The organism is Devosia geojensis, assembly GCF_000969415.1.
GTDB lineage: Bacteria > Pseudomonadota > Alphaproteobacteria > Rhizobiales > Devosiaceae > Devosia > Devosia geojensis.
In genome coordinates, this window is the sequence record NZ_JZEX01000087.1 from 1 (window position 1) to 57,465 (window position 57,465).

50 protein-coding genes and 1 pseudogene (1 of these 51 only partly in view) are annotated in these 57,465 nt (G+C 64.7%); 28 read left to right on the top strand and 23 right to left on the bottom strand.

Going from position 1 to position 57,465, the window contains the following annotated elements; translation table 11 throughout:
- Positions 1-233: 233 nt before the first annotated feature.
- Positions 234-467: a hypothetical protein gene (locus VE25_RS08070; protein WP_046108101.1), complete on the bottom strand. Its 234-nt coding sequence runs from the start codon at positions 465-467 to the stop codon at positions 234-236.
- Positions 468-598: 131 nt separating this feature from the next.
- On the opposite strand from VE25_RS08070, the gene VE25_RS23300 reads away from it, so the two are divergent.
- From VE25_RS23300 to VE25_RS08085, 3 genes are all read left to right on the top strand, one after another.
- Positions 599-1,186, top strand: a complete 588-nt coding sequence (locus VE25_RS23300; RefSeq protein WP_052731812.1) for a CGNR zinc finger domain-containing protein — start codon at positions 599-601, stop codon at positions 1,184-1,186.
- 120 nt (positions 1,187-1,306) lie between these two features.
- Positions 1,307-2,809, top strand: coding sequence for an IMP dehydrogenase (gene guaB, locus VE25_RS08080; RefSeq protein ID WP_046108103.1), 1,503 nt, complete (start codon positions 1,307-1,309; stop codon positions 2,807-2,809).
- Positions 2,810-3,099: 290 nt separating this feature from the next.
- Positions 3,100-4,395: an RsmB/NOP family class I SAM-dependent RNA methyltransferase gene (locus VE25_RS08085; protein ID WP_046108104.1), complete on the top strand. Its 1,296-nt coding sequence runs from the start codon at positions 3,100-3,102 to the stop codon at positions 4,393-4,395.
- A 359-nt stretch (positions 4,396-4,754) separates the two neighbouring features.
- On the opposite strand, the gene VE25_RS08090 is transcribed toward VE25_RS08085, so the two are convergent.
- On the bottom strand, positions 4,755-5,975 hold the full coding sequence (locus VE25_RS08090; protein ID WP_046108105.1) for an acyltransferase family protein: 1,221 nt from the start codon (positions 5,973-5,975) through the stop codon (positions 4,755-4,757).
- Between the two features lie 84 nt (positions 5,976-6,059).
- Positions 6,060-6,356, bottom strand: a complete 297-nt coding sequence (locus VE25_RS08095) for a DUF1349 domain-containing protein (protein WP_046108106.1) — start codon at positions 6,354-6,356, stop codon at positions 6,060-6,062.
- Between the two features lie 109 nt (positions 6,357-6,465).
- Between VE25_RS08095 and guaA the strand changes: the two genes are divergently transcribed.
- Positions 6,466-8,022 carry a glutamine-hydrolyzing GMP synthase gene (gene guaA, locus VE25_RS08100; protein ID WP_046108107.1) on the top strand — a complete coding sequence of 519 codons (1,557 nt, stop codon included), beginning with the start codon at positions 6,466-6,468 and terminating at the stop codon, positions 8,020-8,022.
- Positions 8,019-8,479 (top strand): annotated as a pseudogene (locus tag VE25_RS08105) (Arm DNA-binding domain-containing protein); the annotation flags it as partial. The gene guaA and the pseudogene VE25_RS08105, both read left to right, overlap by 4 nt.
- A 154-nt stretch (positions 8,480-8,633) precedes the next feature.
- On the opposite strand, the gene VE25_RS08110 reads toward VE25_RS08105, so the two are convergent.
- The 3 genes from VE25_RS08110 to VE25_RS08120 all read right to left on the bottom strand — a co-directional run bounded on the left by VE25_RS08110 (position 8,634) and on the right by VE25_RS08120 (position 11,484).
- On the bottom strand, positions 8,634-9,278 hold the full coding sequence (locus VE25_RS08110) for a DUF899 family protein (RefSeq protein ID WP_083988797.1): 645 nt from the start codon (positions 9,276-9,278) through the stop codon (positions 8,634-8,636).
- Positions 9,279-9,340: 62 nt separating this feature from the next.
- Complete coding sequence (locus VE25_RS08115) at positions 9,341-10,558, bottom strand: MFS transporter (RefSeq protein WP_046108108.1); 1,218 nt, start codon at positions 10,556-10,558, stop codon at positions 9,341-9,343.
- A 323-nt stretch (positions 10,559-10,881) separates the two neighbouring features.
- Positions 10,882-11,484 carry a hypothetical protein gene (locus tag VE25_RS08120; RefSeq protein ID WP_046108109.1) on the bottom strand — a complete coding sequence of 201 codons (603 nt, stop codon included), beginning with the start codon at positions 11,482-11,484 and terminating at the stop codon, positions 10,882-10,884.
- A gap of 105 nt (positions 11,485-11,589) precedes the next feature.
- Here VE25_RS08120 and VE25_RS08125 point away from each other — a divergent pair, with 105 nt between their 5' ends.
- The 7 genes from VE25_RS08125 to VE25_RS08155 all read left to right on the top strand — a co-directional run bounded on the left by VE25_RS08125 (position 11,590) and on the right by VE25_RS08155 (position 20,146).
- A complete protein-coding gene (locus tag VE25_RS08125) occupies positions 11,590-12,561 on the top strand; it encodes a GlxA family transcriptional regulator (protein WP_046108110.1) in 972 nt (323 codons plus the stop codon).
- 286 nt (positions 12,562-12,847) lie between these two features.
- Positions 12,848-13,852 (top strand): LacI family DNA-binding transcriptional regulator, encoded by a 1,005-nt coding sequence (locus VE25_RS08130; protein WP_046108111.1) that lies wholly within the window; start codon positions 12,848-12,850, stop codon positions 13,850-13,852.
- Positions 13,853-13,876: 24 nt separating this feature from the next.
- Positions 13,877-15,193, top strand: a complete 1,317-nt coding sequence (locus VE25_RS08135; protein ID WP_046108112.1) for an ABC transporter substrate-binding protein — start codon at positions 13,877-13,879, stop codon at positions 15,191-15,193.
- Positions 15,194-15,250: 57 nt separating this feature from the next.
- The gene (locus VE25_RS08140; RefSeq protein WP_083988799.1) at positions 15,251-16,096 is read left to right on the top strand and encodes a carbohydrate ABC transporter permease; all 846 of its coding nucleotides are present in this window, start codon (positions 15,251-15,253) and stop codon (positions 16,094-16,096) included.
- Positions 16,093-16,926, top strand: a complete 834-nt coding sequence (locus tag VE25_RS08145; RefSeq protein ID WP_046108114.1) for a carbohydrate ABC transporter permease — start codon at positions 16,093-16,095, stop codon at positions 16,924-16,926. The genes VE25_RS08140 and VE25_RS08145 overlap by 4 nt, the downstream gene beginning before the upstream one ends.
- 28 nt (positions 16,927-16,954) lie before the next feature.
- On the top strand, positions 16,955-19,066 hold the full coding sequence (locus VE25_RS08150) for an ADP-ribosylglycohydrolase family protein (RefSeq protein ID WP_046108115.1): 2,112 nt from the start codon (positions 16,955-16,957) through the stop codon (positions 19,064-19,066).
- Between the two features lie 21 nt (positions 19,067-19,087).
- Positions 19,088-20,146, top strand: coding sequence for an ABC transporter ATP-binding protein (locus VE25_RS08155; RefSeq protein WP_046108116.1), 1,059 nt, complete (start codon positions 19,088-19,090; stop codon positions 20,144-20,146).
- Between the two features lie 141 nt (positions 20,147-20,287).
- Here the strand turns inward: VE25_RS08155 and VE25_RS08160 are convergent, their stop codons facing one another.
- The 6 genes from VE25_RS08160 to VE25_RS08185 all read right to left on the bottom strand — a co-directional run bounded on the left by VE25_RS08160 (position 20,288) and on the right by VE25_RS08185 (position 25,972).
- Positions 20,288-20,959, bottom strand: coding sequence for an aspartate/glutamate racemase family protein (locus VE25_RS08160; RefSeq protein WP_046108117.1), 672 nt, complete (start codon positions 20,957-20,959; stop codon positions 20,288-20,290).
- Entirely contained in the window at positions 20,959-22,260 is a 1,302-nt protein-coding gene (locus VE25_RS08165) for a TRAP transporter large permease (RefSeq protein WP_046108118.1), read from the bottom strand. Before VE25_RS08165 ends, VE25_RS08160 begins: the two co-directional genes overlap by 1 nt.
- On the bottom strand, positions 22,257-22,826 hold the full coding sequence (locus VE25_RS08170) for a TRAP transporter small permease subunit (RefSeq protein WP_046108119.1): 570 nt from the start codon (positions 22,824-22,826) through the stop codon (positions 22,257-22,259). The genes VE25_RS08165 and VE25_RS08170 overlap by 4 nt, the downstream gene beginning before the upstream one ends.
- 24 nt (positions 22,827-22,850) lie before the next feature.
- Positions 22,851-23,888: a TRAP transporter substrate-binding protein gene (locus VE25_RS08175; RefSeq protein ID WP_046108120.1), complete on the bottom strand. Its 1,038-nt coding sequence runs from the start codon at positions 23,886-23,888 to the stop codon at positions 22,851-22,853.
- 260 nt (positions 23,889-24,148) lie between these two features.
- The gene (locus tag VE25_RS08180; RefSeq protein WP_046108121.1) at positions 24,149-24,994 is read right to left on the bottom strand and encodes a MurR/RpiR family transcriptional regulator; all 846 of its coding nucleotides are present in this window, start codon (positions 24,992-24,994) and stop codon (positions 24,149-24,151) included.
- A 285-nt stretch (positions 24,995-25,279) separates the two neighbouring features.
- Positions 25,280-25,972 (bottom strand): GntR family transcriptional regulator, encoded by a 693-nt coding sequence (locus VE25_RS08185; RefSeq protein WP_160299964.1) that lies wholly within the window; start codon positions 25,970-25,972, stop codon positions 25,280-25,282.
- A gap of 70 nt (positions 25,973-26,042) precedes the next feature.
- Between VE25_RS08185 and VE25_RS08190 the strand changes: the two genes are divergently transcribed.
- The 7 genes from VE25_RS08190 to VE25_RS08220 all read left to right on the top strand — a co-directional run bounded on the left by VE25_RS08190 (position 26,043) and on the right by VE25_RS08220 (position 32,805).
- On the top strand, positions 26,043-27,617 hold the full coding sequence (locus tag VE25_RS08190) for an amidohydrolase family protein (protein ID WP_046108123.1): 1,575 nt from the start codon (positions 26,043-26,045) through the stop codon (positions 27,615-27,617).
- 176 nt (positions 27,618-27,793) lie between these two features.
- Positions 27,794-28,792, top strand: coding sequence for an ABC transporter substrate-binding protein (locus VE25_RS08195; RefSeq protein ID WP_160299965.1), 999 nt, complete (start codon positions 27,794-27,796; stop codon positions 28,790-28,792).
- Between the two features lie 64 nt (positions 28,793-28,856).
- Positions 28,857-29,645, top strand: a complete 789-nt coding sequence (locus VE25_RS08200; protein WP_046108125.1) for an SDR family oxidoreductase — start codon at positions 28,857-28,859, stop codon at positions 29,643-29,645.
- Positions 29,646-29,695: 50 nt separating this feature from the next.
- Positions 29,696-30,505 carry an ABC transporter ATP-binding protein gene (locus VE25_RS08205; protein WP_152664554.1) on the top strand — a complete coding sequence of 270 codons (810 nt, stop codon included), beginning with the start codon at positions 29,696-29,698 and terminating at the stop codon, positions 30,503-30,505.
- 2 nt (positions 30,506-30,507) lie between these two features.
- Positions 30,508-31,326, top strand: coding sequence for an ABC transporter permease (locus VE25_RS08210; protein ID WP_046108126.1), 819 nt, complete (start codon positions 30,508-30,510; stop codon positions 31,324-31,326).
- 51 nt (positions 31,327-31,377) lie between these two features.
- Positions 31,378-32,310, top strand: coding sequence for a dihydrodipicolinate synthase family protein (locus tag VE25_RS08215; RefSeq protein WP_046108127.1), 933 nt, complete (start codon positions 31,378-31,380; stop codon positions 32,308-32,310).
- 9 nt (positions 32,311-32,319) lie between these two features.
- A complete protein-coding gene (locus VE25_RS08220; protein WP_046108128.1) occupies positions 32,320-32,805 on the top strand; it encodes a RidA family protein in 486 nt (161 codons plus the stop codon).
- Here VE25_RS08220 and VE25_RS08225 read toward each other — a convergent pair.
- From VE25_RS08225 to VE25_RS08235, 3 genes are read right to left on the bottom strand one after another with little or no spacing between them, the layout of a single operon-like run.
- Complete coding sequence (locus VE25_RS08225; protein WP_083988802.1) at positions 32,753-33,814, bottom strand: PDR/VanB family oxidoreductase; 1,062 nt, start codon at positions 33,812-33,814, stop codon at positions 32,753-32,755. The genes VE25_RS08220 and VE25_RS08225 overlap by 53 nt on opposite strands.
- Positions 33,811-35,142, bottom strand: coding sequence for a Rieske 2Fe-2S domain-containing protein (locus tag VE25_RS08230; protein ID WP_046108129.1), 1,332 nt, complete (start codon positions 35,140-35,142; stop codon positions 33,811-33,813). The genes VE25_RS08225 and VE25_RS08230 overlap by 4 nt, the downstream gene beginning before the upstream one ends.
- A gap of 9 nt (positions 35,143-35,151) precedes the next feature.
- Positions 35,152-36,225, bottom strand: coding sequence for a nitrilase-related carbon-nitrogen hydrolase (locus tag VE25_RS08235; protein WP_083988803.1), 1,074 nt, complete (start codon positions 36,223-36,225; stop codon positions 35,152-35,154).
- 251 nt (positions 36,226-36,476) lie between these two features.
- On the opposite strand from VE25_RS08235, the gene VE25_RS08240 reads away from it, so the two are divergent.
- Positions 36,477-37,181 carry a GntR family transcriptional regulator gene (locus VE25_RS08240; protein ID WP_083988804.1) on the top strand — a complete coding sequence of 235 codons (705 nt, stop codon included), beginning with the start codon at positions 36,477-36,479 and terminating at the stop codon, positions 37,179-37,181.
- Positions 37,182-37,186: 5 nt separating this feature from the next.
- On the opposite strand, the gene VE25_RS08245 is transcribed toward VE25_RS08240, so the two are convergent.
- Complete coding sequence (locus VE25_RS08245; protein WP_046108130.1) at positions 37,187-38,527, bottom strand: dihydroorotase; 1,341 nt, start codon at positions 38,525-38,527, stop codon at positions 37,187-37,189.
- 111 nt (positions 38,528-38,638) lie between these two features.
- Here VE25_RS08245 and VE25_RS08250 point away from each other — a divergent pair, with 111 nt between their 5' ends.
- The gene (locus VE25_RS08250) at positions 38,639-39,253 is read left to right on the top strand and encodes an NIPSNAP family protein (RefSeq protein ID WP_046108131.1); all 615 of its coding nucleotides are present in this window, start codon (positions 38,639-38,641) and stop codon (positions 39,251-39,253) included.
- An 18-nt stretch (positions 39,254-39,271) separates the two neighbouring features.
- Here the strand turns inward: VE25_RS08250 and xdhB are convergent, their stop codons facing one another.
- Together xdhB and xdhA are read right to left on the bottom strand one after the other, a co-directional pair.
- Positions 39,272-41,617, bottom strand: coding sequence for a xanthine dehydrogenase molybdopterin binding subunit (xdhB, locus tag VE25_RS08255; RefSeq protein WP_046108132.1), 2,346 nt, complete (start codon positions 41,615-41,617; stop codon positions 39,272-39,274).
- The gene (gene xdhA, locus VE25_RS08260) at positions 41,610-43,073 is read right to left on the bottom strand and encodes a xanthine dehydrogenase small subunit (RefSeq protein WP_046108133.1); all 1,464 of its coding nucleotides are present in this window, start codon (positions 43,071-43,073) and stop codon (positions 41,610-41,612) included. Before xdhA ends, xdhB begins: the two co-directional genes overlap by 8 nt.
- Before the next feature lie 392 nt (positions 43,074-43,465).
- Here xdhA and VE25_RS08265 point away from each other — a divergent pair, with 392 nt between their 5' ends.
- Positions 43,466-43,915: a substrate-binding domain-containing protein gene (locus VE25_RS08265; protein WP_244466888.1), complete on the top strand. Its 450-nt coding sequence runs from the start codon at positions 43,466-43,468 to the stop codon at positions 43,913-43,915.
- A 7-nt stretch (positions 43,916-43,922) separates the two neighbouring features.
- On the opposite strand, the gene VE25_RS08270 is transcribed toward VE25_RS08265, so the two are convergent.
- The gene (locus tag VE25_RS08270; RefSeq protein ID WP_046108135.1) at positions 43,923-45,077 is read right to left on the bottom strand and encodes an ROK family transcriptional regulator; all 1,155 of its coding nucleotides are present in this window, start codon (positions 45,075-45,077) and stop codon (positions 43,923-43,925) included.
- Between the two features lie 209 nt (positions 45,078-45,286).
- On the opposite strand from VE25_RS08270, the gene VE25_RS08275 reads away from it, so the two are divergent.
- The 6 genes from VE25_RS08275 to VE25_RS08300 all read left to right on the top strand — a co-directional run bounded on the left by VE25_RS08275 (position 45,287) and on the right by VE25_RS08300 (position 51,233).
- On the top strand, positions 45,287-46,594 hold the full coding sequence (locus VE25_RS08275) for an extracellular solute-binding protein (protein ID WP_046108136.1): 1,308 nt from the start codon (positions 45,287-45,289) through the stop codon (positions 46,592-46,594).
- A 62-nt stretch (positions 46,595-46,656) separates the two neighbouring features.
- The gene (locus VE25_RS08280; protein ID WP_046108137.1) at positions 46,657-47,550 is read left to right on the top strand and encodes a carbohydrate ABC transporter permease; all 894 of its coding nucleotides are present in this window, start codon (positions 46,657-46,659) and stop codon (positions 47,548-47,550) included.
- A 2-nt stretch (positions 47,551-47,552) separates the two neighbouring features.
- Positions 47,553-48,470, top strand: coding sequence for an ABC transporter permease subunit (locus VE25_RS08285; RefSeq protein WP_046108138.1), 918 nt, complete (start codon positions 47,553-47,555; stop codon positions 48,468-48,470).
- 2 nt (positions 48,471-48,472) lie between these two features.
- A complete protein-coding gene (locus VE25_RS08290) occupies positions 48,473-49,570 on the top strand; it encodes an ABC transporter ATP-binding protein (protein WP_046108139.1) in 1,098 nt (365 codons plus the stop codon).
- Between the two features lie 11 nt (positions 49,571-49,581).
- Positions 49,582-50,409, top strand: coding sequence for a glycerophosphodiester phosphodiesterase family protein (locus VE25_RS08295; RefSeq protein WP_046108140.1), 828 nt, complete (start codon positions 49,582-49,584; stop codon positions 50,407-50,409).
- Positions 50,406-51,233, top strand: a complete 828-nt coding sequence (locus VE25_RS08300; protein ID WP_046108141.1) for an inositol monophosphatase family protein — start codon at positions 50,406-50,408, stop codon at positions 51,231-51,233. Before VE25_RS08295 ends, VE25_RS08300 begins: the two co-directional genes overlap by 4 nt.
- On the opposite strand, the gene VE25_RS08305 is transcribed toward VE25_RS08300, so the two are convergent.
- The 4 genes from VE25_RS08305 to VE25_RS08320 all read right to left on the bottom strand — a co-directional run.
- Positions 51,223-53,310 carry an ABC transporter ATP-binding protein gene (locus VE25_RS08305; RefSeq protein ID WP_046108142.1) on the bottom strand — a complete coding sequence of 696 codons (2,088 nt, stop codon included), beginning with the start codon at positions 53,308-53,310 and terminating at the stop codon, positions 51,223-51,225. The genes VE25_RS08300 and VE25_RS08305 overlap by 11 nt on opposite strands.
- A gap of 4 nt (positions 53,311-53,314) precedes the next feature.
- Positions 53,315-54,451: an ABC transporter permease gene (locus VE25_RS08310; RefSeq protein ID WP_046108143.1), complete on the bottom strand. Its 1,137-nt coding sequence runs from the start codon at positions 54,449-54,451 to the stop codon at positions 53,315-53,317.
- 3 nt (positions 54,452-54,454) lie between these two features.
- Positions 54,455-55,447, bottom strand: coding sequence for an ABC transporter permease (locus tag VE25_RS08315; RefSeq protein ID WP_046108144.1), 993 nt, complete (start codon positions 55,445-55,447; stop codon positions 54,455-54,457).
- Positions 55,448-55,547: 100 nt separating this feature from the next.
- Positions 55,548-57,465, bottom strand: partial view of an ABC transporter substrate-binding protein gene (locus VE25_RS08320; RefSeq protein WP_046108145.1) — the 3' portion only. 59 nt of this gene lie beyond the right edge of the window; 1,918 of the gene's 1,977 nt are visible here — the last part of the coding sequence; its start codon lies off the right edge, out of view; the stop codon is at positions 55,548-55,550.

The window sequence follows — 57,465 nt, forward strand, 5'->3', positions numbered from 1 at the left end:
CCCCTATCCCCTCCCCTCAAGGGGGAGGGGGACGCATTGTGCCTGGGGCAGCATCTTGCCGGTCATCATTGCCCGGCGTGTCCGGGCAATCCAGCCGCGCCAGGTCGGCGCGAGAAGAGTCTTGTCCGGCGGACGCCAGTCGCCCGCATAAAGCGGGCGATGACGACCGGGAGGGAGTGGCAGGCCTGTGGTGATGGCCGGAAGAGTGGTGGAGAGTTGCCGCCGAAAGGGTTCTACGACACCAGGGTCGTTGCTTCGCGAAGGCCCATATCGGCACCTGCAACCACTGCAAGTCCCAGGTACGACAGCGAAATGAGCGCGACGGCTATGACGGCGCGCCGCAACGGGTAGCGGGCTTGGGTATCAGCATTGTCGAGGAAATACTGCTCCTCGTCACGGATGCGGTCGCGGCGAGGGCGATCGGCAAGCGTTGCGACATAGCTGGCCAGAAACAGGGTGTAGTCCATTTCATCCTCCTATGAGCACGAGCGACCTCTGCGACGCGGCGGCACTTCTCACCGTCTTGCCCGTATGACGAAAACCACTATAATGCGTTTAGCTGGTTTTGTAAACCATCAAAATGCACTTTGGAGGTTACGTGGTCGCGGCAAAGGACATCGATCTCGTAGGAGGGGCTCTGGCCCTCGATTTCGTCAATACGGCCGCCGGGCGCGGCACGCCCGGTTTCTTCGACCACCTGAAGGCCGGCGACGACCTTGCCGACTGGCTGGGGCACGCAGGTGTGCTCGAGGTCGAAGCGGCCGGCGACCTGCGCGGGAAGCTCGGGAGTCGAGGCGAGGGCGGGCTGCTGCAGCAGGCCCTGGAACTGCGCGAGGCGATCTACCGCGTCGGCGCGCAACTCGCCCACGGAAAAGCGGCGGACGAGGCCGACCTCGAAACGATCCGCGACAGCGCCCGCGAGGCGATGGCCTCCGCTCCGCTCGCCTGGAACGGCAAGGAATACCGCTTCGACTTTGCCGCGGGCCTGCCGGAAGCGGCGGTGCTGGGACCGATCGCCTGGTCGGCGCTCGAGGTTCTCTCCGCCGGCGGCTTCGAGCGCCTCAAGCAGTGTCCGAATTGCGGCTGGCTCTTCATTGACCGCAGCAAAAACAACTCGCGCCTCTGGTGCGACATGAGGACCTGCGGCAACCAGAACAAGGGCCGGCGGTTCCGCGCACGTCACTGACGCTATGCAAACCGTCATCGCGGTGCTATTGACCCTCGCCAACCTGAACGCGGGTGAGTCTCACCCGCCGCTTCGATTCCAACATTTCTGAACTGATCAGAAGGCAGGAAGGGTCTGGCCTTGGCGAAAATCATTACCACCATCACCGGCGATGCGGCGTTGACCTTCGACGACGTGCTGCTGCAGCCGGCGCGCTCGGATATCCTGCCGACGCAGACCGACATCTCGACATATGTGACGCGCGATATCGCGCTCAACCTGCCGATCCTCTCGTCCGCCATGGACACGGTGACGGAGTCGGCCATGGCGATCGCCATGGCGCAGGCCGGCGGCATGGGGGTGATCCACAAGAACCTCACCGCCGAGCAGCAGGCCGAGCAGGTGCGTCAGGTCAAGCACTTCGAGAGCGGGATGGTGGTCAATCCCATCACCATCGGGCCGGACGCAACGCTGGCCGATGCGCTGGCGCTGATGCAGGCGAACCGCATCTCGGGCATTCCGGTGGTCGAGAACGGCGGCAAGGGCGGGCGCACGACGGGCCGGCTCGTCGGCATCCTCACCAACCGCGACGTGCGCTTCGCCGACAACCCGCGCCAGCCCGTGCGCGAGCTGATGACCTACGAGAACCTCATCACCGTGCGGGACGGCGTCTCCAAGGACGACGCCAAGCGGCTGCTCCACGCCAACCGCATCGAGAAGCTCCTGGTCGTCGACAATGACGGCAACTGCGTCGGGCTCATCACCGTCAAGGACATCGAGAAGGCCCAGCTCAATCCCAACGCCGTCAAGGACGCGCAGGGACGGCTGCGCGTAGCGGCGGCCTCGACCGTGGGCGATGCCGGCTTCGAGCGCTCGCTGCAGCTCATCGACGCGGGGGTCGACCTGCTGGTGATCGACACGGCGCACGGGCACTCGATGGGCGTGCTGCAGGCGGTCGAGCGGGTCAAGCGCGAAAGCAATTCCACCCGGATCGTCGCCGGTAACGTCGCGACGGCCGAGGCGACGCGGGCGCTGATCGAGGCGGGCGCGGACTCGGTCAAGATCGGCATCGGGCCGGGCTCGATCTGCACCACGCGCGTCGTCGCCGGCGTCGGCGTGCCGCAGCTCGCGGCGGTCATGGCCTGCGCCGAGGAAGGCGCCAGGCACGGCGTTCCGGTCATCGCCGACGGCGGAATCAAATTCTCAGGAGATATGGCCAAGGCCTTGGCGGGCGGCGCTTCCTGCGTGATGGTCGGCTCGCTGCTCGCCGGCACCGACGAGGCGCCGGGCGAGGTCTACCTCTACCAGGGCCGCAGCTACAAATCCTATCGCGGCATGGGATCGGTCGGCGCCATGGGCGCGGGCTCGGCCGACCGCTACTTCCAGCAGGACGTGCGCGACACGATGAAGCTCGTGCCCGAGGGCATCGAGGGGCAGGTGCCGTACAAAGGGCCGGTCAGCGCCGTGCTGCACCAGCTCGCCGGGGGCCTGCGCGCCTCCATGGGTTACACCGGCGCCCATAACCTCAAGGACTTCCGCGAGAACGCGACGTTCGTCAAAATCTCGGGCGCGGCACTCAGCGAAAGCCACGTGCACGACGTGTCGATCACCCGCGAAGCGCCGAACTATCGCGGCGGGCGCTAGGAAGGAAGATTCAGGTTTGGCGCCGAGGTTACTCCAACCCCGATGTCATCCCGGCGAAGGCGGGACCCAGCCCTGAACGCTTCAGCATGCCCTGCGGGCTCGTCGGGCGATATTTGTTGCGTCATTCGTAGACCTCGCGGCTGTCAAGATATCACAGGATGGATCCCGGGCTTCGCCGGGATGACATCGCGTGTGGGGCGGCTTGACTGCCAAGCCCGAAACCTCATCCTGGGCTACTCGCTACTCGCTACTCGCTACTCGCTACTCGCTACTCGCTCAAAGGGTATTCCATGCGCCTTCCCGGCCGCCTTTCCGCCGCCATCGAGGTTCTCGCCGATATCGAAGCGCGCAGGCGCCCGGTTTCCGAAGCGCTTAAAGGCTGGGGGATCAACAACCGCTTCGCGGGAGCGGGTGATCGGGCGGCGATCGGCAACCTCGTCTACGATGCGCTGCGTAAACGCGCTTCGCATGCCCATGTCATGGGCAGCGACGATCCGCGCGCGCTGGTGCTGGCTGTGGCAGTGCGCGACTGGGGCGAGGACCCGCAGGCGCTGAACGCCGGCTTCGAGGGCGATACGCACGCGCCGGCGCCGCTGACGGACGAGGAGATCGCGCGGTTCGGACGCGGTGATGACACGCTGGCCGCAACCGGTAATGCAACGCGAGCGGATGTGCCGGAATGGCTGGAAGCCTCGCTCGAACGCGGCATCGGTAGCGACTGGGTTACGCAATTGCGTGCGATGACCGGCCGTCCGCCGCTGGACCTGCGGGTCAATCTGCTGAAATCCGGGCGTGAGCGTGTGGCAAAATCTCTGAAGCGCTTCGAGCCCTTGGAAACGGCGATCGCACCCAACGGGCTGCGCATGCCGGCGGGCGGACGCGATGCGCGTACGCCCAACGTCACGACGGACGAAGCCTATCTCAAGGGCTGGTTCGAGGTGCAGGACGAGGGCAGCCAGATCGTCTCGGCACTGGCGGGTGCCGCGCCGGGCGAGCAGGTGCTGGACCTCTGCGCCGGGGCCGGCGGCAAGACGCTCGCCACGGCTGCGGCCATGGGCAATACCGGGCAGATCTTCGCCTATGACAGCGACCGGGCGCGGCTGGCCCCGATCTATGAGCGTTTGAAGCGCAACGGCGTGCGCAACGCGCAGGTGCGGGCGCCGGAGGAGGGCGCGCTCGACGACCTCGCCGGCCGCATGGACCGGGTGCTGATCGACGCGCCGTGCACGGGCACCGGAACCTGGCGGCGCCGGCCGGACACGAAATGGAAGCTGACGCCGGACCTGCTGGCGCAGCGTACCGGTGAACAGGCGGCGCTGCTCGATGAGGCGGTGCGGTTCGTCAAGCTCGGCGGCACGCTGGTCTACGTTACCTGCTCGATCCTGCCGGAGGAGAACGTCGACCAGATCGCCGCCTTCCGGCCACGGCATCCGGAGTTTTCGGTTATCGACGCGGCTGGGCTTTGGGCGACGCAGCTCGAAGGGCCGGTCGCGGCGCTGAGCGATGCGCAGGGTGGACTGCTGCTGACGCCGCTGAGCACTGGCACGGACGGATTCTATTTCTGCGCTTTGCGACGTAACGCCTAGGAAGCGCTGGTTTTTGCGGCGGCATCGGCTCCATTGCTCCCGCTGGGGGAGGGATGAGGGGAATAGGCACCGATAGCCCCCATCCGCCGATGTCATCCCGGCGAAAGCCGGGACCCAGTACCCACTGGCCAGTCGGCCCTTGCACCGGCGCCACCACTCGCCTGGTTATCCCCGCGTAAGCGGGATCGCCTTGGGGCTCTACGGCACGAGCCGTACCCGCGCCGTTTACTGGGTCCCGGCTTTCGCCGGGATGACAGCCGGTGGGTGGGGCACGATGATGCCACAGGCCACCGATTGTTCCCCTCACCCCGACCCCTCCCCTCAAAGGGGAGGGGAGCGCCGGTCGCCGTTTCGCGGACCTACCCCGCCGCCGGCGAGAGCGTCGGCGTCGACGGTCGCGCCTCGAGCCGGCGCGCCCAGGCGATGACGGGAGCCTCGACAAACCGGAAGGAGAGCGTTGCGACCGCGAAGGTGATGGCGATGACGATTGCGCTGGCCATGGCGAAGGTTGCAGCGTCGTTGAGGGCGCCGTAGTCGAGGGCGGGCAGCCATAGTTCGCGCACCAGCTCCAGCACCAGCATGTGCCAGACATAGACGCCGAAGGAGACCTGCGCGACGTATCGCACCGGCGGATTGTCCAGCACGCGCCTGAGGAGAACGGACGAAGGAGCGGTAGCGAGCACCGCTCCGATCGCGAGGTGGAAGACGGGATAATCGTAGGGGACCCCGAACCAGCCCCAGGCCTCCGTGTCGACGCTCGTCGCCTGCATCCACAGGAGCCACCCGGCGGCAATGAGCGCGGCGAGCGCCACCGCATCGAAGAGCCAGGAGCGACGCCGGTCGAAAAGCACCTGCATGCCTCCTGCCAGAGCGCCGACGGCGAACATCGCAAAGAACGCGAACGGGTTGAAGCGCGGCATCCAGATCTTGGCGCCGCCCTGCAATCCGTATTCCCAGCCGCGCCCGATCGGATCGACCGGCACATAGGCGGTGAACGTGACGTGGAGAACGACGGCAAGGCCGATGACGGCGAGCCAGACGAGCCGTGTCGTCCACGATGGAAGGGCGCGGGGGAGGGCGAAGAGCGCCAGAAATCCCAATGGCAACATGGCGTAGGAGCTGATCTCGAAGCCGATGGACCAGAGCGGCCCGTTGATCTCGACGGGAAAGAGCGTCGTCCAGTGCCAGTCGGATATGAGGAAAAGCCCCGAGAGGTAGCGCGCCACAAGCCAGCCATCCGGCCGGAAGCCGAAGACGAGAATCGAGAGGACGAACGTGACGGTGAGCGCCAGCCAGAAGCCCGGCAGGATGCGCGCCGCGCGGCGCAGCGCATAGACCAAGAGATTCGGCATCGGCTCCCGGTTGTCGAGCGCACGCCAGAACGGGCGCGACAGCAGGAAACCGGACAGGACGAAGAAGACCGCGACGCCGAATCCGCCGGTGCCGACGAAGAACCGGACGGGCTCGAACGGTCCCATGTCGCCCCGCCAGTTCACCCGCTGCGCCAGGTGATGGACGAGGACGATGAGGCAGGCTGAGGCGCGCACGAAATCGGCGCCGTAGAGCCGGTTCTGCGTCATGGCCGTGAGACCTCTCGTACGCTCGCGTGCACCGCCCATGGAGCGGGGAACGCAGCCGTGCCGCCGCGGGTTCGCATATCGGCCTCAGCCATGGAGCTCGCGCGGAATGGGCGGCGCAACCTCGAAGCCCGAGAAGCGCACCTCGAGCCCCTCACCCTGCGGCGAGCACGCCATCGGACCGACCATGACAACATCGTCCATGTCGAGGTGACAGAGCCGGGCAAGGCGCCAGTCGCCCTCAGGCAGGCGGAACTCGACGCGCGCGAACCCGTAGAAGGTCGCGTTCCAGAAGTCGGTCTCGCGGCCGGTCCTGACCGTCAGCGTGTCGCCCTCGGCGCGCCACTCGGGCGGCGGATTGAGCCAGGGCAGGGGGATTGGCATCGCGTCTCCTCCGCGTCGATCCCGTCAGTTCTTGCATGGCAGCCATTTTCTGCAAAGTCGCACCCGCGCGCCGCTTGCGGAATCGTGGCCGGATCGATAAAGCCTCGCCATGACGGAACATGTCCAATCCATCCTGATCGTCGACTTCGGCTCGCAGGTGACGCAGCTCATTGCGCGCCGCATCCGCGAGACCGGTGTCTACTGCGAAATCCATCCATTCCAGAACGCGGCCGCCGCCGTCGCGGCGATGCAGCCGAAAGGCATCGTCCTTTCGGGCAGCCCCGCTTCGACGCTCGACGAGAACGCGCCGACCGTCGCTCCCGAAATCCTCGCGGCCAATGTGCCGATCCTCGGCATCTGCTACGGCCAGCAGGCGCTCTGCGTCGCGCTCGGCGGCAAGGTGGAAGGCGGGCACCACCGCGAGTTCGGGCGCGCCGAAGTCAAGGTGCAGAAACTTTCGGCGCTCTATGAAGGGATCTGGGACCTCGGCACCGAGCACCAGGTATGGATGAGCCATGGCGACCGGGTGGTCGCGATCCCCGAGGGCTTCGAGGTGATCGGTACCTCGCCGGGCGCGCCGTTTGCGATGATCGCCAATGAAGAGCGACGCATCTACGGCGTGCAATTTCACCCGGAGGTGGTGCACACGCCCGATGGGGCGAGGCTCTACGCCAACTTCGTCTACAATATCTGCGGCATCGCGGCCACCTGGACCATGGCCGCGTACCGCGAGAAGATGGTCGAGAAGATCCGCGAGCAGGTGGGCTCCGGCCGGGTGATCTGCGCGCTTTCGGGCGGCGTCGATTCCTCGGTCGCGGCGGTGCTGATCCACGAGGCGATCGGCGAGCAGCTGACCTGCATCTTCGTCGATCACGGCCTGATGCGCCTCAACGAGGCCGACGAAGTGGTCTCGATGTTCCGCGAGCAGTACAACATTCCGCTCGTGCACGTGGATGCGGCTGACCGCTTCATCGGCGCGCTCGAGGGCGAGAGCGACCCGGAGGTCAAGCGCAAGACCATCGGGCGGCTCTTCATCGAGACCTTCGAGGAAGAGGCCGAAAAGCTCGGCGGCGCGCAGTTCCTGGCGCAGGGCACGCTTTACCCGGACGTCATCGAGAGCGTCTCCTTCACCGGCGGCCCGTCGGTGACCATCAAGAGTCACCACAATGTCGGGGGCCTGCCCGAGCGCATGAACATGAAGCTCGTCGAGCCCTTGCGCGAGCTCTTCAAGGATGAGGTGCGCGCTCTCGGCCGCGAACTCGGGCTGCCCGAAAAATTCGTCGGCCGCCACCCTTTCCCGGGCCCGGGCCTTGCCATCCGCTGCCCCGGGGGCGTCACGCGCGAGAAGCTCGACATCCTGCGCAAGGCCGACGCCATTTATCTCGACGAGATCAGGAAGGCCGGCCTCTACGACACCATCTGGCAGGCCTTCGCGGTGCTCCTGCCGGTGCAGACGGTCGGCGTCATGGGCGACGGGCGCACCTACGAATTCGTCTGCGCGCTGCGCGCCGTCACCTCCGTCGACGGCATGACCGCCGACTTCTACCCCTACGACATGGCCTTCCTCGGCAAGACCGCGACGCGGATCATCAACGAGGTGCGCGGCATCAACCGCGTGGTCTACGACGTGACCAGCAAGCCGCCGGGCACGATCGAGTGGGAATGATTCAGGCCCATCTGGACGCCGCAATTAAGGCCTTGAGGCCAAAAGACAAAATGTACAAGGTCGCGGATCGCGACGGCGTGTATGTCTGCGTCATGCCATCAGGTCACATATCCTTCCGGCTGGATTATCGGCTGAATGGGCGACGCGAAACGGTCTATCTCGGCAAGTATGGGCGTGATGGCATTTCGCTCGCGGGCGCGGGAGCTGTGCCGGGATGCGAGGCGAGCGATCAGAGAGGGACGTTCACCGGCAACTGAAAAGCAGCGTGAAAAGCGCCGACTGAAGGAGGCCAAGAGCTTCGGCCAGTTCGGTGAGAAGGTGGCCGGTCAATGCCCCGATGGCGGACAGCACACGGGCGATGCGTCGCGCCATCTTTGAACGTGAGCTGCTCCCGGTCTGGCGCAATCGCCTGCTCACGGAAATCACGCCTGACGACCTGCGGGCGCACTGCGCTAAGAATTGGTGGGGGGCCGCCCGCATCCGGCGTTTCGGAACTGGAATCGGACGTCAGCGATCGCTTCTTCTACGGGGAAGAAGGCAGCGGAACAGTGAGAGCCATTCGCCGGCCCCGTCTACGGCGAGACGCCCCTCGCAAGTCAAGCTGGCGCCGTTCAATGCCCAGCTGCCCGCAAATCGTCGGAATGTCCCGCCGCCAGCCGCCCATAGACAGTCAGGTCGAGCAGACGGTAGCTGTTGTCCATCGTCTCGACGCCGCGACGGGTGGTCCAGTAGGTCTCAAACACTTCGGACCCGCGCCTCAAATAGCAAACGAGGTGCATCATTCCGATGCGGCGGCCGACGAGCAACGTATCGAGTGAATCCTTGGCCGAGTACCAAGGCATCTTCCAACCCATGAAATCGCGGTACCGGGCGCTCTCCTCATAAGACCCCTGGCTGAAGGTGGCGTAAGTGACGTCCCGGGAGTGTATGTGGGAGAGTTCGTGCACCTGCGTGGTGAAGAAGGTGCAACCCTCGCATTGCTCGGGTGCCGGCTGGCCTTCGAACCACATGTAATAATAGGCGATGAGCATCTGGCGCCCCTCGAACGCGTCCAGCAGCGTTGCCGGCCCATTCTCGCCGATAAGGGACGTGGCACCATCGACCTTTACCATCGGAAGTCGCCGGCGGGCCGCCGCGATTGCGTCACCCTCTCTGGTGTGCGCCTTTTCCCGAATGCGCAAGGCATCCAGCTGGGCCTGAAACGTCTCTCGATCGACGACCTCAGGTGCCGCAGAGTTTACGTTGTCGTCAGACATGATCGTCTCCTGTCGTTTGATGGATGGCGCTCGGCTTGGTGTGTCGGGCGTTGGCCCTGCGCTCACTCGGCAGGGGCCAGCGCCGACGCAGGCGTCTGCGAAACCATATCGGGGGCTCGTTGCGTGACAATCAGGATGGCTGCAAGGAAAGCACAAGTGGCGGTCACAAAGAGCGGTGCCGTTGTTCCAAGGCTGTCGACAGCGATACCGCCGGCCATGGCGCCCAGCGTGATGCCGAACTGAATGACAGCCAGAAAGAGCCCACCCACGCCTTCGAGCTGATCGGGCGCGGCGCGACCCATCCACGTCTGGGTCATCACCGGTCCCGCGCCTATGGCGATGCCCCAGGCAGCAGCGAAGGCAAGCACCGCGAGGTAGCTGGCGCTGAGGCTCAACAGGCCTATGGTGGCGATGCCAAGCACCAGGAACGTCGTGGCGAAGCCGTTGCGAAGCATGCGATCGGCGAACACGCCAGCAATCGCGCTCCCGAGCAGACTGGCGAGACCGAGGACCAATAGAACGGGAGCGATTGAAGTCGCATCGAGCCCGCCTTCGGTTTCGAGATAGGGCCGCATGAAGGTGAAGCCGCACACTTCTCCGCCAAAGAACAGAAGTCCGACGATCAACCCCACCCGCACGTGCCGGCGCTTGAGCAAGCCGACGAGGCTCGAAAGGCTGGTTGCACCCGCCGCGGGCACGCTCGGCAGGCAGATGGCCTGCAAGAGCAACGCGAGCAAACCGGCCCCGGCTGCGGCCATGAACGCCGCTCGCCAGCCGAATGCTTCCCCGATGAGGGTACTCGTCGCCGGGGCGACGACCAGGCCTGCGGAAAGGCCCATGAATACGATCGACATGCCCTTGCCCATGTCTTGGATGGAGACAAGCCGGACGACGGTCGCACCAGCCAGGGCAAAGAAACCGCCGATGGCGATGCCGAGCAGCGTACGGGCGGCAAGCAGCACGAGATAATCTGCCGTGAGCGCGACTGCGATGTTGGAGGCAACCACAAGGGCGCAGAGCCCGAGGTTGATCAGCTTGCGGTCCACACGGCCGATGATGAGCGCCACCGTCGGCGCTGCGATGCCGGCAAAGATCGCCGTAAGGGTCACCGCCTGACCGGCGGCTCCTTCCGTGACGCCCAGATCGGCAGCCATGGGCGTGAGTACCGCCATCGGCAGCAATTCACTGCTGATCAGGGCAAAGCTTGCGAAGGTGAGCGAAACGACCGACAGCCAGGTCGAAAGAGGCCATGCGTTGCTCTTGAGGATCGGTTCAGACATCTTGTCCTCCCAGTTCGATTGTCGCCGTTCGCGGCAGTTGCACGAGGCTAACGCCGGCGCGACATCGAGCGGGAGTGACAAATGTGTCGGGATTGAACCGGCCCATGGGAGGATCGGTCCTCCCGGATCGCGCTTCACCCAGTTCAGGCAGAGTTTGCCCGGGTGGTCGTGCGCGCCATCACGGTCATTCCGCAGTTCTTCCCGTCCTCCAGAAGCAGAGATAGCAGCGTTACAGGGACCGCGCGGGTTTGTCCGAAGGGCGTCGCAGCGCGAGCGCATCGAGATCGATCTTCAACGCCGCAACGTACGGCCGGATGCTCGTCTCAGCCTCTCAGCGTTGCCAGGACGATGACGATCGCGAGAGCGATATCCAGCATGAAACAGAACTCGGCCATCGATCGCACGACCACCTTGTTCTTCACATGGTGATAGACGTCCCAGCCGGCATGTGCGGCCAGTCCGGCCGCGACCAGCAGCGCTCCCACAAAGGGACTGATGAACAAGGCCGCGATGGCCAAACCGCCGAAAACGATCATCGCAATGGCTTGCAGCGGCAGGTTCTGATTGGGGCGCCTCAGGGCACGGATCACGCCATACGCGGCGAAGAGGCCAGCGAGGACAAGCATCGCCCACGTCGCATCGAGCGGTATGAAGCCGAGCCTTGCGAGGGTGATCACCACCACCGACAATAGGAATACCGGCCAGGCAATCCATGGGATCTCCAGGGCAGCCGCTGCCAGATACACAAGACCCGAAGCGGCGACGATCGCGGCAAAATCCGTGCCGTGCTCCGTACCGTTGAGAAGTTCGATCGAAAGGAAAGCGGCGAACGCCAGGCCGATTGCGCCAGGCCACCATTGTATCGACCGCCAGCCGGACACAGGGGGTCGGGGCGCCGACCTTGATGCTTGCGATGATTCAGCCATGGTTCCTCCCGCTCGCGGCCGGAGTAGTCCCTGGCGACCGCCAACGTGGACACTAGCAGGCGCGCCGTGTTGTCAGGAATGACAAAAGAATGATAATTCCTGCCAATGCTGCAGCATGTCGTCATTGCCGTCTACCCGGATTTCGAACTGCTGGATGCGGCCGGCCCGGCCTCCGTTTTCGCATCCGCCAATCACGCACTCGCAGAGGATGGAGAGCCTCATCGCTACGCCGTGCATTTGGTCTCGCCGACCGGTGGTGCGGTGCCGAGCAGCAGCGGCGTCGTCGTCGAAACCAAGGCACTTGGGCAGGTGCCACGACAGCTTGACACAATCCTGGTGGCCGGGGCAGAGGCCGGGGCGATCACCGCAGCGGCCCGGACGCCGGAGCTGGGGCGGTGGTTGTCGCGGAGTGCGTCGTCCGTCAGACGGCTCGGGTCGGTTTGCGCCGGCACCTTCGTGCTTGCAGCGGCGGGACTGGTGGATGGCAAGCGCGTTGCCACGCACTGGAGCGCCTGCGAACCGCTGGCGCGGCTCTATCCCTCGCTTACGGTCGACGCCGATGCTCTCTATGTCGTCGAAGGCAACGTCTGGACATCGGCCGGGGTGACCACCGGTATCGACATGGCGCTCGCCATGGTCAACGAGGATCTCGGCGGCATGATTGCAAGCCGGGTGGCGGAGCGCTTGGTCCTCTACGCACGTCGTCCCGGCTATCAGTCTCAGTTCAGCCCGCTACTACGTGCCCAGGCGAAAGCCGATGGTCCTTTCGCCGATCTCCTGGTGTGGGCGCAGGCCAATCTCGATACCGCGCTGGATGTGCCGAGCCTTGCGGCTAGGGTCAGCCTCTCGGAGCGGACGTTTCACAGGCGGTTTGTCGCCGCGATGGGCGAGACGCCGGCACGATATATCGAGACCGTGCGGCTGGATGCGGCACGTATCCTGCTCTCACAAGACCTTCCATTGAAGGAAATCGCAAGGCGGGTGGGACTTGCGCCGACCGCGCGCTTCACCCAGGTCTTCCAAAGACGCTTCGGCGTGACGCCGCGACTTTTTCGTGAGACCCATGGGAGCAGGTGAACCACGTTGGGGGCAACGCCCAGCTCACTATAACAAATGTCCGTCAATGGTCCTAAGAGTACCGGAGCAGTCGGCTCGCTTCCGGCACTACCGGGCTGGTTCACCAATGCTCTGGAACTCACGGTCCGCGATGCGCCTTATTCCCGACTTTCGACGCCTCAGCCTCTCCTCCCAAAGCTGACGTTCTAAGCTCCGCCAACATCCAAGGAAAATAAAGGCGGAGAGCCGTTGACATGGCACTAGTTTTACGCTTATTCGTATTAGTGATACGTATAAGGAACCTCTTTTGGCCCGTCGAGCTACGCAAAAGGACGTCGCGCTACGCGCCGGGGTTTCCCAGGCGGCGGTATCGATGGTGCTCGGTGGTGGCGTTGAATCGTCGCTTCCAAGTGAAACCGTCGAGCGCATAAAGTCTGCGGCCAAGGAGCTCGGCTACGTGCCCAATCGCCTGGCCCGGGCACTCAAAACGCGTCGTACGATGACGATCGCCTGCGTCGTTCCGGACATCACCAACCCCTTCTATCCAGCCCTGATCCGGGGCGTACAGAAGATCGCCCAGACCCACGGCTATGATGTGATCACGCTCAACAGCGACGGCGATGCCGGTAGCGAGCGCCATTTCATCGAATGGGCGCTCGAAGGCCGGGTCGATGGCGTGGTTGGGGTGTTCTTCACCCTTCGCGCGACCGACCTCAAGGTCCTGCTCGACCATTCGATCGCCGTGGTGCGCATTGAATCCTCGCGCAAGATGGGGGGCGCCCTGCCCATAGACGATATTTTCGTCGATAGCCGCTCGGCAGCGACGGAAGTGGTGCAGCGCCTGATCGCGCTCGGACATCAGCGCATCGCAATGGTGGCGGGCATCGGCGGGCCCCAGGGCGTCCGCGTTGAGGGTTATCGCGAAGCGCTGGCTGCGCACCATCTCGAGCCGCTCGTCGTCATTGAACACAGCTTCACCGAGACCGCTGGTCACGACGCAGCCAATGCCATCCTCGACAGCGGCTTTGCGCCTACAGCGATCTTTGCGGCCAACGACCTGATGGCCATCGGCGCCATGCAGGCGCTGCGCAATCGCAAGATCGCCGTGCCCGACCAGATTGCCGTCGTCGGCTTCGACAATATCGCCGCCGCGCCTCTGGTCACGCCAGCCCTCACTACGGTGACCCAGTTTCAAGATCGCATGGGCGAACGCGCCGCCGAGATCCTGTTGCAACGCCTGAGCGGGGCGATTTCCGGCCCCGGCACGGTTCACGAAATGCCCTTCGAGCTCATCGAGCGCGGATCGGTTTAGTCACATAGCTTCTTGGAGGAGAACATGACCGCGTCTATCGTTTCCAGAGCAGCCATCGCCCTGATGGCTAGCACCGCCTTCACCCTCGCGGCCCAGGCCGAAGGGCCGATCAGTTGGTGGTATGAAACCGCCACGCCGGAACAGCAGGGCGTCATCACCCGCAATATCATCGAACCGTTCAATGCGTCCCATCCCGGCGACACACTGAGCATCGACTATCGCGGCGCCCAGCTTGACAACCAGATGCGAGTGGCGCTCCTGTCCGGCAGCGGCCCGGATATCGTCTACACGGCAGGCCCGAGCTATGTCGCGCCCATGGCGCAGGCCGGGCAGTTGCTGGCGCTCGATCAATATGCCGAACAGTTCGGCTGGAACGACCGTATCCTGCCGGTCTTTCTCGAAATGGGCAAATATAACGATCAGCTCTATGCCCTGCCCAAGACCTATGAAACGCTGGGCCTGTTCTACAACGCCACGCTGTTCGAAGAGCATGGCTGGTCGGTGCCGACCACCATCGCGGAACTGGAAACCGTCGCCGACGCCATGCTGGCGGAAAACATCGTGCCGTTTTCGGCCGGCAACGCGCTTTGGCGCCCGACCAATGAGCACTATGTCACCATCGTCTTCAACTCCATCGCCGGCCCCGAGGCTGTCTACCAGGCGCTGAAGGGCGAAATCCCATGGACCTCCGAGCCTTTCGTCAAGGCCATCGACAAGCTCGATGAATGGTGGGGCAAGGGTTATTTCGGCCCCAACTACTTCTCGCTCAATGGCGAGCAGCAGGTGGCCCAGCTCGCCAATGGCCAGGCCGGGATGATGCCTTCGGGCACCTGGCAGTTCCAGCACATCAACACCTATTTCCCGCCGGCCAATGCGGAAGCGGGTTTCGTCGGCTTCCCGAGCGCCGATGATGTGGGCGAGCCGGTCTTCGCGCTGGGCGTCGGCTCCACCTTCTCTATTGCCGCGACCTCACAGAATCCGGACGGGGCCGCCGCCGCTATCGACTTCATCTTCTCTGATGAAACCTATGCCAGCATGAACACCGAATGGCAGGGTGAATGGAACACCCCACTAAAGGATCTTTCCGGCATCACCTTGGGTGAAGGCGTTCTGCCGCTCTATGCTGAAGCCATGCAAACCCTAGCGCAGTCGGTGTCCGAGGGCGAATACGGCTATACGACCTGGACCTTCCTGCCGCCCGCGACCGTATCGTTCCTCGTCAGCGGTATCGAAGAAGTCTGGCTCGACCGCACCGATACCGTGCAATTCCTCGAACAGCTGGACGCCACCTTCCAGCAGGAATTGGCCGAGGGCAAGGTTCCCGCCATTCCCGCTCGTTAAGACCTCCCACGAGTCTGGGGCGGCGGTACGTCGCCGCCCTTTATGGCGGAGCTTCACATGCATCGACTTTACCTCCTTCCGACGCTGCTCATTAACGTCGTCATCATCCTGGTGCCGGCCATGCTGACCATCGCCCTGGCCTTCTTTCGCTGGGATGGCATCTCGATGCCTGTCTTCATTGGCCTCGGCAATTTTCACGCCCTGTGGGCCGACCGCGTCTTCTGGACGGCACTGACCAACAATATTATCTGGACGCTGCTGTTCCTGACCGTGCCCATCGGCATCGGGCTGCTCGCCGCCACTCTTCTGCTGGTGGCCCGCCGCGGCAGCATGTTTTTCCAGGTCATCTATTTCCTGCCCATGATCATCGCGACGGCCATCCTGGCGCGCGTCTGGCAGGGCATGATCTATAGCCCGGTTTCAGGGGTGAACGGCATGCTGCAACGCATGGGCTTTCCCACACTCGATCCTCTGACCCAGCCTTCCACCGCGCTGATCGGCATCGCCACGGTTGATCTCTGGCACTGGTGGGGATTTCTCTGCGTCATCTTCTTCGCCGCCCTGCGGCAAGTGCCCCAGGAGCAGGTAGAAGCCGCGCGCATCGAAGGCGCCTCCTTCTGGCAGATGATGCGCTATGTGCTCCTGCCCGGCATCCGGCCCACGATAACGCTGATGATGATCATGACGGTGATCTGGTCCTTCCTCGTCTTTGACTTTGTCTACATCCTCACCCAGGGCGGTCCCGCCTTCTCGAGCGAAGTTCTCTCCACGCTGGCATATCGCAGCGCCTTCTATGACCTGGCCGTCGGAAAGGCCGCGGCCGTGGCCGTCATCATCTCGATCTTTGGTCTGATTGCCACCGCTTTCTACATTCGCGAACAAGCCCGGGAGTTCGACCAATGAGACTGATCGAAAGCCGCGCCACGCTTTTGCTCACCTATGCGATCCTGACGATCCTGCTGGTGATCACGCTCTTTCCCATCGCTCTGTTGGTGCTGAACTCTGTCAAGCCCGCCGCGCAGATCATCCAGAACCCGCTGGCCTTGCCGGAAACCTTCCGCTGGGACAACTTTACGCGCGCTTGGAACGACGCCCGCTTCGGCACGACGATGCTAAATTCGGCGATCCTTTCGGGCCTCACCATCGTTCTCGTTTGCACGACCGGATCGCTCACCGCCTATGTGTTGGCAAGGCGCAAGATCAAGTCCTGGAAGATCGTGACCTTCTATCTTCTGGCTACCACCACCGCACCGATCCAACTCTTCCTTTTTCCGCTCTATTTCGGCTTTGCCCGGCTGGGGCTCATCAACAATGCCGTCGCGGTCTCGGTGGTCTACACCGCCATCTGGTCGCCTTTCGCGGTCATGCTGCTGCGGACCTATTTCCTGGCCGTGCCCAAGGAACTCGAAGAGGCTGCGCTGATTGATGGCGCCACGCATTGGCAGGTTTTCACCAAGGTCATGCTGCCTATCGTGTCGCCCGGCATCCTGACTGTTGCACTGATCATCGGGCTTTATTCTTGGAATGAATTCCTGATCGCCACGACCTTCCTGCAGCGCGCAGATACCTCCACCGCCATCGTTTCCTTCTTCCTGCTGTCTGGTCAGTACAGCAGCGACTGGGGTGAGATCATGGCTGCAGCGCTGATCATCGTCCTGCCCGTCATCATCCTTTTTGTCCTGCTGCAGCGCCGCTTCATCGAAGGCATGGCTGGCGGCTCGGTGAAGGGCTGACCAAATCTGAATTCTGAGGAGAAGAAAAATGTCCGTTCCCAACGATTACCTCGAGCGCGTCTATGCCGGGGTTCTGGGCAAGCTGATCGGCGTCTATCTGGGCCGACCCTTCGAAGGCTGGACCTATCAGCGCATCATGGAGGAGCTGGGCCCAATCGAATATTATGTGCACGACCGGCTTAATCAGCCGCTCGTGGTAACCGACGACGATGTGGCCGGCACCTTCACCTTCATCCGAGCGCTTGAGGACTACGGGATTTCGCCCGATCTCAGCGCCGAGGATATCGGCAAGGCCTGGCTCAATTACATGTGCGAGGAACGCTCGATCCTGTGGTGGGGTGGCAATGGCAATTCCACCGAACACACGGCCTGGCTGAACCTCAAAAAGGGGATCAAGGCCCCTGCCTCCGGCTCAGTCGCCACCAATGGCAAGGCTGTGGCTGAACAGATCGGCGCGCAGATCTTCATCGATGGCTGGGCAATGGTCGCCCCAAATCAGCCGCAGCTCGCCGCAAAACTGGCCGAGCAAGCCGGCAAGGTCAGCCATGACGGGGAATCCGTCTACGCGGCTATGCTCTGGGCGGCCATGGAAGCCGAAGCCTTCCGTACCAAGGACATCAATACGCTGATCGATGTCGGCCTGTCGGTCATTCCCGCCGACAGCCTCATCGCCAAGCTTATTGCCGACATTCGGGCCTGGCACAAGCAACATGCCGACTGGCGCGACTGTCGCCAGCTCATCGAAGACAATTACGGTTATGACAAATATCCCGGCAATTGCCACGTCGTGCCCAACCACGCCCTGATGATCATGTCGGTGCTCTACGCGCCGGACGATTTCCAAAAGGCGCAGATGATCGTCAACACGTCAGGCTGGGATACCGACTGCAATGCCGGAAATGTCGGATGCCTCATGGGCATCATGCTCGGTCTGGACGGCATCGAGAACGGTCCGGACTGGCGTGGCCCGATTGCCGACCGCCTGCTGATCTCCTCGGCCGACGGGGGCAATTCGATCAACGACGCCGTCCGTACGGCCTATTATCTGGCCAATATCGGCCGCAAGCTGGCTGGCGTCGGCGAGTTGGACAGCCCCAAGGTCGGGGCGCAAATGCACTTCTCGCTGCCCGGCAGTCAGCAAGGCTTCCGCCCGGGTGGCAGCGCCGGCGGCAGCAGCAATCCCGTACTGCGCAATGTCGCATTCGAAGGCGGCCGCGCGCTTTCCATCCAGTATGAAGCGCTTGGTCCCGGTCAGGCCGCTGTCGCAACGACGCCGACATTCTCGCCGCTCGAAATGCTCAACATGCGCACCTATGACCTGATGGCGACACCGCTCGTCTATCCCGGTCAGACGCTCAAGGCCAGGGTCGTGGCGCCTAAGAGCAACAAGGGCGATGTGAAAGTCCGGCTGCGCCTGCGGGTCTACGACGCGGCAGACCAACTACGCGACGTAGACGGCGAGGCCCACCGCCTCGCGCCCGGATCAGAAACCGTTATCGAGTGGCGCCTGCCGGAGTTCGACGGCCAGCCGATCGCCGAAATCGGTCTTGCCATCACCGGCCACGGCCGCCGCGCTGACGGGGCGGTTCTGCTTGACTACATGCGCTGGGACGGAGCAGCCGAGCTCACCCTCCGCCGTCCGCAGGGCGACAGCGATTTCTGGCGCATGGCGTGGGTTAACGGCGTGGACTTCTTCTCCAAGCGTTTCCCGCCCAGCTTCCGCATTTCCCAGTCACGCGAAGAGGGCATGGTCTCACATGGCACGCGCCAGTGGACTGACTATGCGCTCAAGTCCGACATCATGGTGCATCTGGGCAATTACGGCGGCGTGGCGCTGCGCGTGCAGGGTCTACGCCGCTATTACGGGGTGCGCGTCACGCGCAACAACACGCTCGAAATCGTGCGCGTACGCGACGACGAGATGACGGTGCTCGCGTCGACCGACTTCGCGTTCGAGTTCGAAACCAAGCTCACCTTCGACGCCAAGGTGGTCGGCAACACCATCTCCGCCACCGTCAACGGCACGCCGATCTCCGCCACCGATCTGAGCGCCGATGGCTTTGCCAATGGCGGCATTGGCCTGGTGGTCCATGAAGGTGCGCTGTCCACGGATGCGATCAGCATCGCGGCTGCTGCCTGAACGTCTTGAGAGGAGAGCACCATGGCTCCAGTACGCATTGAAGACGTCAAGAAGTCCTACGGTGGCGTGGCGGTCATGCATGGCGTGTCGGTCGATATCGAACACGGCGAATTCGTGGTCCTGGTCGGCCCCTCCGGCTGCGGCAAGTCCACACTGCTAAGGATGATTGCCGGACTGGAAGACATCACCGAGGGGACGATCCGGATCGGGGACAGGGTGGTCAACGACCTGCCGCCCAAGGCCCGGGATATCTCCATGGTGTTCCAGAACTACGCCCTTTATCCGCACATGACTGTGGCGGAAAACATGGCCTTCTCCATGACCCTGGCCAAGGCGCCCACCGAAGAGAAGAAACGGCGCGTGGCCGAGGCCGCGGAAATCCTCGGACTAACCGATCTCCTGGGCCGCTATCCCCGCCAGCTTTCCGGCGGACAACGCCAACGCGTCGCCATGGGCCGCTCGATCGTGCGCAATCCGCAGGTCTTCCTGTTCGACGAACCGCTTTCCAATCTCGACGCCAAGCTCCGCGTAGCCATGCGCGCCGAGATCAAGAGCCTCCACAAGCGGCTCGGCACAACGATCGTCTATGTCACCCACGATCAGGTCGAAGCCATGACCATGGCGGACAAGATTGTCGTCATGCAGGCCGGCAAGGTGGAGCAATATGGCACCCCGCTTGAACTCTACGACAATCCCGCCAACAGCTTCGTAGCCCAGTTCATCGGTTCCCCCTCGATGAACCTGCTGCCGGTGGTGAATAAAGGCGGCACGGTTTTCCTACGCTCCGGCCCGCCGACGGGGCTGCAGGCCCCCTTAGGCGTTGCCGAAGGCAGCCAGTTCCTCCTGGGCAAACGGCCCGAGCACATCACCATTGCCGCAACAGGGGTCAACGCCCAGGTCAAGGTGGTTGAGCCGACCGGTTCGGAGACATTCGCGGTGCTGACCGCCGGAAGCGACGAAATCGTCTGCCTGCTGCGGGAACGGGTGATGCTGACAGACGGTCAGGCTGTTCAGCTTTCACTAGAGAAGGGCGACACCTACTTCTTTGACCAAATGACTGGCAATCGGCTCGCGATATAGCCGAATCTTAGGTCCACCCCGCCACCATAATCCAGATTTTCAGCTATGAGCAGCATGCCCCAAGGGGCGCAAATTCTGCATTGCGCCCAAATCGGTCGCTAGCAGCGCCCTTCCGCTATCCCAAGCTGCGGCCGATGGACGCTAGTTGAAGGCTGCCGTCTCGCAATAGTCCAGCGCCGCTTCCAAGCCGTCGATGAAGGGTATGGCGAAAGCCTGGGTCAATTGCTGGCGTCGCCCTGCATAGGCGCCCGAACCCAGAACGACAGCGCCCGAACCGGACGCCCGCGATGCCTCTACCATGGCGGCCAAAGCGGCCTCGGCTCTCTCGGTCATGGCGGCAGTTTCGGACACGCCGATACCAGTCGCGCGCACCGAACAGCGGCCGCTCATGCCGTAAGTTTGCACCAGCGCCGCAATGGTGGGCACTGCCGCCTCGACCGTGGTTACGACGTCGAAGTTTGCATGGCGCACGGCGGCAGCTCTGATCCCGGCTTCGGCCATGCTGATGACCGGCGCGGCCAGCGCCAGACGAGCTTCGGCAATGGCGATGTCGTCGAAACAGGCGAGGATAAAGCCATCGTAGGCGCCAGCCGCCCGGCCGATAAGCTCCAGCACATGCGGCACCGCAGCGGCGCGATCCTGCGGCGTCTCGATAGCGAAGGGTCCCAGCTTCGGGTTGACCACATCCAGTGCTGTACCCGCCGGGGCACAGGCCTCGGCCGCCCGGCGCACCCGCTCGGTCATGGCAGCATTGGTATTGGGATTAATGACCAGCAGTCGCCTGCTGGTCATGGGATGGTTAGCGCGATCCATCACCGCCCCGCCAGCCGGTCGGGCAGCCACATGACGATATCAGGCACCAGCATGATGAGGATGACGAAGCCGATCAGCACCCCGACATAAGGCAGCGCGCCCTTGACCACATCGTTGAAACTGCCGCCATCGCGCCTGAGGCCATGCACCACGAAGAGGTTCATGCCGACAGGTGGCGTGATGAGGGCGATCTCGCACATCAGGATGATGAAGATGCCGAACCAGATCGGATCGACGCCAACGGCGGCGACCATCGGCACGGCAATCGGCACGGTCAGCACCAGCATGGACATCGCATCCATGAACATGCCCAGCACCACATAGAAGGCGATCAGCACCAGCAGCAGGGTGAAGGCTTCCAGCCCGAACCCCACCACCCATTGCGTGACCACCTGTGTAGCCCCCAGCATCGAAATGGTGACGTTGAGCAGCAACGCGCAACTGAGCACGATCACGGTCATGCCGGTGGTGCGCGCCGCCTGCATGCAGCAGTTGAGCAGCAGCGCCCAGGTGAGCCGCTTCATTGTCCCGACGATGGCCAGGGCGATGACCACGCCCAGCGCCGCGGATTCGGTTGGTGTTGCCAGTCCGCCATAGATGGAGCCCATCACTACCCCGAAGATCAGGAGGGGCGGGAAGAGGTATTTGAGATAGCCGATCTTGGTGCGCAGCGAGAGTTTAGGTAGTTCGACATCGCGTCCGCTGTTGCTCTGGAAGATGGCGATATAGAGCGAGAAGCACAGCGCCAGCAGGATGCCGGGGATCAGCCCGGCGGCAAACAGTTGCCCCACCGAGGCATTGGCTAGCGAGCCATAGACCAGCAGGTTGATCGAGGGCGGGATCAGTATGCCCAGCGTTCCGCCTGCCGCCAACGACCCCAGTGAGGCGCTGATCGGATAATTGCGCTGGTTGAGGGCGGGCAGTGCGATGGTGCCCACGGTTGCGGCCGTCGCCACCGACGATCCGGACGTCGCCGAAAACAGGGCGCTGGTGGCGATATTGGTATGCAGCAGGCCACCCGGCAGGCGATCGAACCACACGGCGAATGCGTCGAACATCTTGTCGGCAATGCCGCCGCGCAGCAGCAGTTCGCCCAGCAGCATGAACAGCGGGATGGCCAGGATCGAGGGCGAATTGAAGCTGGTCCAGACCACGCCGCCCATCATGTCGACGAGCGGCATGCCGTAGAACACCATCCCCCCAAGCGCCCCCACGGCGACGATGGCGACAGCCACCGGAATGCCTAGGAACATAAGGGTCAGCATGATGGCAAAGCCTATACCAACGATGGTGATGCTCATTGCTGCAACCCGTCGCGCGTCTTGAGGTCGGCCAATTCGGCCTCCAATTCATCCTGTGGTGAACCGGGCCCGAACCTTCGGTCCAGCGTCGTCCAGTCACCCCGGATGGCCAGCAGGGTGGCGCGCGACGCGATGGCGATCGTGCCGATGGTGAAGGCCAGCATGGCAACCAGCCAGACCGATTGCGGATAGATCAGCGGCGTTGCCCAGGGGGTCTGGGCGATGGAGCGATAAGCCAGCGTGTCCTGAACCGTATTGAATGTGAAGTAGAGCAGGAACAGCGCCAGCAGGCCCAGGGACACCGCCGCCGCCACGTTGAGCATGGCCCGTGCCCGCAACGGCAGTTTGCCATGCAGGACATTGATGCGGATATGGGCCTGTTCATAGGCGGTGACGAGGAAGGCCAGTGGCGCGACGACCGCGACAGCATAGCCGCCTAGCTCGTCGATGCCCCCCATGGAGTGGGAGAAGAACTTCCGCAGGATGGTCTCTGCGGCAATCGCGAATGACAGCGCGATCATGATCGCACCAAAGGTGATGCCAGACAGTTGCGCTATGCGTTTCATGGATCTTCTCCCACCTGGCTGGAGTCAGAGGCCGAGCTGTACGCCGACCGTCTCGCGCCACCTGGCTTCGCACTCGGCGAAAACCGCGTTGCACTGCTCGGCCCAGACCGGCAATGACACCTCGCTCACCGCGGCCGCGACGGTCGCCGCGTCGGCCTCTGAAACCGTCGCCCGCTTCAGCGCATACGAGGTTGCCAGCGAACAGGGCGTCTCGCCGCTGTTACAGCGCATGGCGTCGGCATACAGCTCCTCGGAATAGGTCCAGATGTCGTCAGTCAGGGTTGTGATCGCCGTCTGCAGCTTGCCCTGGTCCTCGGCGGACATGGCGTTCCACTTGTTGAGGTTAATGGCATAGCCGTTGACGGCCATCTGCAACGCGAGTGGAAGGACAGTGGTGGTGGATTCCGGCCAGCCGCCCGAATTGGCCGACGCCGGGCCGGTCACCGCACAGTCGACGACGCCGCGTGCCAGCGACTGCTGCACTTCGCCAAACGGCATCGGCACGCCTGTGGCGCCGAGGCCCGCCATGAAGTTGGCAGCGCTTTGGTCGCCGACGCGAACCTTGAGTCCGTGGAGGTCCGCCAGCCCCGAGATTTCAGGCTTGCAGAAGATGATCTGGGGGCCGGCAGGCCAGACGCCGAGCAGCTTAGCGTTGAACTGGGTTTGCAGGCGCTGGTCAACCGTATCGTAGAAGGCGTCGATATGCGCTCTGCCGCTTTCATAGCTGGTATTGAGGCCGATCAGATCGAAACCCAGGATCGAAGGTTCGTCACGGCTCACCTGCGGGCCGCGTATGGAGACGATATCAAACAGGCCCGACTTGAGAACCCGCAGACCATCAGAATCCGGAATGCCAGCCACATCGACCGGTAGGTACTGCACGGACACATCCAGACCGGTATTTGCTGCCAGCGCCTCGAAGAAGGGCTGCTCCTTGTTTTGGGCGATAAGCCCTGAGCCGGCGGGCTGGCCGAGCACCTTGAACGACAGCGACTGCGCATAGGCGGCGGGAGCGAACAGCGCGGCGACGGCCAAGGCTGTCAGGATCGAACGGTTGATCATATCAGTTGCCTTCCTGGTCAGTGCCGCTACCGGTCCGGAAACCATGTGGCGGTCTATCCCTGAAGCCCCGAAGGGGCCGCCAACCGGGATGGCTGGCATGACAAGCGATGCAGATTTCATGCCAACAGTGTATGAAACTGTGATTTCGTAGATAAGTAAGCTACTTACGGGATGGAAGACGAAATTCTGGTTTCGCTAAGGACGAAGATACTGACTAGAGTTTCAGCAAATCGCTACACCATTGCTAAATAAGGCGGCAGTCAGAGTTCGTTGAGGCTGTCATTGGCTGCCTCGATGCGGCGCAGCCGGTTCCGGCCGGTCGAGGCCGACAGGTCGATCGTCCGGGTGATCAGCACATGGCACAGCGCCATCACCGAGACATGGTTGAACAGCGGGCCGGTCGAGGCCGTGTGGCAGCGCAGGTGCCACCGGGCCCGGCGATCGGGCTCGATGCCCTCGTCGGTCACATAGGCCAGCGGTGCCTTGCTCGCGGCCAGGTAGTCCAGCAAGGCCTCCATGCCGGCGACCCGCCTGCGCAGCCCCAGGACGATGACACAATCGTCGGCGGAGACGCTCGCCAGATGCTCGCCCAGCGTCTCACCGCCGCCCGGAATGGAGACGACATTCTCAATCACCTGGGTCAGCTGCCAGCGCAGGTAGTCGGCCAGCGGATGGCTCGCACGAAAGCCGACGATCCACACCTTGCGAGCCCCGAGCATAGCCTTGGCCACCGCATCGATCTCGGCCTGGGGAATGGTCGTGAAGGTCTGATCGAGGTTGGCCTTGCTCTGTTCGATGGCCGCCAGCAGCGGTGCCTCGGGATTGGCGTCGCCGGGATGGCCGAGGAACAGGCGGGACCCGGATCGCTGGTCTTCGCGGGCATGACGGCGCGCCTCGTCATAGCTGGCATAACCAAGTCGTCGCACGAACCGCGACACCGTTGCCTTGGACACGTTGGCCAGCCGCGCCAGTTCCTGGGCATCATAGCTTGCCAGTTCCCCGGGAAAGTCGCAGAGAAATTCGCCCAGCCGCCGTTCGGCAGGATGTAAGTCCGGCAGTGCGGCCCGGATGCGACCGAGGAAGGTCTTCGGCAAAGCCTGTTTCACGCACGCGCTCCTGAAACTGAGGTTTCATCGACGCTAGCGTAGGGGAAGTCCGCGATAAAGTGGCTTCTGAAATCGGGAGCCCGCGATCGTAGGCGATGCATCTGCCTTCCGACCCGACGTTGACGATCCGTTCGGCAAGCCCAGCCTCAGAAGTATGGTCTGAAGCGCGCGCCATTTTCGTCATCCGCTCCTGCATTGTGCTATCCTAAAGGCGGACATACGACCTATCGTGATTAAGCGCTGATCAGCGGTATCGACCATAGAGATGCGCCCGCATAGCGCGTATTAGGTGCGCTTCGAACCGAGCAGGAATTCGATAATGGCGTCGCGCACGTTGTCGATGTGCCGGCCCATAACCTGGCGCGACATTTCGGGGTCGTTACCGGCGACGGCATTGATCATTGTGAGGTGCTCGGAGGCGCCGGGCATCAGGCGCTTCGGGATGCGGGCAGTATTGAACAACCGCGTGCGGCGCCGCAGGTCACGGATCGTGGCGGCGACGAGGGGATTGCCGGCCGCATCGGCGATGGCGCCATGCACGAGATCATCCACCGCCCAGTGCTGGGCGGGCGTGGGCGCGGGAATGTCCATCAGCGTCTCGATGCTGGCGGTCACCTGTGCAACAAGCTCGGGCGTCAGGCGGCCGGTGGCGCGTCCCGCCGCCTCAACCTCGAGGATGCGGCGCATATCGAGGGTGAAGATGAAGTTCTCGATCCCCACATTGCTCACCACCGGCGCCCGGCCGTGACTGCGGGTGATCATCTGCTCTGCCTCGAGCCGGCTCAGCGCCTCGCGCAGCGGCGTGCGTGACATCGACAGCATGTCGGCAAGCCTTCGCTCCTGCAGCATGGTGCCGGGCGGAATCCGGCCCGACAGGATAAGGTCCAGCAGGCGTGTGTAGGCGAGCTCGCTGAGGCTCGTCGCCTCGGCGGTATCGAGCATGGAGACGACTTCGGCGCCAGTTTGGGAAATGCTCACGCGACCCCCATTGAATTGGTACACCAATGCCATACCATATTCTCGACTGAAAGATGAATGGGGTATCGGGATGAAAATTGGTTCGGGAGCGAGCGCGGCTGCGGCGGGACGGTCGATCGTACATGGCCGCTATATGCTGCTCAGGGCCCTGGATGACCATCGGGTCGAGACGCTGGAGAACGCAGCCCTGCTGCAGGTCGATGGCCGAATCGCGCAGATCGGCAGCTTTGCCGAGATCGTCGGCGCCAATCCCGGCCTCGAGGTGCTGGGCGGTCCCGACGCCCTGGTCGTGCCGGGTTTCGTCAACAGCCACCACCATGTCGGTGTCACGCCGGTGCAGCTCGGTAGCCCGGATCTGCCTCTGGAACTCTGGCTGACCCACCAGATCCGTCACAAGATTCCAGATCTTTATCTCGATACGCTCTTTTCCGCCTTCGAGCTGGTCGCCTCGGGCGTGACCGCGGTGCAGCATCTGGGACGGATGAAAGCGGCACCGGTCGGTGCGTGGCCGGAGACGGCGAGCGCGGTGATCAACGCCTACCGAGACCTCGGCATGCGCGTCAGCTATGCGTTCTGCAACCGGGACCAGCACCGGCTGGTCTATGCCGACGACGAGGTCTTCGTCCAAAGCCTGCCGGTCGGGCTGCAGGATGAAACCCGGTCGTTCCTCGCGCCGACGCACTTCCGGCTGGAGGACTTCGAGACCGAGTATTTGCTGCCGATGATGGAGCGCTTCGGCGTCCGCAACGATCCGCTGGTCCGCCTGTGGCTCGCGCCCATAAACCTGGAACGCGCGTCCGACCGGCTGCTGACGTTGACGGCCGAATGGGCCCAGCGTTACGGCATGGGCATTCACCTGCACCTGTCCGAGACCGCCTACCAGAAGGAGTTCTCGCGCCGCCGGTTCGGCAAATCGTCCGTGGCGCATCTGGCCGACATCGGCTTTCTCGGTCCGCACCTGACGCTCGGCCACGGCACCTGGATCGACGAGGCCGACCTCGACCTCATCCATCGCCACGGCGTCTGCATCTGCCATAATGCCAGTTCCAACCTGCGGCTGCGCAGCGGCATCGCGCCGGTGAATGCGTTCCTCGAGCGCGGCATCCCGGTGGCCCTCGGCATAGACGAAGCCGGCCTCAACGACGATCGCGACATGCTGCAGGAGATGCGGCTGGTCAAGCACCTGCACTGCGAACCCGGCCTCTACCGGCAGACCGTCACCCCGGCGCAAATCTTCCGCATGGCAACGGAAAACGGTGCCCGCGCGATCGGCTTTGGCGACGAGATCGGCAGCATCGCGGTCGGCAAGCGCGCCGATCTCGTCGTCCTCGACTACCGCAAGCTCGCCTATCCTTACCTCGACGAGGCCGCGGATCCCGTCTCTGCTCTCGTCTACCGCGCCAAGAGCGCGCACGTCATCGCCACCATGATCGAGGGCCGGGCCGTCTACCGTGACGGCCGGTTCACCTTTGTCGACCGGGACGCGGCCCTGGCTGCCCTCTCGGCGGACCTCGATCGCCCGCTGCGCGCAGAGGAGGCAGCCCGCGCGGAATTCTCCAAGAAGATCCTGCCTCATATCAAGGCTTTTTACCGAGACTGGGAGCTTCCTTCGGGGGAACCCTGGTACCGGCTCAACGGCCGCTGACGGCAAGCTGCCACGGACTGGAGAGCGTCCGGCAGGTCACCCTTGCGCAATCGACGTTTGCATATTTGGTAGGCACCGGAATATCCTGCACAGGATATCAACAACCATGGTTGACACCCGATATTCCCTTGGCATACCATCTGAATGCCAAGGGGATTGGCGAAACGGGGATGAACATGAAACACATCAGGAAGAGCGCATATTGGGCCGCGGGCATTGCGCTGGCCGGCGCCTTTGCAGGCCCGGTCCACGCTCAGGAGCTGACGCCGGTGACGGTCCGCCTGGCGTTCCTTGCCGGCGGCATCGACGCGCCGTTCTTTGTCGCTCTCGGCAAGGGCTATTTCGAGGAAGAGGGCCTCGACGTCGAGATCATCGACGGCGACGGCAGCACCGGCACGATCCAGGCGGTCGGCAACGGCAGCGTCCAGCTCGGCAATGCCGGGCTTGGTGCCCTGGTCCAGGCGTCCGCCGCGGCAGACTTCGACAACATCACCGCCGTCTTCGGGCTGGTGCAGAAGGATCCCTCGGCGATCATCGCCCTCGAGGGATCGGGCATCACCGAGCCCAAGGACATCGAAGGCAAGCGTTTCGCCACCGAGGCGGGCAATCTCTCGGACGGCATGATCACGGCCTTCGCCGAGGTGAACGGCATCGACATGGACACGGTCGAGATCATCATCACCGACAGCTACCAGCAGGCGCTGCTGCGCGGCGACGCCGACTTCATCAATGGCTGGGCCAACCCGGATGGCGACCATGTGGCGGCGTTCTCGCCGATCGAGGAGCCCATCCTCTTTGCCGACCACGGCGTCAACCTGCTGGGCTCCAGCGTCATCGTGCGCAAGGATTGGCTCGCGGAGCACGAGGAGTTGGTCCGCGGGTACCTGCGTGCGCTGACCAAAGCGCATGCCGATGTGCAGGCCGATCCGCAGGAGGCGCTCGAATACTTCATGCAGGCCCGCCCGGACGCCGATGCCGAGGCGATCGCGCAGGAGATTGAGGTGATGGAGAAGTACCGCCATACCGCCAGCACCGAGGGCAAGCCCTTCGGCTATGTCGATCTGGCCGATCTCGAGCTGACCATTTCGCTGCTGGAGACCTATGCCGACGTCGAGCCGGGCGAGATCACCCCCGATGAGGTCTATACCGACGCCTACCTGCCGGCCGCTGAATAAACCCGATGAGACCGAGGCGCCGCGCCTGTCGCGGCGCCTTCCGCTCCACCACAGGATCGCCACGATGGATCTGGGACTGCGCGACAAGTGTGCGCTCGTATTGGGCGCCAGCCAGGGGCTCGGCCTCGGCGTTGCCAGGGCCCTGCTTGCCGAAGGCGCGCAGGTGGCGATCTCCTCTCGCTCGGCGAGTGCGCTCGAAGAGGCGCGCGACGCGCTGCCGGACGACCAGCGCTCCCGCTGCTTCATCGTGCCTGCCGATCTTGGCGCGGAGGGCGCTGCCGACGCGATCGCCGCCGCTGCCCGGCGTGAGCTGGGCGCGGTCGACATCCTCGTCAACAACAGCGGCGGACCGCCGCCGGGAAGTCCCAGCGCCACCTCGGTCGAGGAGGTAGAGCGCCAGTTCGCCCGCATGGTCACCCCGTTGCTGGCGCTGACGCTCGCGGTGGCTCCCGCCATGCGCGAACGCGGCTGGGGCCGCATCCTGACCATTGCCTCGAGCGGCATCGTCCAGCCCATCGCGCACCTGCCGATCTCGAATAGCCTGCGATCGGCGCTGGTCGGGTTCATGAAAACACTAGCCGGCGAGGTTGCAGCCGACGGCGTGACCGTCAATGTGCTCGCCCCCGGCCGCATCGCCACCGATCGGACGCGCAGCATCGACACCGCGCTTGCCGAGCGTACAGGCCGATCAAAGGAAGACGTCGCACGCGAATCCGCCGGGAGCATACCAGCCGGGCGCTATGGAACGGTCGAGGAGTTCGGCGCCGTCGCCGCTTTCCTTGCCGGCGCCGGCGCCAGCTACGTGACCGGCTCGATCATCCGTGTCGACGGGGGAGCCATCCGCTCGATCTAGCGGAGGGTTGGCAGCAGCAACAACGTCGCGGAGGGTAAAGGGTGAACGACATGAGCATGAATGTGGAGGCTGCGGCGCCGGTCAAGCCTCACATCCGGATTTCGCGCGTTTCCAAGACGTTCAAAGGACGCAAGGGCGATGTCCACGCCCTCAGCGACATCGACCTGACCATCGGTCGTGGCGAGTTCGTCTCGGTCGTGGGGCCGAGCGGCTGCGGCAAGAGCACGCTGCTCATGCTGCTGTCGGGCCTGACCCCATACTCTCTTGGCAAGATCGAGGTCGGGGAGAAGCTCATCTCGTCGCCCAATTCCGACGTCGGCATCGTCTTCCAACAGGACGTGCTGCTCGAATGGCGCAGCGCCCTGCAGAACGTGCTGATCCAGGCCGAAATCCGCAAGGCGCCGCTCGAGGCGGCTCGCGAGCGGGCCCGCGAACTGTTGAAGATGGTGTCGCTGCAAGACTTCGAGAACGCCTATCCCAAGGAGCTCTCGGGCGGCATGCGCCAGCGCGTCTCCATCTGCCGGGCGCTTCTCCACAAGCCGCCTCTGCTGCTCATGGATGAACCCTTCGGCGCCCTCGACGCCATGACGCGCGATCAGCTGCAACTCGATCTGCTGCGCCTATGCGCCGACAACGCCATGACCGTGTTCTTCATCACGCATTCGATCTCGGAAGCCGTGTTCCTCAGCGACCGGGTAGTGGTGATGTCGCCGCGCCCCGGTCGGGTCGAGCGCATCATCGACATAGACCTTCCGCGTCCGCGGCGCTTGGCGATGCGCGAGGATCTCAAATTCACCGCCTATACCCGCGAACTGACCGAGATCTTCAAAGGTCTCGGCGTCTTCCGCGAAGAGGTTTGATCATGGCCACCATCACCGAAGCCGCTCCGCCGGCACATCCCTTGCGCCTCTCGCTTCGCGTCCTCGGCAACATCTCTCCGGCCTTCTGGACCCTGGTCCTCCTGGTCGTCCTCTGGGAGCTCGCGGTGCAGATCAACCAGGTGCCGGTCTATATCCTGCCCGCGCCCTCGCGCGTGGCCGCAGAAATCATCGACTACTGGCCGCGCCTGATGATCAACGCGGGCGTCACCGTCAGCGAAATCCTTATCGGCTTCGGTTGCGCCATTGCCGTCGGCGTGCCGCTCGCGGTGCTGGTCACCTATTCCCGGGTGGCCGAAAGGGCGATCTACCCGCTGATCGTCGCCTCGCAGACGATCCCCAAGGTCGCCATCGCGCCGCTGCTGATGGCCTGGTTCGGCTATGGGCTGACGCCCAAGATCGTCATCGTGGTGCTGCTCTCGTTCTTTCCCATCGTCATCAATTCGGTGGTGGGCCTCAAAGCGTCGTCGGCCGAGATGCTCTACCTCGCCCAGTCCATGGGTGCGACGCCCTGGCAGACCTTCTGGAAGTTCCGCCTGCCGCAGGCGCTGCCCTACATCTTCGCCGGCCTCAAGCTTGCGACGGTCCTCGCGGTGATCGGGGCGGTGGTTGCCGAGTTCATCGGTGCCGACCGCGGCCTCGGCTATGTGATCGTCGTTGCCGGTTCGAGCTTCAACATTGCCCGCCAGTTCGCCGCCATCATCGTCATCTCGGCGATCGGCATGGTCTTCTTTGTCATCATCGAGCTCTTGGAGCGTCTCGTCGTGCCGTGGAAGAACACGGCCGTGGTCGCAAGCGAATAACGAAGGCGGAGGATCCTGCCTCCGCCAGTCCTGAAACGTGAGGAGCCACACATGTCCTACCGGCTGGATGAAACCGCCTCGGGGGTCTACGTCATCGCCGTCACCCCCTTCACCGATGCCGGTCTTGTCGACGAAGCCAGCATCGACCGGGTGGTGGAGTTCTACCTGGAAAGGGGAGTCACCGGCATCACCATCCTCGGCATGATGGGCGAGGCCCACAAGCTGACTTCGGATGAAAGCCGGCAGGTGATGAACCGCTATCTGGCCCGCGTCGACGGCCGCGTGCCGGTGGTCGTGGGCGTTTCCCAGCCTGGCACCGACCCTCTGGTCGCATTCGCCAAGGAGGCCATGGACGCGGGTGCCGCGGGCGTCATGCTGGCTCCGGTCAACACCCTGCGCACCGAAGAGCAGATCCAGGGTTATTTCTCGGGCGTTCTCGATCGCCTCGGCAGCGTGCCGGTGGTGCTGCAGGACTATCCGTTCGTCACCGGCGTCAACATCTCCGTCGACACCCTGCGCGTCATCTTCGACAGGTATGCCAATGTCGTCATGCTCAAGCACGAGGATTGGCCGGGCCACAGCAAGCTCACGCGCCTGCGCGCTTCTGCCGGCCGGCAGGTCAGCATACTGGTCGGCAATGGCGGCCTCTACTTGCCGCAGGAGCTGGCGCGCGGCGCCTACGGCGCCATGACGGGGTTCGCCTACCCGGAAATGCTGGTCGAGGTATGCGCGCACTTCGCCAGGGGGAATGCGGATCTAGGTGAAGACCTCTTCGACATCTACCTGCCGCTGCTGCGCCATGAGGCGCAACCGGTCATCGGCATTGCGCTGCGCAAGGAGCTGCTGCGTCGCCGCGGCGCCATCGCCTCGGCCCATGTGCGTTCGCCCGGCCCGCGCCTTAGCGCCGAGGACCATCGCGAGCTCGACCGCCTGGTCGAGCGCCAGCACCGCCGGCTCGCCGGCGCCTCCCTGGCCGCGGCCTGATCGGTTGCCATGACGCGCGCCGATCTGCCTCCTCCGCCGCCACAGGCCGGCGCCTACCGGCCTGCCGTGATCGTGGGGAACATGGCTTACCTTTCGGGATTTGGTCCGCGCGACGCCGCCGGAGGACCCCTGCGCGGCATGGTCGGCCGTGACCTCGATCTCGAGGCTGCAAGGGCCGCCGCCCGCAATGTCGGGCTCTCCATTCTTTCGGTGCTGCAGGAGACACTGGGCGATCTCGGCCGGGTGGCGCAGATCGTGCGGATCACGGGCATGGTCTACGCGGTGCCGGACTTTACCGAACACCCCAAGGTGATCGACGGCTGCTCGCAGCTGCTGCTCGACGTCCTCGGCGAGCGCGGGGCGCATGCGCGCATGGCCTATGGCGTCGCCTCGCTGCCCAACGGCTCGCCGGTTGCCATCGACTGCTTCTGCCAGATCAGGCCTAGAGGTCCAGCACCAGCCGGTCGCTCCTGGCGCCCGAGCAGCAGATCATGATCAACTTGTTGGTCGCCTTCTCGCGCGGCGACAGGACGTTGTCCTTGTGGTCGCACTCGCCCTCGAGCACGACCGTCTCGCAGGTGCCGCACACCCCTTCGCGACAGGAATGGGCGACGCGCACGCCATTGGCTTCGAGGGTCTCCATGATGCTTTGTCCGGCGGGCACGAAGAACTCCTTGTCCTGGCGTTTCAAGACCACGGTGAAGTCCTGCGTCGGGCGTCCGTTGGTGCCGGCGAAGTGCTCGACATGCACGTTGTCCTGCGGCCGCCAGCCGGCGGACGCCTTGAACGTGTCGATCATGCGCGCGGGACCGCAGCAATAGACATGCGCGGCCTTCGGGATGCCGGCGGCGAGCTTGAGCAGGGGCATGACCTTGCCGGCCTCGTCGTCGAAATGGAGGTGCACGCGGCCGGGTTCCCGGGCGTCCAGCGCCTCGAGTTCGATGAGAAATGCCGCACTGACGCGGTTGCGCGCTGCATAGAAGAGCTTCCATGGGCGCCCCAACGCCTCGAGCCGGCGGATCATGGAAAGGATCGGCGTGACGCCGATGCCGCCGGCAAAGAAGGCGCTGAGCTCGGCGTCCTCGACCAGCGGGAAGGTGTTGTGGGGCGGGTCGACCATGAGGACGTCGCCGACCTGCAGTTTCTCGTTGATGTAGGCGGACCCGCCGCGGCTGGCGACGTCGCGGTTGACCGCGATGACGTAGCGGTCGCGCATCTCCGGCCCGTTGATCAGCGAATATGAGCGGCTGAGCCCGCCCGGGAGCTTAAGGTTGATATGCGCGCCGGCAGTGAACGCGGGCAGCGCCGCAGCATCATCCGCCACCAGCTCGATGGAGCGGATCGTCTCGGCGACTTGCCGGATGGCGTCGACCCGCAGGGCGAGCGGCTCCGCTCCGGCAGGCGTGGAGTGGCGTCCTGCCGCATGGTCGCCCGAAACGCCAGGTGTGGCGACATCCGACGCGTGCGCGCCGGATGCCATGGCGATGTCGAGGCCTTCGCTCATTCGGCCGCGCTGAGCTTGGGCTTGTAGCCCTTGATCTCGGCCATCTTCTCTTCGTAGCCCTCCAGCCAGTCGGTGCCGTAGGGCACCACGATGTCGCCGCCGCGGGCGTCGCGGGCGAGCTCGGGATGGTCGACGATGTCGGGCAGGTTTCCGGTCTCGGCATATTCCTTGGCTGCGTCGAGCATGACGCGGCGCGTGAGGATGACCATGCGGTCGGAAGCGGCCAGGTGCTCGAGTGTGCGGTCGACGACGTGGCCCATGGACTCCTGGATCGCCTGGTCCTGCAGCGGGATGCCGACGATGCCGGTGTAGCTGTCGCCGTTGCGCTGCCATTCGCGGTCGATGCCGTAGTCGTTGCTGGCATCCTTGACGGGCCGCCAACGCCCCTTCCAATCGGTCGTCGTCGGCAGGTACTCGAGCGGGCGCGCGAGGCCCCCGACGTCGGTGCCGTCCTTGTATTTGAGGCCCTTCTTGCCGCCGCCGCTCGCCCGGCGCAGATCGATGTTGAAGATCATCGTCGAATAATCGTCGATGGGCACCCAGGCGTTGGCGGTGACGTTGTTGTCGATCTCGCCGGAGGGATACGTCACCCAGAACGGGAAGATGTAGCTGGCGAACCGGTGGTGCTCGGTGCCTTCATAGGCATTGCGCTGGGCCGAGTACATCGTGCCGAACGGCATCACCGAGACGTTGATCTTGGGCGCCTTCTCGGTGACCGTGAACACTTCGGGGTTGCTGAGGTCGAGCTTTTCGCCGTCGATACCGCCGACGTGGAGGAAGCCGAGGTGCGAGGTGTCGATATCGCCCTCGAGCGCCTGCATGTAGTTGCAGTCGCGATGGGTGAGGGCGATGTTCCGGTCGTCCGGTTCACCCATGATGGCTTCGATCTCGGGCAGTTCGGGCGGGTTGTCCTGGCGCTCGCCCATATAGGCAAAGACGATGCCGCCCTGTTCCTTGACGCGGTAGGCTATGGCCGGCGTGCCGGCCGGATACTTGGACTTGTCCTCAAGGTTGGGCTGGTCGAGGCATTTGCCGGTCACGTCGAATTTCCAGCCGTGGTAGGCGCAGCGTATGCCGCCGAGCTCGTTGCGTCCGAAGAAGAGCGATGCGCAACGATGAGGGCAGCGGTGGTCGAAGACGCCGACCCGCCCGTGGGTGTCGCGAAAGGCGATGAGCTTTTCCCCAAGGATCATCAGCCGGACCGGATCGCCATCCGCCTTGAGCTCCGAGCCGAGGCATACCGGCAGCCAGAACTGCCGGAAGAAGTTGCCCATGAGCGTGCCTTTGCCGACGCGGCAGAGCTGTTCGTTTTCTTCTGCGGTAATCATTGGTCTCTCCTAGTGGGCGATTGCCGGTTCGGGCTCGGGAGCGCCGGCCGGGAGGGGCTCGAGGACGCCGGCGTGGTCGAGATTCCGCCGCGCGATGGCGATGGCGCCGTGCACCTCGTCGGTGTGGGCCATGGGCGCGTCGAGGAAGTAGTTGGGCGGATAGAAATGCGCGTCCTTGTAGTAGGGCACGTACATCTCGTACCGGGCCCGCAGCAGCGGGTTGGCGAGCCCGGTGTCCGTACGGCGGTCCCGACGCAGCTTTTCAACGTCGATCATGGCGCTGACCGCGGTGCTCTCGCCCGGATCCTCTTTGAAGGAGAGGGTCTTGCCGTGATGATCGATGATGTGCGAGCGCCCGCCGGGCACGGTGTTGTCCGGCGAAAAGCCGATCCATTCGGCAACGTTGGCGCTGATCAGGTAGACCATGTTCTCGGCTACCCGGCAGAGCTTTGCCGCCTCCTGCTTGGCCGTATAGGGCGAGTTGGTGGGATGAAGGATGACCTCGGCGCCCTGCATCATCATCACCCGCGCCACCTCCGGCACGTTGATCTCGCCGCAGGGGATGGTGCAGAGCCGCCCCAGTTCCGTCTCGACCACCGGAAACACCCGCTCGCGCGGCGTGGCCGCCAGGTAGCTGCTCATGAAGTCGTGGACCGAGGGAAAGGCGGCCGTGTTCACCCGGCGGTAGTTGAGGATGATCTCACCGCTTCGGTCGATGATGAACGAAGAGTTGAAATAGCGGCCCGGCCATTCCGGCGGCGCCTCGAAGAGGTTGCCGGAGATGAAAATGGAGCGGCGGCGGGCCAGGTCTTGCAGCGGCTGCGTCAGCGGGCCGGGAATGCTCGAGCAGGCGCGGGCGATCCATTCGCGCACGCCCATGCCGAGCGGCGGACCCTGCATGGCAAACTCGGGAAAGACGACGAGGTCGGGCTTTTCGTTGCTGTCGCAGGCAGCCTCGATCATGCCGACCAGGCGGTCGACATTGCGCTGGATGAGGGCCTTCGCGGTTGCGTCGTCTGGAGCCTGCGCTGCCCGTTCGCTGCGCATCTGAATGCTCGTGGCTCGCCAGGGCTTGATCGGCACGGTGGTGTCCCTCCTGTGGTTTCAACATTGCACGCCAGTGGTATACCACTAGCATTAGCGCAGTTGAGGAACAATGCAAGAGGCGAGTACGAAAAAGCTGCCGATTTCACAGGCTCGCCGGCAGGGTGCCTGTTTTTTGTGCCAGGCGGATGGGTAAATCTTTCTGATTACAGAGGATACCAGTGATATCCCGGCTGTGTTCCTTGTCGCTTATGCCTATATGAGAGGAAGCAACAGGAGGCTGATGCGAGATGGGTGAACTCTTGGACGCAACCCCCGACGGTGAAGACCTGGATCTTATTGGCGGCGAAGGCGGGCAGCGGCCCAACTTGACCGAGCAGGTCTACGAACAGCTCATCGAGCTCTTGATCTCGGGCGAGCTGAAGCCCGGCGACGTGATCACGGAACGCCGCATGGCTGAACGCCTCAACGCCTCCCGCACGCCGATCCGCGAGGCCCTGGGACGCCTCGAGGCGGAGGGTCTCGTTTACAAGCAACCCAATCGCGGCGTCACGGTCAGCCCTTTTTCGACCGAAGCCTTCGTCGATATCCTCAACGTGCGCCAGCTCCTCGAAGCAGAGGCTGCCTATCTCGCCTCAGGCAAGATTGCGGAGGAGACCGCCGCCAGGATTCGCGACGCGCTGGAAACGCTGGCAAAAAAGCCGCGGCCGACCCTTTCGGAGATCTGGCAGGTCGATGACATGCTCCACGGCGAGATCGCCGATGCGGCCGGCAACCCGCTGATGGCGGCGATGATCCGCGATCTGCGCCGCCGCACGCACGTGTTCAACGCCTACCGCAACCCGATCACGCCGCGCTTCAGCGTCGAGGAAAACCGCCGGCTGCTGGATGCCGTGGCCAGCGGCGACCGCGACCGTGCCCGCAAGGCAATGTCCGAGCATATCGAGACGGTCAAGGTCGCCATCATCGAGCGCCTGTCCGGCGTCCTGCGCTGACGCGGTCAGCCGCGGGGCACGTAGCGCCCCGGTTGCGGCGCGATCGCCGCCCCGTCCCAGACCTGCCGGCCCCGCACGAAGGTTGCGACGGGACGCGCGGCAAAGGTTTCGCCATCGTAGGCACTCCAGCCGGGGCCGTTCGGATTCGCTTTGGCATCATAACGGTAAGGGCCCGGCTGCAGCACGGTGACGTCGGCCTCGAGGCCCGGCTGCAACCGACCCTTGCGGGAGAGGCCGAAAAACGCCGCCGGCCGCTCGGCCAGCAGCGAGGCACAAAGGCGCGCCGCCTCATCCGCGCCATAGCGCTCCGCCGCATCCGAAAAGAACACCGGCAGGAGTGTTTCGAGCCCGGGCATTCCGGCCGCCACGTCGAAGATCGAAGACAGGTTCTTGCGCTCGAGCGGCCAGGCGCTGTGGTCCGACGAAACGAAGGCGCACCCGTTTTGCTCGAGCACCGACCAGAGCGCTTCCTTCCGATCCGGGCGGATGGGCGGGTTGACCTTGAGCAGGCCGCCGAGCCGTCGCATGTCCTCGTCGCCATCGAAGTGCAGGTAGTGGACGCACATCTCCGCCGTTGCCGGTTTGCCCGTTTCACGGGCCCGGCGCACGAGCGCGAAGCCGTCGGGCGTCGAGATGTGGACGATGTGGAGCGGCGTGCCGACCCCGGCCCCCAGCGCCAGGAATGCCGCGGTTGCCGCGAGCTCGGCTACCTCGGGGCGGCTGGGGCTGTGGAACTCCGGCCCGGTCCGGCCTTCGTCCCGGTGAACCTGCGTGAAGCGGCGCACGATCTCCTGGTCCTCGTTGTGCAGCCCGAGCGGCAGCCCCGAACGTTCCAAGAGTTCGATCAGATAGCGCGTGGAGGCATTGTCGATGCGGGGGAACCGGTGCGGATGAGCTTCGAACGAAGAGATCTTGAAGGCGCACACACCTTCCTCGACCAGAGCCTGCACGTCGTTGGTGTTCGGGTGCGCCGGCACGGTGCCGTAGAGCGCAACGTCGCAGATCGAATAAGCTTCGACCGCGGCGATCTTGTCCTTGAGCAGGGCTGCCGTGGTGATCGGATCGGGCTCGTCATAAGGCATGTCGACGATGGTGGTCACCCCGCCCATCACGGCTGCCCGGCTGGTGGGCGCGAGGCCCGCAAACCCGATCTGACTTCCCGCATGCGTCTGGCCGTCGATCGTTCCCGGCAGCACGTAGCTGCCGGTATGATCGATGGCGCGGCGGGCTTGCGGGGGCTCTCCGTCCCCGATAGCCGCGATCCGCTCCCCCCTGATCCCGATCCAGCCCTCCTCGATGATCCCATCGGGAGTGACCACCCGGCCGGCTATCAAGGTGTCAAGCATGGCAACTCCGATCGAATTACAAAACTTTGGCGTGCACTCGGAATTCCAATGGTGTACCAAGATCGGGCGAGTTTGGAAAGCCTGACGCAACAGACAAGTTCGGGATGACCGATGATCTACGACCTGACCATTCTCTCACTGCTGCCAAACACCTTGGGCGCGGTGATGCCCCTCTTACCCAAGACCTATGAGGGCTTCTCCTCGACGGGCACGCCGCTCGGGGCATTCTCGTGCGAGTTCGGCGTGCTCAACCGGTTCGCGTTCATCACCGCCTATGACAGCCCGCAGGACCTGGCGACCGAACGCGCCCGCCTGATGGAGGCCGATGACCCTTACGGCATCGCACCCTATCTCGGCGGGGTGCAGAGCACGGCCTTCCGGCCGCTGTTCTTCATGCAGCCCATCGAGCTGGGCGAATGGGGACCCTTCTATGAGTTCCGCACTTATACGCTCGCCCCCAATGGCCTGCCCGAAACGGCGGAGGCCTGGAGCAAGATCGTCGAGCGCCGCAACGCCATGTCCAAGCTCCTGATGGTGATGGGCTCGATCGAGGAGGGGCCGCAGAAGATGGTCCACATCTGGCCCTACAAGACCATCGAAGACCGCGTGAAGGCGCGGGCGGAGGCCAGCAAGGAAGGCATCTGGCCGCCGCCGGGGGGCTCGGCCAAGCTGACGGCGCTGCAGTCCGAACTTTTCGTTGCGACCGGCTTTTCCGGCCTTAAGTAGGCCGGGCATCCGCGCCGCTCAGCCGGCGGCGCGGGCCTCGCGCTTCAGCCGTTCCATCGCCATCAACACGCGCTCGGGCGTTGCAGGCGAATCGAGGCGTGAGGCGAACCGATAGCCGGCGACGCTTGCCGCAGCCATGCCGAGAGCCTCGAACACCGAGATCGCCAGCATGATCGGCGGCTCGCCCGTCGCCTTGCTGTTGCGTACGGTCGGCGCCGGATTTACCGACCACTCGGCCAGCGCGACGTTGAACACCCGGGGCCGGTCGGATGCCACGGGGATCTTGTAGGTGGAGGGCGCATGGGTGCGCAGCCGCCCCTCCTTGTCCCACCACAGTTCCTCCGTGGTCAGCCACCCCATGCCCTGGATGAAGCCGCCCTCGATCTGGCCGATATCGATGTCGCGGTTGATGGACCGGCCGACGTCCTGGAGGATGTCGGTGCGCAGCACCTTGTATTCGCCGGTCAGCGTGTCGACGGCGACCTCCGAACATGAGGCGCCATAGGTGAAATAGAGATAGGGGCTGCCCCTGCCGCTCTTGCGGTCCCAGTGGATATGCGGCGTCTTGTAGAACCCGGTGGCGGAAAGCGGCACGCGGGCGGCATAGGCCATCTCGACGAAGTCCGGCCATGCAACGAGCTGCGATCCGGCGCGCACCGCCTCGAACTCGAAGCTCACCTGCTCCTCATGGACGCGGAACGTCTCGACAGCAAACGCGACCAGCCGGCGTTTCAATGTCCTTGCCGCATCGAGCGCCGCCATGCCGTTGAGATCGGTGCCGAGCGAGCCGGCGGTCGGCGAGGCGTTCGGCACCTTGTCGGTTGCCGTCGGCGTGACGCGGATGCGCCGCAAGGCGATGTTGAGTTCATGCGCGACCACCTGGGCGACCTTGGTATGCAGGCCTTGGCCCATCTCCGTGCCCCCGTGGTTGAGGTGCACGGAGCCGTCGCGGTAGAGGTTGAGCAGCGCCGCCCCCTGGTTCATCAGCTTCTTGGAGAAGCTGATCCCATATTTGACCGGCACCAGCGCGATGCCGCGCCTGACGAACTCGCTCGACCTGTTGAAGGCGAGGATCTCCTCGCGCCGGCGCCGGTAGTCGCTGCTCGCCTCCAGCTCGGCGACGATGCGGGCCATGATGTTGTCATGGACTTCCTGGCCGTAGGGCGTCGTGTTGCGATCGGCTCCGTCATAGAGATTGATCTTGCGGATATCGAGCGTATCGCGCCCGAGGGCGTAGGCGATCTCCTCGATGATGCGCTCTGCGGCGAGAATGCCTTGCGGTCCGCCATAGCCGCGGAAGGCGGTGTTGGAGACAGTGTTGGTCCGCAAGAGCTTGGATTCCACCCGCATGGCCGGGAAGAAGTAGGCATTGTCGGCATGCATGAGGGCGCGGTCGGTAACGCCGCGCGAGAGATCCTCGGAATGGCCGCATCGGGCGTTGAAGACCGCATCGAGGGCCTCGATCCGGCCGGCCTCGTCGAACCCGAGCCGGTAGTCGACGACAAAATCGTGGCGCTTGCCGGTGATGACCATGTCGTCGTCCCGGTCCGGGCGGCACTTGACCGCCCGCCCGAACTTGCGGGCGGCGACCGCCGCCACGGCGCCGAAGAGGGTGCCCTGCGTTTCCTTGCCGCCGAAGCCGCCGCCGAGCCGACGCACATGTACGCGCACACCGTTGGCTTCGAGCCCGAGCACGCGGGCAACGACCTCCTGGGTGTCGCTGGGATGTTGGGTTGCGGTATGAAGCAGCATCTCGCCGTCTTCGCCGGGGATGGCGAGGGACACCTGGCCCTCGAGATAGAAGTGCTCCTGGCCGCCGATGGTCATCCGGCCGGCAAGGGTGTGCGGCGCACGAGCGAGCGCCTGCCCGGCATCGCCGCTGGCGATGACCATGCCGGGTGCGACCACATTCCCGCCGTTCTCAAGTGCGTCGAGTGCCGTAAGGCGATGGGGCAGGGCGCGATAGGCAACCTTGGCGAGCCGTGCGGCCCGGCGCACGGCGTCTCGGGTGCGGCCTACCACCGCGAACAGCGGTTGGCCGTGATAGCTGGTGCGGTCCACGCAAAAGAGGGGATCATCGCCTATGCCGGCCGGACTGATGTCGTTCCGGCCCGGGATGTCGGCACTGGTCACGACGCCCACGACCCCCGGCGCAGCCTCGACCGCGCTGAGGTCGAGCCCGACGATCTGCGCGTGAGCATGCGCCGAAAGGCCGAGATAGGCATGGAGCGTGCCTGCCGGCTCAGCCATGTCGTCGATATATTCCGCCCGCCCCGTCACATGCTTGTGGGCGGATTCGTGCGGCACAAGGGCCTGATCGTCCCTAAGGCGGTCGAGCGCTTGCCTCTGGAGCAGGTCATCCATAGGCAAGCTCCCCGATTCGCGCCGGCATGCCCTGCATTTCCGCCCAGAACCGCACCAGCAGGTTCTGCGCCGCGATCATCCGGTATTCGGAGGAGGCGCGCCAGTCGCTCAAGGGCGAGAAGTCGAAGGGCAGGGCCTGCGCCGCCGAGTCGACCGTGGCGCGTGTCCATGGTTTTGCGATCAGCACCGCCTCCATCTGCCTGGCGCGTTTGGGCGTGCCGGCCATGCCGCCATAGGCGATCGCGATGTCGGACACCAGACCGTCCTCCAGCCGCAGCCGGAAGGCGCCGAGAACGCTGCTGATGTCCTCGTCCAGGCGCTTGCTGACCTTGTAGGCGGCAAAGTGCTCGCCGGCCTGCGGCAGCGGCACGGTCACGCTTTCGATGAACTCGCCCGGCAGGCGGTCCTGCCTGCCGTAGTCGATGAAGAAATCCTCGAGCGGCACCTGACGACGCTCGCCGCCGCGGCGCAGCGTCAGCGTTGCGCCCAATGCGATCAGCGGGGGAGGGGTGTCGCCGATGGGCGAGCCGTTGGCGATATTGCCGCCGATGGTGCCGGCGTTGCGCACCTGACGCCCGCCGATCCGGCTCCAGAGTTCGGATAGCTGCGGCAGATGCCGGGTGATCGCTGCCTCGGCGGAGCTATAGGACGTGCGGGCGCCAATGACCAGGCTGTCGCCCTCGACGATGATGCCGTCGAGATCGTCGACATGGCTGAGGAACACCATGACCGAGGGCTCGCGCAGGAACTTGGTGACCCACACGCCAATGTCTGTCGCGCCCGAGACGATGGTGGCCTCCGGCATTTCCAGCAGCACCTCGGCCAGATCATCCGCCCCGCGCGGCAGGATGGCGAGGCTCGCGCCGGTTCCGGTCACCACGCGATCGCGATCGCGCAGCGCCAGGAGTTTGTCCCGCATCGCCGCCCTTCCCGTATTGAGCCGCTCATCGGCGGCGTCGCCGTAGTCGGCAATGGACTGCGCCGCGCGAAGGATCGGCTGGTAACCGGTGCAGCGGCAGAGGTTGCCCTGAAGGTTGCGCTCCACGTCGGCAACCGAAGGCATGGGATTGTCCAGCCAGTCGGCGTAAAGCGACATCACGATTCCGGGCGTACAAAAACCGCATTGGCTGGCGTGATTGTCGACCATGGACTGCTGCACCGGATGCAGCTCCGCATCGGACGAAATGCCTTCGACCGTGACGAGGTGCGCGCCGTCGAGGCTCGCAACGAAGGTGATGCAGGCATTGACGCTTCTGTAGACGAGGTCGCCGGCTGGATCGATGCGGCCGACGAGGACGGTGCAGGCCCCGCAGTCTCCTTCTGCGCATCCCTCCTTGGTGCCGCATAGCGCCAGGTCCTGCCGGATCCATTCTAGGACTGTGCGCCGCGCGGGCACATCTGCCAGCTCCACGTATGCGTCATTGAGAAAAAATCGCGTGTGGTCTCGTAACGCCATCTCACACCTGCTGCTGGCGTGAATGGTATACGAACGGTCGACCGCACTCAAGCCGAGTCATTTAAGCCGAAAGCCGCCGCCACGATTGGCGCCGTACGGCTCCGCGTTCTTCGAGAAATCCCACTTCTGGATAGGAACGAAGGTCGTCTGCCGTCAGCTTAGCAGCACGCGGTTAACAGCTACAATTGCCTGTTGGCTGCCGTTGTTCGACATGACGGTGCAGGCCGCGCTCTGATGAGCCTCAGCCGTTTGCACGTCAGAATGGTTTCTGCTTCGGCCATGAGCGCCGCTCCGGCATCTTTCGGCGAGCGCTGGCCGAAAGCCACCTCCTGGGCTGAGGCCTATGACCGCGTCGCCGAACTCGCCGCAGCCGGGCGGTGGTGGCGGGGGTAGTGGGCCCACCAGATCACCGAGGCCGATGTTTCGTCCAAGCATTGGATCGCTGCCTACTCGTTTCCGACGATTTCATCGTCCGGCCATATTACCACATCAAGGGTGGGCGTTACGCTGCCGAGGAGTTGCTGGTACTGGGCGTGACCGCCATCGTCGCTTCCAGCGACGACATGGCGCTCGGCGCCATGCGCGCGATCCACCGCAATGGCCTGCGGGTGCCGGCCGATGTCTCCGTGGTCGGCTACAACGACTCATACCTGCTGGATTTCACCGACCCACCCCGCACCGCAGTTCGGCAACCGATCGAGCGGATCGCCGAGAACGTGACCCGCGCAATCGTCGCGCTCGTCGCGAACCGGGTGCTGCCTGCCACCGAGGTGCTGATCGAGCCGAGATCCGACTGCGGGGATCGACGGGTTCGGTATCGAAACCAGCGGCTCACGCACTGACAAGCGATCAATAGAACTCGGCCCGGAACGGGAAGACCGATGCGCCGAGAGCGGACGCGTCCCCGCCGATGTCGGAGATGATCAGCTTGGCCGGAGGATGAGGAACGCCATAGCGCGGACGGCCGAAGATACGCGTCCGCTCGATCAGCATCTGCGCCAGCGCCACCGGTACCTGTCCGCCAAAGACGATCGCCTGGGGATCGAAGACCGCGGAGATGGCATTGATGAGCCGGTTGTAGGCCGGCGTCACCAGGTCCACCCACTCCTCGACCCCGGGCCAGCGTGGATCGAAATGCTGGCGCATGTAGGTGATCGAGGGGACTTCCACCCCGTTCCCTCTCAGCCGTTCAATGAGGTACTGCAGCGCGGGGCGGCGCGGGTTCTCTTCCTCGTCGTAGATGCCCGAGAATTCGCCGGCATTGCCGTTGCCGCCGACGAGCAGCTCGCCGTCGCTGATGAGGCCGCCGCCGAATCCGTAGTTGAAGCTGAGATAGGCGAAGTGCTTGATGAAGCGCCCGATGCCGAACATGGATTCGGCGATCGCCCCGGTGTTGGCGCCATTGTGCACCCAGACCGGCTTGCCGAAGAGATCGGAAAGCAGCGGGCCAAGTTCGATCAACGACCACTCATGCAGCGGCAGCGGTGCGTTGTAGCGCGTGCCGCCCACATGGTAGCCGGAGATGGCAAAGCCGATGCCAAAAAAGCTCGACGGGTCGAGCGCGTTGCTCGCCTGGTGGGCCTTCAGCTCCTTCATGACGAGGTCCAGCGCCTCCATCATGCCGTATTCGCGCAGTGTCACCTGGGTTTCCGCCAGGATCCTGCCGGCGATATCCATGAGGCAGATGCCGATGACGTCGGTATTGACCGAGATTCCGCAGCAATAGGCGTAGCGCCCATCGAGCCGCAATGTCGGGCTTGGTTGGCCGCGGCCGTGCCCGGGCTTGGGCGCGCCCAGCGCCACGATGCCGCGCTCCACCAATTGGTCGATGATCCGGTAGACCGATTGCTGCGTGAGGTCGACATGCGCGGTGATCTCCGAGCGCGAGATGCCGGGATTGCGCCAGATGAGCCGCAGGAGCGTGCGCTCGTTGGGGGAGACCACGCTGCCTTCGCCGGCGCGTGTGAAACGCGGCGCGATGAGGGCGCCGGGGGAATAGGCCATGGTTCAACCTCCTGCCGACGCAAACTACTATAGAAGTGTAATACTTCAATGGGTTCAGCTCGCTGGAGCCACTCTAAATCCTCTTCGTGCGGCCGTTTCCCTGCGCCAGGCAACCGCCGTCACCGGATTGTTACACTTTATGTGTAATAAATCTGCGGGTCGCGATGCGGGCCCCGCATGGCGGCATCCAATCAGGCGAGGCAATTCCAATGAAATTCATCAATCTGGCGGTCGCTGCGGCGGTGACGGCGGGCGCCGGCGCTGCGCACGCCACCGATATCGAGTTCTGGTACGGCAACACCGGCAATGTGGAGGTGGCCATCCAGGACCAGTGCGAAGCGTTCAACGCCGCCCAGTCCGAGCACAAGGTCACCTGCGTCGGGCAGGGCAGCTACGAGGTCGGCATGCAGAAGGCCATTGCCGCCTATCGCTCGGGCAACGCGCCCGTGCTGATCCAGTTCTTCGACGCCGGCACGCTCGACCTGATGCTCTCGGACGCGGTCGTGCCGGTCCAGGAGATCCTGCCCGAGGTCGATTGGGACAACTACATCGCCGGCGCGCGCGCCTATTACGAGACGTCCGACGGGCGCCTGTTCTCCCAGCCCTACAACTCCTCGACGCTCCTCTTCTACACCAATAAGACCCAGCTCGAGGAAGCCGGCATCACCCAAACGCCGCAGACCTGGGAAGAGATCATCGCGGCCGCCCGCACGCTCAAGGACGCCGGCCACGCTTGTCCGTTTGTCACCGATGGGGACACCTGGCGCGTGCTAGAGCAGTTCTCGGCCCGCCACGGCCTGCCGATCGCCAGCAACCACAACGGCTATGACGGTCTCGACGCCGAGTACCTTTTCAACACCACCTTTGCTGCCGAGCACCTCGCCAATCTGGTCGAGTGGCGTGAAGAGGGGCTCGTCAAGCTCAATGCCGATACGCAGGCCGGCAACTACACGGCCGCCTTCAATGCCGGTGAATGCGCGATGATGGAAGGCTCGTCCGGCTCCTATGCCGCCTCGTCGGAAGCCTTCGGCGACGAGTACGAGCTCACCGTCGGCATGGCGCCCATGTACGAAGCCTATGAGCGCCACAATACCCTGGTCGGCGGCGCCTCCATCTACGTGATGAAGGGGCACGGCGAGGCCGAGGTCGAAGCCGCCAAGGCGTTCCTCGATTTCCTGCGCCAGCCCGAGCAGCAGATGTTCTTCACCGCCGCTACCGGCTACGTCCCCGTGACCAACGACGTGCTCGGCGCCATCGAGGCGAGCGGGGAAGCCGACGCACCCAAATATGCAACGGCCGCCATCGGCATCGAGTCGATGAACCAACCGCGCACCGACGACAGCCGCGGCATCCGCCTCGGTTTCTACGTCCAGTTCCGCGAAGTCTTCATGGAGGAAACGCAGAAGGCGTTCAACGGCGAGCAGACCATGCAGGTCGCGCTCGACAACGCCAAGTCCCGTGGCGATGAACTGCTGCGCCGTTTCGAGCAGACCTACCAGGGCGTGACGCTTCCCTGATCCTTGCCCTCCGGCACGGGGCGATCGATCGCCCCGTGCCTTCGCCCGACGGGAAGTTCGTCATGTCCGCTGCTTCGCAAGCCCTGTTCGCCAATCGCTGGCTGCCGGTCCTCCTGGTCACGCCGCTGGCGCTCTTGATCGTCGTCTTCTTCTACGTCCCGATCATCCAGGCGTTCTACTGGTCGTTCTTCCTCGAGCGCCCGTTCGGCGGCGGCTCGATCTTCGTCGGCTGGGCCAATTTCGCCCGCGTGCTCGCCGACCCGCAGTTCTGGCAGGCCGGACGCCGCACCCTCCTCTTCATGGTCGTCGGCTCTTCGCTTGCCGTCCTCATCCCGCTGATCCTCGCGGTCGCCGCCGACCGCGCCATCGCGCTTTCGCAGCCGGCGCGCAACGTCCTGGTGTGGCCCAAGGGCGTCGCCGGCGCCTCCATCGGCGTGGTCTTCGCCTTCATCTTCAATCCGTTCGTCGGCATCCTTGCGCCGCTGAATCACTGGTTTCCCGGCATCTGGAACCCGGGCATCGACGGCACCGACGCCTTCATTACCCTCATCGCCGCCCATGTCTGGGGCGGTATTCCGTTCAATTTCGTCATCCTGCTGGCCGGCTTGCAGTCGATCCCCCGCACTATGCACCAGGCGGCGGCCATGGATGGGGCAGGACCTTGGCGGCGTATCTTCGACGTGCAGCTGCCGCTCATCATGCCGCAGATCTTTTTGACGCTGGTGCTCGAGTTCACCGAGAGCGTCACCTCCGCCTTCGCCCTCGTCGATACCATGACGCAGGGCGGTCCCGGCGGCGCGACGATGCTCCTCGTCTACAAGATCTACACCGACGGCTTTGCCGGCTACGACCTCTCGGGCGCCGCGACGCAAACCGCGATCCTGATGGTCTTCGTCATCCTCCTCACCAGCGCCCAGTTCGCCTTCCTCGGCCGGCGCATCTCCTACGAGCGCTGACCATGGTCGAGAACGCCCACTCCCTCAACATCGCGGCGAGCCTCGTGCTGCTCCTTGGCATCACCTACATCCTCGGGCCGCTCTACCTCACCTTCGCCACTGCCTCGCAGTCCTACGAGTACCTGCTGCGCAGTGGCCTCGCCTGGATTCCGGGCGACCAGCTGTTCAACAACATCGCCCGCATCTTCACCGAGACGCGCATCCCGCTGCAGATGCTCAATTCCCTGCTGGTCGCGCTTTCGCAGGCGGTCGCCACCTGCGCGCTCTCGTTCCTTGCCGCCTATGCCATCGTCGGCTTCCGGGCGCGCTGGGCCGGTGTCGTCTTCGCGCTGATCCTCGCGACCATCATGCTGCCGCTCGATATCCGCGTGATCACCACCTACCAGGTTGCGTCCAACGTGCTCGCGCCGGTCAACTGGCTGCTCGACGCGACCGGCCTCAACGGCGTCATCGGAGAGGTGTTCGGTGCGCCGCTCCACCTCGAGTGGAGCGTGCTCAACACCCATTTCGGCTTCATCGCGCCGCTCGTCGCCCACGGCACCGGCACCTTCCTCTTCTGCCAGTTCTTCCGCACGCTGCCGGCCGATCTCTTTAAGGCCGCGCGCATGGATGGCGCCGGCCCGGTCCGGTTCATGTTCGACATCCTGCTGCCGCTGGCGCGCACGCCCTTCGCGGCCCTTTTCGTCCTCACCTTCCTCAGCGGCTGGACGCAGTATCTCTGGCCGCTCGTTGCCAGCTCAACGCCCGACATGCAGACCGCCGTCGTCGGTCTCGCGCGGCTTTCGCCCGATACCGACGGGGCGGTGCCCGACTTTCCGCTGATCATGGCCGGCGCCCTGATCGTCTCGATCATTCCGCTGGCCATGATCGCGCTCCTTCAGCGCTACCTCGTGCGCGGCCTCGTCCTCTCGGAGAAATAGCGATGAACGCCATCGACACCGCCATCCGCGCGGCCGCTTCCAGCATTGCGCTGAAGGGCGTCACCAAATCCTACGATGCGGCGCACCAGGTCATACCGCCCATGGACGCCGAGTTCCGCGCCGGCGAGTTCACGGTCGTCCTCGGTCCTTCCGGCTGCGGCAAGTCGACCCTCCTGCAGATGATCGCGGGCCTCGAGCGTGTCAGCGGCGGCGCCATCGTCATCGGCGGACGCGAGGTGCAGAACCTCGAACCCAAGCACCGCGGCTGCGCCATGGTCTTCCAGAACTACGCGCTCTATCCCCATATGAGCGTCTTCGACAACGTGGCCTACAGCCTCAAGGTCGCCGGCATGCCAAAGCCCGAGCGTATCGAGCGGGTCGAGGCGGTGGCGCGGATGCTCGGCCTTTCCGAGCTGCTGGCGCGCCGGCCGAGCCAGCTCTCGGGCGGACAGCGCCAGCGCGTCGCCATCGGCCGGGCGATCGTGCGCGAGCCGGGCGTCCTGCTCTTCGACGAGCCGCTCTCCAACCTCGATGCGCAACTGCGCCACGACATGCGCTTGGAGCTTGCCGATCTCCACCGCCGGATCGGGGCGACCACCGCCTTCGTCACCCACGATCAGGTGGAGGCAATGACGCTGGCCGACCGCATCCTCATCCTCAACAAGGGCCGCATCGAGCAGTTCGACACGCCCAAGGCCATCTACCACCGCCCGGCCTCGGTGTTCGTCGCCAAATTCATCGGCTCGCCGCCGATGAACGTGCTGCCGGTCACCGGCGACGGTTCGGTGCTGCGACTCGCCGACGGACAGGTGGTGGTTGAGGCGCCATTGAACGGCAACTTCGTCCTCGGCATCCGTCCGGAGGATATCGTTTTCGGTACCGGCGGACCGCTCAAGGCCCGCCTGCGCTATCGCGAGGATCTAGGTTCCCATTCGGTTCTCGCCGCCGACCTTGCCGGCGAAGTCGTCCGCGTCGCCACCCCCTTCGGCGTCGATATCGCCGAGGCAACCGATCTCTCCCTCTCCTTCCCGCAGGCCCGGCTGCATCTCTTCGATGCCGCGACCGGCCGCGCTCTCCCCGGCGCCATCGGCGCCCAATGAAAGAAAGACCAATGACGTATATCGACTACATTGCCGATCCGGCACGCGCCTGCGCGATCGTTGCCCACCGCGGGGCCTGGCATGGCGCGCCCGAGAACAGCCTCGCCGCCATCGAGCAGGCCATCGCCATGGGCTGCGACATCGTCGAGCTCGACGTGCGCAAGAGCGCCGACGGCGAACTCTTCCTGATGCACGACGATACGCTCCTGCGCATGGCCGGTATCGACCGCGAAGCCGAAAGCCTGACCATGGCGGAGCTGCGCCAGATCGCGCTGCGCCAGGACGATGGCGGCGAGGGCCGCGCCCTGACCGACCAGTACGTCCCGACCTTGAAGGAAGCGCTCGAGCTGATCCGCGGCCGCATCTTCGCCGATCTCGACCTCAAGGATCGTGGGCTCTTCCCGGAAGTGGCGGCCTGCGCAAGGGCGATGGATGCCAGCACCGATGTCGATCTCAAGACCAAGGTGATGACGCGCGACGACGTCGCCTGGGTGCGGGCGCAGAGGATTGACGGCGTCCCCTTCATGAGCATGGCCCGCTTTACTGCCGAAGACACGCATGAGACGCTTGCCGTCCTTTCCGAGTTGTCACCCTTCATGTGCGAAATCCGCTTCGACAGCCTCGAGACCATCGCTCGCCACCGCAACGCGTTTGCAGAGGCGCGCATGGCGCTTTGGATCAACACCCTCGACCAGCCCGGCAGCGGCGAGTGGACCGATACGGCGGCCCTTGCCGATCCCGACGCGATATGGGGACGCCTCATCGACGCGGGCATCAGCGTCATCCAGACCGACCAGCCGGCGGCGCTCAAGTCCTATATCGAGGCGCGGCGCGCATGAACGAAGTCTCCGACGATGATCTCACTGCGCTCCTGCACGAAATGCGCGAGGCGGCGCGCGCCGAGGTCCTGCCGCGGTTCCTGGCGATCACGGCCGACGGCATACGCACCAAGACGGCGCCGGACGATCTGGTGACGGACGCCGACATCGGCGCAGAGCGCAGGCTGTCGCAGACCCTGACAAGCCGGTTCCCCGGCGCCTTCGTCCTCGGGGAAGAGGCCGTTTCGAGCGATGGTTCGTTGCTCGACCGGTTGGCCGAAGCTCCGCTTTCGATCATCATCGATTCCGTCGACGGCACCTGGAATTTCGCCCATGGCGCGCCAATCTTCGGCATGATCGTCGCCATCGTTTCGGCCGGCCGCACCATCGCCGGGGCCATCCATTATCCCGTGACCGGCGACTTCCTGGTCGCCCGGCCGGGGCAGGGGGCCTGGCACGTTGCCGGCGACGGAACGCGCGTGCGCCTCAAGCTTGCCCCGCCCCGCCCACTCGAGGCGATGCGGGGTTTCGTGTCGCTCCACATGTTTCCCGAGGGCGAACGCGCCGGGCTCGCCCAACGCGCGCTACGCTTTGCCCGCACCACCTCCTGGGGATGTTCGGCCTTCGAGTACCGGCTGATCGCCACAGGGGCGATGGATTTTTCGCTCAACGCCAGCCTCATGCCCTGGGACCACGCCGCGGGCGCTCTCATCTACACGGAAGCGGGCGGCCACGCTGCCCTGCTTTCCGGCGAGTCTTACGCACCCACCCTCACCGCCGGCCGCCTGCTCCTCGCGCCCGACGCGCACAGCTGGGAGCTCGTCGCCGCCGCCTTCACGAGGTGAGCGCCAGCTCCGGCTTGCCGACATTGGTGGTAAGGCTCAGTTCATCCGCGCGCAGGCACGCATGGCGGTGGTCAGCAGTCCCGACGAGCTGCGGCTCCGCCTCATGGCATGAAGGCCGGGCGTAAGGGCAGCGGCCGGCGAAACTGCAGCCGCGCAGCTTGCCGGCGCCCGGCACGTGTCCGGGCAGCCGCACTCGCTCGCCCCTCTTCAGCCCCCGCCCCGGGATCGCCGCCAGCAGCGCTTCGGTATAGGGATGGCGCGGATTGCGGAAGATCGCCTCGGTCGCCCCGATCTCGACGATCCGGCCCGCATACATCACCGCCACCCGGTCGCTGATGTTGGCGATGACCCCGAGGTCGTGGCTGACGAAGAGGTAGGTCAGACCGATCTCCGCCTGCAACTCGCGCATCATGTTGATGATCTGCGTCTGCACCGAGACGTCGAGCGCCGAGACCGCCTCGTCGGCGATGACGAGCTTCGGGTCTGAGGCCAGCGCTCGCGCGATGGCGATGCGCTGGCGCTGCCCGCCCGAGAACGCGTGCGGATAGCGCCGCGCGTAGTCGGTACTTAATCCCACACGCTCGAGCAGGCAGTGCACCTTGGCGTCGATCTCGCCCGCGCTCTTGCCCCCATTGACTTGCAGCACCTCACCGATGATGTCGCGCACTCTGAGCCGCGGGTTGAGCGAAGCCGTCGGGTCCTGGAAGACCATGCGGATATCGGTGCGCAGCCGCCGGGCTGTCGCGCCCCGCGCCGTCGTCAGCTCCGTCTCCGGCCCGTCGGCCGGGCTGAAGCGGATCGAGCCGGCATCGGCCCGGTGCAGCCCGACGATGGTCTGCCCCAGCGTCGATTTCCCGCACCCGCTCTCGCCGACGAGCCCCAGCGTCTCGCCCGGCCGGATGTCGAACGAGAGCCCGTCGACCGCCCGCACCTCGCCGACTTTGCGCTGCAGGAACCCGGCCCGGATGGGGAAGGCTTTTTTCACCTCGCGCACGCTGATGAGCGGCTTGCCCTGCGCTTCCCGCGCTATCCGGCTCGCCGCCACCGGCTGCGCGGGAACGCTCTGCCGCCCGAACCGCGCGGCCTCCGCGCCATAGGCATGGCACGCCGCCACCTGCCCGCCGCCGACCGCGATGTCCGCGACCGGCGCCGTATCGCAGAGCCCCGGCACCGCCCATTCGCAGCGCGGGTGGAAGGGGCAGCCCTTGGGCCGCTGTGCCGGCGGCGGCACCATGCCGGGAATGGCCTTGAGCGGCGCCTTGAAGTCCCCGTCGAGCCGCGGCATCGAAGCGAGGAGCCCGCGCGTATACGGGTGCTTTGGATGCTCCAGCACCTCGCGCACGCTCCCCCGCTCGACGATCCTGCCGAGATACATCACTGCCACCTCGTCGGCGATCTCTTCCACGACGCCAAGGTCGTGGGTGATGAACAGCACCGCCATACCGCTCTCGCGCTGCAGGCGTTTGAGGAGATCGAGGATGATCGCCTGCGTGGTGACGTCGAGCGCCGTCGTCGGCTCGTCGGCGATCAAGAGCCGAGGCCGGTTGACGAGCGCCATGGCGATCATGGCGCGCTGCCGCTGCCCGCCGGAAAGCTCGAACGTATAGCTGTCGAACCGCCGTGCCGGCTCGGGCATGCCGACCTCTTCCAGCATGGCGATGGCCGCCGCCTTCGCCTGCGCCTTGCTCACCCGCCGGTGCAGCCGCAGCGCCTCGCTGATCTGGTTGCCGATGGTATAGAGCGGCGAGAGGAAGCTCATCGGCTCCTGGTGGATCATCGCCACCTCCGCCCCGCGCACCGCGCGCATGGTGCGGCTTGCCGGCGCCGTCGCCGCGATGTCGAGCACACTTCCATCCGCGCGCTTGAGCGCAATCGAGCCGCCCGAGGTCCGTCCCGGATGGTCGATGACCTGCAGGATCGACTTGGCCGTCACGGACTTCCCGCAGCCGCTTTCGCCCACGAGACAGAGCGTTTTGCCGGCCGGAATGTCGAGGTCGAGCCCGTTGACCACCTCGACGCCGGGGGCGAACGAGATGCGCAGGTCCCTGATGCTGACGAGGGTGTCGCTGTTCTGCATGGGCCTAGTCCGAATAGGGATCGGCTGCATCGCGCAGCCCGTCGCCGAGGAAGTTGAGCGCCAGCACCGCGATGATCACCGCTCCGCCCGGCAGCAGCAGCCACGGCGCCGAGGCGATGGTGCGCACGTTCTGCGCCTCCTGCAGCAGCACGCCCCAGGAAACGATGGGCGTGCGCAGCCCGATACCGAGATAGCTCAGCGCCGTTTCCGCCAGGATCATGCCGGGGATCGCCAGCGACACCACCGCGATGATGTGGCTCAAAAAGCTCGGCAGCATGTGCCGGAAGATGATGCGCACCGGCCCGCACCCGTCGAGCCGCGCGGCCTTCACGAAATCCTCGCTGCGCATGGCGAGGAACCGCCCGCGCACCACGCGCGCCAGGCTCGTCCAGCCGAGCACCGAGAGGATGATGGTGATGAGGAAATAGACCTGCAGCGGCGGCACCGATTGCGGGATGGCGGCGGCAAGCCCGATCCACAACGGGATTGACGGCACCGACTGCACGAATTCGATGAGCCGCTGGATGAGGTTGTCGGTGACGCCGCCGACGAGCCCGGAGACGCCGCCGATGAGGATGCCGAGCACCAGGCTCAGCGCCACGCCGACGAGCCCGATGGTCATCGAGATGCGCGCCCCGTAGATGGTGCGGCTCAATATGTCGCGCCCCAGCCGGTCGGCGCCGGCGATGTAGAACGGCTGCCCCACCTCGACCGGCCCGAAGAGGTGCCGGTTGGTGGGGATGAAGCCGAGGAGCCGGTAGGGCTCGCCCTCGACGAAGAGGCCAACATTGATCGGCGTTTCCGGGTCGGTCGCGAAGAGCCGCCGGCCGGAATTGTAGTCGATCTCGGTGGTGTAGGCGTAGACGTGCGGGCCGAACCGCCAGCCCTCGCCGTCGTCGCGCCCCCAGTGCAGCGCCTGCGGCGGCGCATAGCTGTAGGCGGGGTTGTAGGCCTCGAGCGTCACCGGCGCCAGGAACTCCGGGATCGCCGCGACGAGATAGGCGAGGATGACGACGATGCCTCCGGCAACGCCGAGCCTGTGCCGGCGGAACTTCTGCCAGACCAGCGTCCAGTGCCCGTCATACCCGCGCCCCTTCTGCGGCTTGGCGGCAATTTCGGTCGGCTCTGCGATCGTGCTCATCGCCTACCCCTGCTGGTGCCGGATGCGCGGGTCGAGCCAGGCGAGCAGCACGTCCGACAGGAGCGTTCCGATGACGACGAGGACGCTCAGCATCAGGATGAAGCTCGCGGCCATGTACATGTCCTGGGTGCGCAGCGCCTCGAGCAGGATCGGGCCGGTCGTCTGCAGCCCCATGACGATGGCGACGATCGTGCCGCCCGAGACGATGTCGACGAAGATGTCGTTCTGGCCGGAAACGAACGGGTTGAGCGCATGGCGCACCGGATACTTCATCAACAGGCCGAACTCGCCCATGCCCTTGGCCCGCGCCGCGGTGACATAGGGCTTGTGCAGCTCGTCGAGGAGGTTGGCGCGGATCACCCGGATGACGCTCGCGGTACCCGCCGTGCCCAGCACGATCATCGGCAGCCAGAGGTGATTGAGGAGGTCCAGCACCCGCGCCCAGCTCCACGGCGCCTCGACGAACTCGGGCGAGAAGAGCCCGCCGACATTGTGCCCGAACCAGGCGAAGGCGATGTACATCGCCGCCAGGGCCAGCAGGAAATTGGGGATGGCGAGGCCGAGGAAGCCGAGGAAGGTGAAGAGGTAGTCGCCGGCCGAATAGCGGCGCACTGCCGAATAGATGCCGACAGGGATGGCCGCCACCCAGATGAAGAGGAGGCTCGCGATGGAGAGGACGACCGTGAGGCCGAGGCGCGGCCAGATCACGTCCTTCACCGGCAGATTGTAGCTGAACGAGTAGCCGAAATCGCCGCGTGCGACGACCGCGCTGATCCAGTTCCAGTATTGCACCATCAGCGGCTGGTCGAGCCCATACGCCTGCCGCAGCGCCTCCTGCTCCGCGATCGGCATGATGTCGCCCTTGGCCGCGTTGGTTTCGGCGAGACGGTCGACATAGTCGCCTGGCGGCACGGCGATCACGAGGAAAGAGATCAGCGAGACGGCGATGAGCGCGGGGATCGCATAGAGGATCCGGCGCAGCACGAAGGAACCCATCCGCTTTACCTCCCTTCCGACCTTGAGAGATGGCCGGCCCGCAAGAAGCGGGGCCGGCAAGCTGCGGGGCGGGTGGTGCGCCGCCCCGCGCGTTTGCGGCTTACTCGCTCCGCACGAAGAAGCTGGCGAAGTTGGCCGGCGCAGGGCCCGGATAGAGCCAGCCTTCGATGAGCTCGTCCGGCACGTTGCGGACGTCGTTCTTGACCGCGCGGTAGAAGCCGGCGGGGGTGGCGATGCCGATCACAAGGAATTCCTCGGCTTGCAGGTCGGTGAACTCCTTCATCAGCGCCGTCTGCTCCTCGCCGATGGTCTGCGGGATCAGCGAGCGCAATTCGTAGAGGCGCTGAACGTTCGCCGACGGCTCGATCGGCTCCCAGCCTTCGGGCAGCTCGGCATCGGGGTTCAGCCGCTTGATGTCCCAGGCGGCCCAGCCGCTCCAGTTGCCCAGCGACCATCCGCCATAGTCGTTCATGAAGCGCGAGAGGTTGAGCAGCGGCAACTGCCCGCAGCCGTTCTCACCGACCCAGACGGAGGCGTCGCTGTCAGGCTTGGCGCGGGCGTTGCCGAAGAGCTCGTCGGAATGGAAGTTGATGGTGACGTCGAGCCCGACCTGTTCCCAGGTGCGCTCGATGAGCTGGAAGGCGTCGACCGTGTCCGGCTTGAAGTCGGCGTTGATCTCGACCGAGAACTTGAACGGCTTCCCGTCGGGCCCGAGGCGCACGCCATCGGGTCCCATCGGCAGGATCTTGTCGAGGTGCTCGGCGGCGGCGGCAAGGTCAAACTCGGTGTACTGCTTGGCCATCGCCTCGTTGTAGAACGGCGAATTCGGCAGCGGCGCCGGCTGGAAGGGCTCGCCCTGGCCGAGATACACAGTGTCGATGATCTCCTGCCGGTTGATCGCCTGCGACACGCCGATGCGGAAGTCCTTGTTCGAGAACACCTGAGCCTTCACCGGATCGGGGTGGTTCATAGAGAAGGCGAGGACCGCCGTGTTGTAGTCGCAGCTCGTCGCCGGCACGAGGCGGTAGTCGCCTGCTTCCTGGTTGTCGAAGAACACCGCGCGGTTCTGCGGGATCGAGACATTCCGCGGCGACATGGAAAGCTGGCCCTGGATCGACTGCAGGAGCGTGACCTCCGGATCGGGCGCGCTCGCCCAGACGCGTTCGTCGATATAGGGCAGCTGCTGGCAGTCCGGATCGACGGCGAAATAGTAGGGGTTGCGCACGAACGTCACGCGTTCCTTGCCGAGGATCGTGTCGGTGCCGATCCAGGCGTGGACGGAGGGACGCTTGGGGTCGTTGAACTGGGCCGGATCGTTATAGGAGCCGATATTGCCCTTCCACCAGGCGGCGTAGTCCGTGGCGCCGGCTGCCGTCATCATCTCGGCCACGCCTTCGGGATTGAGGTCGATGTCGAACTGCTCCATGTAGTGCCTGGGGAACTGCACCACGCGCTGCCCGTAGGGGCCGGCCATCTGCTGCAGGAAGAGGCCGTTCGGCTTGCTCCAGGAGAAGGCGACCGTGTAGTCGTCGACCTTGGTCACGGTCGGGGCCTCGCCGTCGACCTTGTATTCGTTGCGCGGCCCGCCGGTCATGACCTTGGGGTTGTTCTCGACGCGCTCCCACCAGAAGACGATGTCGTCGGCGGTGAACGGATGCCCGTCGGACCACTTCATTCCTTCGCGGAGGAAGAAGGTGTAGGTTTGGGCGTCCTCGCTGATCTCCCAGCCCTTGGCGATGCCTGGCACCACCTCGGCGCCGTCGATGCTCCAGCGCACCAGCGGCTCATAGCCGAAGTGGCGGATCTCGGCGATGTTGCCGCCGCCCCAACTGTCGACGAACTGGCCGCCATAGACGCCGGTTTCCTCGGCCGGCTGGATCACCAGCGGCTCGAGCGGCAGGCGCTCGGCCACCGGGGGCAGGGTGCCCGCATCGACCATCGCCTTGAGCTGCGGAGCTTCGGCATAGCCGGCGGGACAGAGCCCGGCATTGTCCTGCGCCAACGCGGGCAGCGCGGTC

Coding starts and splice junctions, on each gene's coding strand:
- VE25_RS08070 (WP_046108101.1), bottom strand. CDS start 467: ATGGACTACACCCTGTTTCTGGCCAGCTATGTCGCAACGCTTGCCGAT.
- VE25_RS08085 (WP_046108104.1), top strand. CDS start 3,100: ATGCGCCTTCCCGGCCGCCTTTCCGCCGCCATCGAGGTTCTCGCCGAT.
- VE25_RS08090 (WP_046108105.1), bottom strand. CDS start 5,975: ATGACGCAGAACCGGCTCTACGGCGCCGATTTCGTGCGCGCCTCAGCC.
- VE25_RS08095 (WP_046108106.1), bottom strand. CDS start 6,356: ATGCCAATCCCCCTGCCCTGGCTCAATCCGCCGCCCGAGTGGCGCGCC.
- guaA (WP_046108107.1), top strand. CDS start 6,466: ATGACGGAACATGTCCAATCCATCCTGATCGTCGACTTCGGCTCGCAG.
- VE25_RS08110 (WP_083988797.1), bottom strand. CDS start 9,278: ATGTCTGACGACAACGTAAACTCTGCGGCACCTGAGGTCGTCGATCGA.
- VE25_RS08115 (WP_046108108.1), bottom strand. CDS start 10,558: ATGTCTGAACCGATCCTCAAGAGCAACGCATGGCCTCTTTCGACCTGG.
- VE25_RS08120 (WP_046108109.1), bottom strand. CDS start 11,484: ATGGCTGAATCATCGCAAGCATCAAGGTCGGCGCCCCGACCCCCTGTG.
- VE25_RS08125 (WP_046108110.1), top strand. CDS start 11,590: ATGCTGCAGCATGTCGTCATTGCCGTCTACCCGGATTTCGAACTGCTG.
- VE25_RS08135 (WP_046108112.1), top strand. CDS start 13,877: ATGACCGCGTCTATCGTTTCCAGAGCAGCCATCGCCCTGATGGCTAGC.
- VE25_RS08140 (WP_083988799.1), top strand. CDS start 15,251: ATGCATCGACTTTACCTCCTTCCGACGCTGCTCATTAACGTCGTCATC.
- VE25_RS08145 (WP_046108114.1), top strand. CDS start 16,093: ATGAGACTGATCGAAAGCCGCGCCACGCTTTTGCTCACCTATGCGATC.
- VE25_RS08150 (WP_046108115.1), top strand. CDS start 16,955: ATGTCCGTTCCCAACGATTACCTCGAGCGCGTCTATGCCGGGGTTCTG.
- VE25_RS08155 (WP_046108116.1), top strand. CDS start 19,088: ATGGCTCCAGTACGCATTGAAGACGTCAAGAAGTCCTACGGTGGCGTG.
- VE25_RS08160 (WP_046108117.1), bottom strand. CDS start 20,959: ATGGATCGCGCTAACCATCCCATGACCAGCAGGCGACTGCTGGTCATT.
- VE25_RS08165 (WP_046108118.1), bottom strand. CDS start 22,260: ATGAGCATCACCATCGTTGGTATAGGCTTTGCCATCATGCTGACCCTT.
- VE25_RS08170 (WP_046108119.1), bottom strand. CDS start 22,826: ATGAAACGCATAGCGCAACTGTCTGGCATCACCTTTGGTGCGATCATG.
- VE25_RS08175 (WP_046108120.1), bottom strand. CDS start 23,888: ATGATCAACCGTTCGATCCTGACAGCCTTGGCCGTCGCCGCGCTGTTC.
- VE25_RS08190 (WP_046108123.1), top strand. CDS start 26,043: ATGAAAATTGGTTCGGGAGCGAGCGCGGCTGCGGCGGGACGGTCGATC.
- VE25_RS08195 (WP_160299965.1), top strand. CDS start 27,794: ATGAAACACATCAGGAAGAGCGCATATTGGGCCGCGGGCATTGCGCTG.
- VE25_RS08200 (WP_046108125.1), top strand. CDS start 28,857: ATGGATCTGGGACTGCGCGACAAGTGTGCGCTCGTATTGGGCGCCAGC.
- VE25_RS08205 (WP_152664554.1), top strand. CDS start 29,696: ATGAGCATGAATGTGGAGGCTGCGGCGCCGGTCAAGCCTCACATCCGG.
- VE25_RS08210 (WP_046108126.1), top strand. CDS start 30,508: ATGGCCACCATCACCGAAGCCGCTCCGCCGGCACATCCCTTGCGCCTC.
- VE25_RS08215 (WP_046108127.1), top strand. CDS start 31,378: ATGTCCTACCGGCTGGATGAAACCGCCTCGGGGGTCTACGTCATCGCC.
- VE25_RS08220 (WP_046108128.1), top strand. CDS start 32,320: ATGACGCGCGCCGATCTGCCTCCTCCGCCGCCACAGGCCGGCGCCTAC.
- VE25_RS08225 (WP_083988802.1), bottom strand. CDS start 33,814: ATGAGCGAAGGCCTCGACATCGCCATGGCATCCGGCGCGCACGCGTCG.
- VE25_RS08230 (WP_046108129.1), bottom strand. CDS start 35,142: ATGATTACCGCAGAAGAAAACGAACAGCTCTGCCGCGTCGGCAAAGGC.
- VE25_RS08240 (WP_083988804.1), top strand. CDS start 36,477: ATGGGTGAACTCTTGGACGCAACCCCCGACGGTGAAGACCTGGATCTT.
- VE25_RS08245 (WP_046108130.1), bottom strand. CDS start 38,527: ATGCTTGACACCTTGATAGCCGGCCGGGTGGTCACTCCCGATGGGATC.
- VE25_RS08250 (WP_046108131.1), top strand. CDS start 38,639: ATGATCTACGACCTGACCATTCTCTCACTGCTGCCAAACACCTTGGGC.
- xdhB (WP_046108132.1), bottom strand. CDS start 41,617: ATGGATGACCTGCTCCAGAGGCAAGCGCTCGACCGCCTTAGGGACGAT.
- xdhA (WP_046108133.1), bottom strand. CDS start 43,073: ATGGCGTTACGAGACCACACGCGATTTTTTCTCAATGACGCATACGTG.
- VE25_RS08270 (WP_046108135.1), bottom strand. CDS start 45,077: ATGGCCTATTCCCCCGGCGCCCTCATCGCGCCGCGTTTCACACGCGCC.
- VE25_RS08275 (WP_046108136.1), top strand. CDS start 45,287: ATGAAATTCATCAATCTGGCGGTCGCTGCGGCGGTGACGGCGGGCGCC.
- VE25_RS08280 (WP_046108137.1), top strand. CDS start 46,657: ATGTCCGCTGCTTCGCAAGCCCTGTTCGCCAATCGCTGGCTGCCGGTC.
- VE25_RS08285 (WP_046108138.1), top strand. CDS start 47,553: ATGGTCGAGAACGCCCACTCCCTCAACATCGCGGCGAGCCTCGTGCTG.
- VE25_RS08290 (WP_046108139.1), top strand. CDS start 48,473: ATGAACGCCATCGACACCGCCATCCGCGCGGCCGCTTCCAGCATTGCG.
- VE25_RS08295 (WP_046108140.1), top strand. CDS start 49,582: ATGACGTATATCGACTACATTGCCGATCCGGCACGCGCCTGCGCGATC.
- VE25_RS08300 (WP_046108141.1), top strand. CDS start 50,406: ATGAACGAAGTCTCCGACGATGATCTCACTGCGCTCCTGCACGAAATG.
- VE25_RS08305 (WP_046108142.1), bottom strand. CDS start 53,310: ATGCAGAACAGCGACACCCTCGTCAGCATCAGGGACCTGCGCATCTCG.
- VE25_RS08310 (WP_046108143.1), bottom strand. CDS start 54,451: ATGAGCACGATCGCAGAGCCGACCGAAATTGCCGCCAAGCCGCAGAAG.
- VE25_RS08315 (WP_046108144.1), bottom strand. CDS start 55,447: ATGGGTTCCTTCGTGCTGCGCCGGATCCTCTATGCGATCCCCGCGCTC.